The 57,671-nt window shown below is 44.4% G+C and carries 58 protein-coding genes and 2 pseudogenes (1 of these 60 only partly in view); 56 read left to right on the forward strand and 4 right to left on the reverse strand.

Going from position 1 to position 57,671, the window contains the following annotated elements; translation table 11 throughout:
• From H8Z79_RS01255 to ftsZ, 17 genes are all read left to right on the forward strand, one after another.
• A protein-coding gene (locus H8Z79_RS01255; protein WP_118039379.1) for a thiamine diphosphokinase crosses the window boundary here: on the forward strand, positions 1 to 314 show its final stretch. The gene continues 346 nt to the left of window position 1, outside the view; only the last 314 of its 660 coding nucleotides appear in the window; its start codon lies off the left edge, out of view; the stop codon is at positions 312 to 314.
• Positions 315 to 338: 24 nt separating this feature from the next.
• Positions 339 to 872 carry a M48 family metallopeptidase gene (locus H8Z79_RS01260; RefSeq protein WP_207726308.1) on the forward strand — a complete coding sequence of 178 codons (534 nt, stop codon included), beginning with the start codon at positions 339 to 341 and terminating at the stop codon, positions 870 to 872.
• A gap of 23 nt (positions 873 to 895) precedes the next feature.
• Positions 896 to 1,498: a GDSL-type esterase/lipase family protein gene (locus tag H8Z79_RS01265; protein WP_118039380.1), complete on the forward strand. Its 603-nt coding sequence runs from the start codon at positions 896 to 898 to the stop codon at positions 1,496 to 1,498.
• Between the two features lie 28 nt (positions 1,499 to 1,526).
• Entirely contained in the window at positions 1,527 to 2,459 is a 933-nt protein-coding gene (locus H8Z79_RS01270; RefSeq protein WP_118039381.1) for a GTP-binding protein, read from the forward strand.
• Positions 2,456 to 3,274 carry an HAD family hydrolase gene (locus tag H8Z79_RS01275; RefSeq protein WP_118039382.1) on the forward strand — a complete coding sequence of 273 codons (819 nt, stop codon included), beginning with the start codon at positions 2,456 to 2,458 and terminating at the stop codon, positions 3,272 to 3,274. Before H8Z79_RS01270 ends, H8Z79_RS01275 begins: the two co-directional genes overlap by 4 nt.
• A gap of 162 nt (positions 3,275 to 3,436) precedes the next feature.
• The gene (gene ychF, locus H8Z79_RS01280) at positions 3,437 to 4,534 is read left to right on the forward strand and encodes a redox-regulated ATPase YchF (protein ID WP_118039383.1); all 1,098 of its coding nucleotides are present in this window, start codon (positions 3,437 to 3,439) and stop codon (positions 4,532 to 4,534) included.
• A 53-nt stretch (positions 4,535 to 4,587) separates the two neighbouring features.
• Complete coding sequence (gene lgt, locus H8Z79_RS01285) at positions 4,588 to 5,688, forward strand: prolipoprotein diacylglyceryl transferase (protein WP_118039384.1); 1,101 nt, start codon at positions 4,588 to 4,590, stop codon at positions 5,686 to 5,688.
• A gap of 261 nt (positions 5,689 to 5,949) precedes the next feature.
• Complete coding sequence (gene mraZ, locus H8Z79_RS01290) at positions 5,950 to 6,381, forward strand: division/cell wall cluster transcriptional repressor MraZ (protein WP_015541975.1); 432 nt, start codon at positions 5,950 to 5,952, stop codon at positions 6,379 to 6,381.
• A 36-nt stretch (positions 6,382 to 6,417) separates the two neighbouring features.
• On the forward strand, positions 6,418 to 7,362 hold the full coding sequence (gene rsmH, locus H8Z79_RS01295; RefSeq protein ID WP_118039385.1) for a 16S rRNA (cytosine(1402)-N(4))-methyltransferase RsmH: 945 nt from the start codon (positions 6,418 to 6,420) through the stop codon (positions 7,360 to 7,362).
• Between the two features lie 39 nt (positions 7,363 to 7,401).
• The gene (locus H8Z79_RS01300; protein WP_015541977.1) at positions 7,402 to 7,944 is read left to right on the forward strand and encodes a hypothetical protein; all 543 of its coding nucleotides are present in this window, start codon (positions 7,402 to 7,404) and stop codon (positions 7,942 to 7,944) included.
• Positions 7,945 to 8,049: 105 nt separating this feature from the next.
• Positions 8,050 to 10,206, forward strand: a complete 2,157-nt coding sequence (locus H8Z79_RS01305; protein WP_330607516.1) for a penicillin-binding transpeptidase domain-containing protein — start codon at positions 8,050 to 8,052, stop codon at positions 10,204 to 10,206.
• A 146-nt stretch (positions 10,207 to 10,352) separates the two neighbouring features.
• Entirely contained in the window at positions 10,353 to 12,062 is a 1,710-nt protein-coding gene (locus H8Z79_RS01310) for a peptidoglycan D,D-transpeptidase FtsI family protein (protein WP_225876910.1), read from the forward strand.
• 66 nt (positions 12,063 to 12,128) lie between these two features.
• A complete protein-coding gene (mraY, locus tag H8Z79_RS01315) occupies positions 12,129 to 13,085 on the forward strand; it encodes a phospho-N-acetylmuramoyl-pentapeptide-transferase (RefSeq protein WP_015541979.1) in 957 nt (318 codons plus the stop codon).
• Between the two features lie 21 nt (positions 13,086 to 13,106).
• Complete coding sequence (murD, locus tag H8Z79_RS01320) at positions 13,107 to 14,462, forward strand: UDP-N-acetylmuramoyl-L-alanine--D-glutamate ligase (RefSeq protein WP_118039387.1); 1,356 nt, start codon at positions 13,107 to 13,109, stop codon at positions 14,460 to 14,462.
• 172 nt (positions 14,463 to 14,634) lie between these two features.
• A complete protein-coding gene (murA, locus tag H8Z79_RS01325; RefSeq protein ID WP_334298094.1) occupies positions 14,635 to 15,924 on the forward strand; it encodes a UDP-N-acetylglucosamine 1-carboxyvinyltransferase in 1,290 nt (429 codons plus the stop codon).
• Complete coding sequence (locus tag H8Z79_RS01330; RefSeq protein WP_118039389.1) at positions 15,905 to 17,149, forward strand: cell division protein FtsQ/DivIB; 1,245 nt, start codon at positions 15,905 to 15,907, stop codon at positions 17,147 to 17,149. Before murA ends, H8Z79_RS01330 begins: the two co-directional genes overlap by 20 nt.
• Positions 17,150 to 17,295: 146 nt before the next feature.
• Positions 17,296 to 18,447, forward strand: a complete 1,152-nt coding sequence (gene ftsZ / locus H8Z79_RS01335; RefSeq protein WP_015541982.1) for a cell division protein FtsZ — start codon at positions 17,296 to 17,298, stop codon at positions 18,445 to 18,447.
• A gap of 73 nt (positions 18,448 to 18,520) precedes the next feature.
• Here the strand turns inward: ftsZ and H8Z79_RS01340 are convergent, their stop codons facing one another.
• Positions 18,521 to 18,844 carry a DUF1540 domain-containing protein gene (locus H8Z79_RS01340; RefSeq protein ID WP_015541983.1) on the reverse strand — a complete coding sequence of 108 codons (324 nt, stop codon included), beginning with the start codon at positions 18,842 to 18,844 and terminating at the stop codon, positions 18,521 to 18,523.
• 398 nt (positions 18,845 to 19,242) lie between these two features.
• Between H8Z79_RS01340 and infC the strand changes: the two genes are divergently transcribed.
• The 13 genes from infC to H8Z79_RS01405 all read left to right on the forward strand — a co-directional run bounded on the left by infC (position 19,243) and on the right by H8Z79_RS01405 (position 29,130).
• Complete coding sequence (infC, locus tag H8Z79_RS01345) at positions 19,243 to 19,737, forward strand: translation initiation factor IF-3 (protein ID WP_015541984.1); 495 nt, start codon at positions 19,243 to 19,245, stop codon at positions 19,735 to 19,737.
• Between the two features lie 87 nt (positions 19,738 to 19,824).
• Positions 19,825 to 20,022: a 50S ribosomal protein L35 gene (gene rpmI, locus H8Z79_RS01350; protein ID WP_015541985.1), complete on the forward strand. Its 198-nt coding sequence runs from the start codon at positions 19,825 to 19,827 to the stop codon at positions 20,020 to 20,022.
• Positions 20,023 to 20,067: 45 nt separating this feature from the next.
• A complete protein-coding gene (gene rplT / locus H8Z79_RS01355) occupies positions 20,068 to 20,424 on the forward strand; it encodes a 50S ribosomal protein L20 (RefSeq protein ID WP_015541986.1) in 357 nt (118 codons plus the stop codon).
• 228 nt (positions 20,425 to 20,652) lie between these two features.
• Complete coding sequence (locus H8Z79_RS01360) at positions 20,653 to 21,813, forward strand: ABC transporter substrate-binding protein (protein WP_015541987.1); 1,161 nt, start codon at positions 20,653 to 20,655, stop codon at positions 21,811 to 21,813.
• A 104-nt stretch (positions 21,814 to 21,917) separates the two neighbouring features.
• Positions 21,918 to 22,802 carry a branched-chain amino acid ABC transporter permease gene (locus H8Z79_RS01365; RefSeq protein ID WP_015541988.1) on the forward strand — a complete coding sequence of 295 codons (885 nt, stop codon included), beginning with the start codon at positions 21,918 to 21,920 and terminating at the stop codon, positions 22,800 to 22,802.
• A 12-nt stretch (positions 22,803 to 22,814) separates the two neighbouring features.
• The gene (locus tag H8Z79_RS01370; RefSeq protein ID WP_118039390.1) at positions 22,815 to 23,885 is read left to right on the forward strand and encodes a branched-chain amino acid ABC transporter permease; all 1,071 of its coding nucleotides are present in this window, start codon (positions 22,815 to 22,817) and stop codon (positions 23,883 to 23,885) included.
• Between the two features lie 2 nt (positions 23,886 to 23,887).
• The gene (locus H8Z79_RS01375; protein ID WP_118039391.1) at positions 23,888 to 24,646 is read left to right on the forward strand and encodes an ABC transporter ATP-binding protein; all 759 of its coding nucleotides are present in this window, start codon (positions 23,888 to 23,890) and stop codon (positions 24,644 to 24,646) included.
• A gap of 12 nt (positions 24,647 to 24,658) precedes the next feature.
• Positions 24,659 to 25,369 (forward strand): ABC transporter ATP-binding protein, encoded by a 711-nt coding sequence (locus tag H8Z79_RS01380; RefSeq protein WP_015541991.1) that lies wholly within the window; start codon positions 24,659 to 24,661, stop codon positions 25,367 to 25,369.
• A gap of 12 nt (positions 25,370 to 25,381) precedes the next feature.
• Positions 25,382 to 26,008: a cytidylate kinase-like family protein gene (locus H8Z79_RS01385; RefSeq protein ID WP_118039392.1), complete on the forward strand. Its 627-nt coding sequence runs from the start codon at positions 25,382 to 25,384 to the stop codon at positions 26,006 to 26,008.
• Between the two features lie 111 nt (positions 26,009 to 26,119).
• Complete coding sequence (locus tag H8Z79_RS01390; protein ID WP_118039439.1) at positions 26,120 to 26,839, forward strand: polysaccharide deacetylase family protein; 720 nt, start codon at positions 26,120 to 26,122, stop codon at positions 26,837 to 26,839.
• A 125-nt stretch (positions 26,840 to 26,964) separates the two neighbouring features.
• The gene (locus tag H8Z79_RS01395; protein ID WP_118039393.1) at positions 26,965 to 27,630 is read left to right on the forward strand and encodes a YesL family protein; all 666 of its coding nucleotides are present in this window, start codon (positions 26,965 to 26,967) and stop codon (positions 27,628 to 27,630) included.
• Complete coding sequence (locus H8Z79_RS01400; RefSeq protein ID WP_182001857.1) at positions 27,627 to 28,592, forward strand: TIGR01212 family radical SAM protein; 966 nt, start codon at positions 27,627 to 27,629, stop codon at positions 28,590 to 28,592. The genes H8Z79_RS01395 and H8Z79_RS01400 overlap by 4 nt, the downstream gene beginning before the upstream one ends.
• Positions 28,593 to 28,617: 25 nt before the next feature.
• The gene (locus tag H8Z79_RS01405; protein WP_118039394.1) at positions 28,618 to 29,130 is read left to right on the forward strand and encodes a DUF4364 family protein; all 513 of its coding nucleotides are present in this window, start codon (positions 28,618 to 28,620) and stop codon (positions 29,128 to 29,130) included.
• Between the two features lie 50 nt (positions 29,131 to 29,180).
• On the opposite strand, the gene H8Z79_RS01410 is transcribed toward H8Z79_RS01405, so the two are convergent.
• Positions 29,181 to 30,500: a replication-associated recombination protein A gene (locus H8Z79_RS01410; protein WP_118039395.1), complete on the reverse strand. Its 1,320-nt coding sequence runs from the start codon at positions 30,498 to 30,500 to the stop codon at positions 29,181 to 29,183.
• 167 nt (positions 30,501 to 30,667) lie between these two features.
• Between H8Z79_RS01410 and H8Z79_RS01415 the strand changes: the two genes are divergently transcribed.
• Both H8Z79_RS01415 and H8Z79_RS01420 read left to right on the forward strand, forming a co-directional pair.
• Positions 30,668 to 31,390, forward strand: a complete 723-nt coding sequence (locus tag H8Z79_RS01415) for a phosphatase (protein WP_015541996.1) — start codon at positions 30,668 to 30,670, stop codon at positions 31,388 to 31,390.
• A 104-nt stretch (positions 31,391 to 31,494) separates the two neighbouring features.
• Positions 31,495 to 31,809, forward strand: a complete 315-nt coding sequence (locus H8Z79_RS01420; protein ID WP_015541997.1) for a YerC/YecD family TrpR-related protein — start codon at positions 31,495 to 31,497, stop codon at positions 31,807 to 31,809.
• Between the two features lie 114 nt (positions 31,810 to 31,923).
• On the opposite strand, the gene H8Z79_RS01425 is transcribed toward H8Z79_RS01420, so the two are convergent.
• Positions 31,924 to 33,639, reverse strand: a complete 1,716-nt coding sequence (locus H8Z79_RS01425; protein ID WP_187002659.1) for a serine hydrolase — start codon at positions 33,637 to 33,639, stop codon at positions 31,924 to 31,926.
• Positions 33,640 to 33,756: 117 nt separating this feature from the next.
• Between H8Z79_RS01425 and H8Z79_RS01430 the strand changes: the two genes are divergently transcribed.
• The gene (locus tag H8Z79_RS01430; RefSeq protein ID WP_118039397.1) at positions 33,757 to 34,494 is read left to right on the forward strand and encodes an SH3 domain-containing protein; all 738 of its coding nucleotides are present in this window, start codon (positions 33,757 to 33,759) and stop codon (positions 34,492 to 34,494) included.
• Between the two features lie 47 nt (positions 34,495 to 34,541).
• Here H8Z79_RS01430 and H8Z79_RS01435 read toward each other — a convergent pair whose 3' ends face one another.
• Entirely contained in the window at positions 34,542 to 35,165 is a 624-nt protein-coding gene (locus H8Z79_RS01435; RefSeq protein WP_118039398.1) for a DUF1836 domain-containing protein, read from the reverse strand.
• 201 nt (positions 35,166 to 35,366) lie between these two features.
• Between H8Z79_RS01435 and pcrA the strand changes: the two genes are divergently transcribed.
• From pcrA to H8Z79_RS01550, 23 genes and pseudogenes are all read left to right on the forward strand, one after another.
• A complete protein-coding gene (pcrA, locus tag H8Z79_RS01440) occupies positions 35,367 to 37,601 on the forward strand; it encodes a DNA helicase PcrA (RefSeq protein ID WP_015542000.1) in 2,235 nt (744 codons plus the stop codon).
• 97 nt (positions 37,602 to 37,698) lie between these two features.
• The gene (locus H8Z79_RS01445; RefSeq protein WP_118039399.1) at positions 37,699 to 38,391 is read left to right on the forward strand and encodes a phosphatase PAP2 family protein; all 693 of its coding nucleotides are present in this window, start codon (positions 37,699 to 37,701) and stop codon (positions 38,389 to 38,391) included.
• A 7-nt stretch (positions 38,392 to 38,398) separates the two neighbouring features.
• Positions 38,399 to 39,445 carry a lysylphosphatidylglycerol synthase transmembrane domain-containing protein gene (locus tag H8Z79_RS01450; RefSeq protein ID WP_118039400.1) on the forward strand — a complete coding sequence of 349 codons (1,047 nt, stop codon included), beginning with the start codon at positions 38,399 to 38,401 and terminating at the stop codon, positions 39,443 to 39,445.
• A complete protein-coding gene (locus tag H8Z79_RS01455) occupies positions 39,442 to 40,119 on the forward strand; it encodes a CDP-alcohol phosphatidyltransferase family protein (protein ID WP_015542003.1) in 678 nt (225 codons plus the stop codon). The genes H8Z79_RS01450 and H8Z79_RS01455 overlap by 4 nt, the downstream gene beginning before the upstream one ends.
• Positions 40,116 to 41,051, forward strand: coding sequence for a phosphatidylserine decarboxylase (locus H8Z79_RS01460; RefSeq protein WP_243023215.1), 936 nt, complete (start codon positions 40,116 to 40,118; stop codon positions 41,049 to 41,051). Before H8Z79_RS01455 ends, H8Z79_RS01460 begins: the two co-directional genes overlap by 4 nt.
• A gap of 78 nt (positions 41,052 to 41,129) precedes the next feature.
• Positions 41,130 to 41,372 carry a hypothetical protein gene (locus H8Z79_RS01465; protein WP_015542004.1) on the forward strand — a complete coding sequence of 81 codons (243 nt, stop codon included), beginning with the start codon at positions 41,130 to 41,132 and terminating at the stop codon, positions 41,370 to 41,372.
• A 109-nt stretch (positions 41,373 to 41,481) separates the two neighbouring features.
• Complete coding sequence (gene rlmD, locus H8Z79_RS01470; protein ID WP_118039402.1) at positions 41,482 to 42,870, forward strand: 23S rRNA (uracil(1939)-C(5))-methyltransferase RlmD; 1,389 nt, start codon at positions 41,482 to 41,484, stop codon at positions 42,868 to 42,870.
• Positions 42,871 to 43,111: 241 nt separating this feature from the next.
• A complete protein-coding gene (locus tag H8Z79_RS01475) occupies positions 43,112 to 43,330 on the forward strand; it encodes a cation transporter (RefSeq protein ID WP_072521974.1) in 219 nt (72 codons plus the stop codon).
• A 63-nt stretch (positions 43,331 to 43,393) separates the two neighbouring features.
• Entirely contained in the window at positions 43,394 to 45,280 is a 1,887-nt protein-coding gene (locus H8Z79_RS01480) for a heavy metal translocating P-type ATPase (protein WP_118039403.1), read from the forward strand.
• Between the two features lie 41 nt (positions 45,281 to 45,321).
• Positions 45,322 to 45,684 (forward strand): ArsR/SmtB family transcription factor, encoded by a 363-nt coding sequence (locus H8Z79_RS01485; protein WP_072521972.1) that lies wholly within the window; start codon positions 45,322 to 45,324, stop codon positions 45,682 to 45,684.
• A gap of 3 nt (positions 45,685 to 45,687) precedes the next feature.
• Positions 45,688 to 45,963 carry a helix-turn-helix domain-containing protein gene (locus tag H8Z79_RS01490; protein WP_015542009.1) on the forward strand — a complete coding sequence of 92 codons (276 nt, stop codon included), beginning with the start codon at positions 45,688 to 45,690 and terminating at the stop codon, positions 45,961 to 45,963.
• A gap of 154 nt (positions 45,964 to 46,117) precedes the next feature.
• Positions 46,118 to 46,816: an HAD family hydrolase gene (locus tag H8Z79_RS01495; protein ID WP_015542011.1), complete on the forward strand. Its 699-nt coding sequence runs from the start codon at positions 46,118 to 46,120 to the stop codon at positions 46,814 to 46,816.
• A gap of 17 nt (positions 46,817 to 46,833) precedes the next feature.
• Positions 46,834 to 47,067 (forward strand): annotated as a pseudogene (locus H8Z79_RS01500) (aminotransferase class III-fold pyridoxal phosphate-dependent enzyme); the annotation flags it as partial.
• 108 nt (positions 47,068 to 47,175) lie between these two features.
• Positions 47,176 to 47,658, forward strand: a complete 483-nt coding sequence (locus H8Z79_RS01505; protein ID WP_015542012.1) for a cytidylate kinase-like family protein — start codon at positions 47,176 to 47,178, stop codon at positions 47,656 to 47,658.
• Positions 47,659 to 47,716: 58 nt separating this feature from the next.
• Positions 47,717 to 48,112, forward strand: a pseudogene (locus H8Z79_RS01510) (iron-containing alcohol dehydrogenase); the annotation flags it as partial.
• A 243-nt stretch (positions 48,113 to 48,355) separates the two neighbouring features.
• A complete protein-coding gene (locus tag H8Z79_RS01515) occupies positions 48,356 to 49,261 on the forward strand; it encodes an XdhC family protein (protein ID WP_225876896.1) in 906 nt (301 codons plus the stop codon).
• 150 nt (positions 49,262 to 49,411) lie between these two features.
• On the forward strand, positions 49,412 to 51,076 hold the full coding sequence (locus H8Z79_RS01520) for a DUF1002 domain-containing protein (protein WP_225876897.1): 1,665 nt from the start codon (positions 49,412 to 49,414) through the stop codon (positions 51,074 to 51,076).
• 354 nt (positions 51,077 to 51,430) lie between these two features.
• Positions 51,431 to 52,633 carry a class I SAM-dependent rRNA methyltransferase gene (locus tag H8Z79_RS01525; protein WP_118039406.1) on the forward strand — a complete coding sequence of 401 codons (1,203 nt, stop codon included), beginning with the start codon at positions 51,431 to 51,433 and terminating at the stop codon, positions 52,631 to 52,633.
• Between the two features lie 66 nt (positions 52,634 to 52,699).
• Entirely contained in the window at positions 52,700 to 53,110 is a 411-nt protein-coding gene (locus H8Z79_RS01530) for a hypothetical protein (protein ID WP_118039407.1), read from the forward strand.
• A 36-nt stretch (positions 53,111 to 53,146) separates the two neighbouring features.
• Complete coding sequence (locus tag H8Z79_RS01535; RefSeq protein WP_118039408.1) at positions 53,147 to 53,992, forward strand: DUF5685 family protein; 846 nt, start codon at positions 53,147 to 53,149, stop codon at positions 53,990 to 53,992.
• Complete coding sequence (locus H8Z79_RS01540; protein ID WP_015542018.1) at positions 53,985 to 54,623, forward strand: J domain-containing protein; 639 nt, start codon at positions 53,985 to 53,987, stop codon at positions 54,621 to 54,623. Before H8Z79_RS01535 ends, H8Z79_RS01540 begins: the two co-directional genes overlap by 8 nt.
• Positions 54,624 to 54,766: 143 nt before the next feature.
• Positions 54,767 to 55,753 carry a diaminopimelate dehydrogenase gene (locus H8Z79_RS01545; RefSeq protein ID WP_118039409.1) on the forward strand — a complete coding sequence of 329 codons (987 nt, stop codon included), beginning with the start codon at positions 54,767 to 54,769 and terminating at the stop codon, positions 55,751 to 55,753.
• Between the two features lie 218 nt (positions 55,754 to 55,971).
• Complete coding sequence (locus tag H8Z79_RS01550) at positions 55,972 to 57,627, forward strand: N-acetylmuramoyl-L-alanine amidase family protein (protein ID WP_015542020.1); 1,656 nt, start codon at positions 55,972 to 55,974, stop codon at positions 57,625 to 57,627.
• Positions 57,628 to 57,671 lie beyond the last annotated feature (44 nt).

Below are 57,671 nucleotides of genomic sequence, written 5' to 3' on the forward strand. Positions count from 1 at the left end.
CAAATTTCGGACTGTTGGTGCTCGGCAGAGAGCGGGGCACGGATATTACATTGATCGATCAGTGGAATTACATGAAACTGGTTGAGAGCGGTACAGTACTTAAGAAAAAGGAACAGTTTGGCAAATATGTGTCATTCTTTTCTCTTGAGGGTGATATGCCGGGACTGACACTTGTGGGAGTTAAGTATCCGTTAGACCACTATCATCTCAGAGTTTCGGACAGTGGGCTTACTGTCAGCAATGAAATCGAAGCGGAAGAAGCCGTTGTGTCTTTTGACGGGAAATCTCTTCTGATGTTGATGACAAGAGACTGATGACAGAACGGAGTGGAGAAAGATTTGACAGAATACGAGTTGATACGTTCCGGAAGAAAATCACTCACGATTCAGATAAAAACGGATGGCAGCGTGGTAGTTCGCGCACCGCTTCGTCTGGCAAAGTACAGAATCGAAAGATTTGTGACGGAGCATGAAGACTGGATCAGGACACAGCAGAAAAAAGCTGAAAAATACAGGGAACAGGTGCATGTCATTACAGAAGAAGAACGGCGGGATGGTATACTACGGGCAAAGAAAATTTTTCCGGAGCGTACAGCATATTTTGCAAAGCGTATGGGAGTTACGTATAACCGCATTACAATCCGGGAGCAGAAGACCAGGTGGGGAAGCTGCAGTTCGGCCGGAAACCTGAATTTTAACTGGAAACTGCTTCTGATGCCGCCGGAACTTCTGGATTATGTAGTTGTTCATGAACTTGCGCACCGCAAAGAGATGAATCATTCGCCGCATTTCTGGGCAATAGTCGAAAAGGAACTGCCGGATTACCGCAAGCGACGGGAAAAATTAAAAATACTGGGAAGACAGCTGGGATGACCCATTAGGAAAAGAGGGAGAATATGCCGGGAACAATTATCTGTTATGGAGATTCAAATACGTATGGTTATGATCCACATGACCAGATGGAGGGGCGATATCCGAAGGATGTATGCTGGACTGGAATTCTGGATGCAGAAACAGAATGGAAAATTGAGAATCACGGAGTAAACGGAAGAAGTATTCCGCATACGGTCAGTACGGTGAAGTTTGCCTGTGACCAGGTGCGTGACTGGCACCGACGGCCGAATTCGGTATGGCTCTGGGTAATGCTGGGGAGCAATGATCTGCTCGAAAATCCGGATTTTACAGCTGTTGATGTGGCGAAGCGTATGGAACGTTTTCTGAAAAGGCTTATGGAAGAAGCAGGGCTTGCAAGCCGTAAAATGAAACTTCGACTGATCGCACCACCGGCCATGAAAGAAGGAGCGTGGGTGGATCGCCCGGAACTTCTTGTGGAATCCCGTAATCTTGGGAAAGAATATCAGAGAATCGCACGTCGTGTTGGTGTGGCTTTTACAGATGCAAGTGGATGGGATATTCCGACCATTTATGATGGTGTGCATTTCACAGAGGAAGGACATAGGAAGTTTGCCGAAAAAATCCGTGAAGAGATAAAGATATAAACTTAAGAGACTAAGAAAGAGGCGTAATATGGTACAAGTGGATCTGATCACAGGATTTCTCGGATCGGGAAAGACTACATTTATCAAAAAATATGCACGTTACCTGATGGAACAGGGGCAGAATATCGGTATACTGGAAAATGATTTTGGCGCAATCAATGTAGATATGATGCTCCTTCGGGAACTGGAAGGTGAAAACTGCGAGCTGGAAATGGTTGCAGGCGGATGCGATAAAGACTGTTACCGGAGACGTTTTCGCACAAAGCTTATTGCTATGGGAATGTGCGGATATGACCGTGTGCTGATCGAACCGTCCGGAATCTTTGACGTTGATGATTTTTTTGATGCACTGCACGAAGAACCACTGGATAAATGGTATCAGATCGGAAATGTCATTACCGTGGTGGATGCATGTCTGGAAGAAAAACTTTCAGAAGGTGCGGATTATATTCTGGCATCGGAGGCGGCAAATGCAGGCTGTATTTTGTTGAGCCGTACACAGCTGGCATCAGAGGAACAGATAAAGGATACGGTGGCACATATTAACCGTGCCTTAGAGACAATACACTGCAAAAGAGTTTTGAAAGATGAAGTGATTTGTGGTGACTGGGAAGATTTTACCGAAAATGATTACAAAAAAATCTCAGAATCCGGTTATCAGGTAGAAGATTATGAAAAAATGTATGTAGATCAGGACGAGATCTTCCAGTCACTGTTTTTGATGGACGAAGGAATTTCTCCGATAAAAGTCAAAGAAGCAGTAAGGAAAATTTTTGAAGATCCGGAATGCGGACAGGTCTTCCGCATCAAGGGATTTTTGAAAGACGAAGATATATGGCAGGAGTTAAATGCGACTGCCCATGAATTGACGATGCACCCGCTGGAAGCGGGACAGGATGTACTGATCGTCATAGGCGAACAGATGAATGAAGAAAAGATACGAGGATATTTGAAAAAATGAGTATAAGAGTTTTATTTACAGATCTGGATGGAACATTATTAAACGATGCAAAAGAAGTTACCCCGGGAAATCAGTCGGCTATCGATGAGGCCCTCGCAAAAGGACACAAGATCGTGGTCTGCACGGGAAGGCCGCTTGCAAGTGCCCGGGCCTGTGCAGCGAAAGCAGGACTTGTCAAGGAAGGCTGTTATGTGATTTGCTTCAATGGCGGGCAGATATATGATCCATATCATGAAAAAACAGTTTACGGCAAAACATTTCCGAGGGAAATTGCGGTTGATATTATAAACGAAGCATTGAAACGCGACCTGCATATTCAGGGATACAATGATACGGAAATCCTCTGTGTCAGAGAAACGGAAGAATTAAAGCAGTATGCTGCAGTGAACCGGCTTCCGTATAAGATCGTGGCAAGTGCAGAGGAAGTAGTGCCGAAAGATCCCTATAAACTTATTGCACTTACTACCAGCGAAGAAAGAGAGAAAAATCTGAAATTCCAGAAAGAGGTCATTGCACCGCTGGCCGGAAAAGTACAGAGCTTCTTTTCAAATGACCGTTATCAGGAAATCGTACCGGAAGGTATTTCAAAAGGCTTTGCGGTCAGATGGTTCTGTGATTATGTTGGGGTACCGATCGAAAATTCCGTCGCAGCAGGGGATGCGCAGAACGACATTGAAATGCTGAAGGCTGCTCATATTGGTGCAGTTATGTGTAATGCATATCCGGGCATTGCGGAATATGGAAATTATGTTACCGAACATGATAACAATCATGATGGTGTGGCAGAGATCATACGTAAGTTTATTCTGAGTTAATGGATTTTGACCAGATTGCTGTGAACGGAGGGAACAGCAACCTATTCTGAAAGAAGACTGATACCCTGACAGAGGGAGATATGGACTTTTTTTCCGGTGTGTGATAAAATTGTGAAAGTATGAATTTAAAATAATAAAATACGAAATGGAGAAATATAGAAAATGAAACTTGGAATCGTAGGACTGCCAAATGTAGGCAAAAGTACACTGTTTAATTCACTGACAAAAGCAGGAGCAGAATCCGCAAATTATCCGTTCTGTACCATCGACCCAAACGTCGGTGTGGTTACTGTTCCGGACGAAAGACTGAAACTGCTCGGAGATTTTTACCACTCTAAGAAGGTGACACCGGCTGTTATCGAATTTGTTGATATTGCGGGCCTGGTAAAGGGCGCATCCAAGGGTGAGGGCCTCGGTAACCAGTTCCTTGCAAATATCCGTGAAGTGGATGCAATCGTACATGTAGTCCGCTGCTTCGAAGATCCGAATGTCATCCATGTAGACGGAAGCATTGATCCGCTTCGCGACATCGAGACAATCAACCTTGAGCTGATCTTCTCTGATATCGAAATTCTTGAAAGAAGAATTGCAAAAGTAACCAAGACAGCACGTATGGATAAGGAAGCTGCCAAAGAGCTTGATTTCCTTCAGAAAGTTAAGAAACATCTCGAAGACGGTAACATGGCAATCACTATGGAACTTGAGAGTGAGGATGAAGAAGGATGGATGGGAACATACAATCTTCTTACATGGAAACCAGTGATATATGCCGCAAATGTAAGTGAAGATGATCTGGCAGATGACGGTGAATCCAACGCTCATGTACAGGCAGTAAGAAAATATGCAGCAGAGCAGAAGAGCGAAGTGTTCGTAATCTGTGCAGAAATCGAAGAAGAAATTTCTGAGCTGGATGATGACGAAAAGAAAATGTTCCTCGAAGACCTCGGATTGAAAGAATCCGGTCTTGAGAAACTGGTAAAAGCAAGTTACAGCCTTCTAGGACTGATGAGCTTTCTGACATCCGGAGAAGATGAGACACGTGCGTGGACGATCAAAACCGGAACAAAAGCACCTCAGGCAGCAGGTAAGATCCACACAGACTTTGAAAGAGGATTCATTAAGGCAGAAGTTGTCAATTATCAGGATCTTCTTGACTGTGGTTCTTATGCAGGTGCAAGAGAAAAAGGTCTTGTACGTATGGAAGGTAAAGAATACATCGTGCAGGATGGAGATGTGATACTGTTCAGATTCAATGTATAATGGATCACAGATAAAGGATCTTGTTTAAGATCCGGAATAAGGGAAGGTGTTTTATGAATCTTTCAATTCGATTTCCTAATATCAGTGCTTACTTTGAGGGGATGAATAAGTCGTTTACGGTTTTCGGATTTGAGATCACAGTATATGGGATACTGGTTGCGGTTGGAATGCTTCTCGGACTTGCGGTTATCATGCTTCAGGTCAGAAAGCATAAAGAAAACCCGAATCTCTATCTGGGAATGGTACTTGTCTCACTGATCGGCGGGCTGATCGGTGCGAGATTGTATTATCTTGCATTTTCGTGGGAGTCTTTCAGCGGAAAGCCGTGGACAGATCTCATTAATATCCGTGGGGGCGGACTTGCAATATATGGTGGGATCTTCGGTGGTGCACTGGCCGGATTTATTTACTGTAAGATACGTAAAGTTTCTTTTGGGCAAATGGCAGATACTGTCAGTATAGGACTGCTGACAGGGCAGATAATAGGTGTATGGGGAAATGCATTTAACAGAGAGGCCTTTGGCGAGTATACAGACAGTCTTTTTGCAATGCAGATTCCACTGGAATCAGTTCACAGCAGCGCAGTGACCAAACAGATGCGGGACAATCTGGTGATGGTACTTGATGAACCTTTTATACAGGTACACCCGCTGTTTTTCTATGAGAGTATCTGGTGTCTTCTTCTGCTGATCGTTCTTCTGATCCTTGGCAGAAGAAAAAGTTTTCAGGGAGAAATCTTCCTGTGCTATCTTGCCGGATATGGACTGGGCAAATGTGGAATCGAATGGCTCCGTACAGACAGCCTGTATATTCCGGGAACTAAAATATCCGTTTCCCTTCTTGTATCTGCAGTGCTCTTTCTGGTCTGCGGAGTGACGGCTTTGGTACGTCATATCCTCTCCAGAAAGCGTAATGCACTTCGCAGTCGCAGGAGAGAGGAGGCATATGCACCGGACGAAAAGAAGGATGGAAGCAGACTTACGGATGTTCAGAACTTTGAAAGTATTCAGGATGAATTTAAGGAAATCCTGGACAGGCCGGAGGCTCCGGAGCCTTCAGGGAAGACTGAACAGGAAGATCAAAAGCAGGAAGGATCTTCAGAAGCAGCTTCCGCTCAGCCGGAAACTGGACCGGATCATGATCAAACTGAATAAATGAGCAAAAGGTTCTCCATGTTTATGACGTGGGGAGCTTTTTTTTGTAACAGAATCAAAATATAACTTTCAAAGTACTGAATTGTTTGGAAAAAATCTACGATTCCCACTTGTAATTTAGGGGTAAATAGGGTAGAATGGCAATATAAGTGGTAGAAAGTGGTGAATAGTGGTGGCAGATGGAGGGAATGTGGCAGATTCCACCGTTTCCATCCGAGGATACGAAGGGGAGAATCGTATCTGAGAGAGTAGGTGAGTAAAATGTTCATGGGCGAATACAATCATACAATCGACGCGAAGGGGCGTCTGATCATCCCTTCCAAGTTCAGGGAACTCCTGGGAGAAGAGTTCGTACTGACCAAGGGACTTGATGGTTGTCTTTCTATTTATCCGATGGACGAATGGAAAGCCTTTGAAGAAAAACTCAGAGCCTTACCACTTACAAATAAAAACGCCAGAACCTTCACACGTTTCTTTGTAGCAGGTGCGACGAACTGTGAACTGGACAAGCAGGGGAGAATCCTTGTACCACAGACGTTACGGGAATTTGCTGGTCTGGAAAAAGACGTTGTACTTACCGGAAATCTGAACCGCATTGAAGTTTGGAGCAAAGAAAAGTGGAGCGAGAACTGCGATTATGATGATATGGACAGTATCGCAGAGGGAATGCAGGATATGGGTATCATCATCTGAGCATTACGCCGGAAAGAAATCCCACAGGAGACGGATATGGAATTTAAACACAAATCTGTATTACTGGATGAAACCATTGAAGGTCTGAGTATCAGACCGGATGGCATCTACGTGGATGGAACTCTGGGAGGAGCGGGGCACGCAAGTGAAGTGTGTCAGAGACTTTCTGCCAAGGGGAGATTTATTGGCATAGATCAGGACCAAGATGCGATAATTGCTGCGAGTGAAAGACTGGCTGCCTATGAGGACAGGGTGACGATCATTCGCAGCAATTATTGTTACATGGTAAATGAACTTAAGAATCTGGGTATTCAGAAAGTCAACGGAATCGTTCTTGATCTGGGAGTTTCATCTTATCAGCTGGATAACGAAGAACGTGGCTTTACCTACAGGGTAGATGCACCGCTTGACATGAGAATGGATCAGAGACAGAGTCGCACAGCCGCTGACATTGTCAATGGCTACGACGAAAAAGAACTTTACCGGATCATTCGTGATTACGGAGAAGATAAATTTGCAAAAAATATTGCGAAGCATATTGTGGCTGCGAGAGCAAAGGCACCGATTCAGACAACCGGAGAACTGACAGAGATTATCCGTCAGTCCATTCCGATGAAGATTCAGGCGACCGGAGGGCATCCTGCAAAGAGAACTTTCCAGGCAATCCGAATCGAACTGAACCGTGAACTGGATGTCCTTCGAGAATCCCTGGATGGTATGATCAATCTGCTTGATGATGGCGGAAGAATCTGCATCATCACTTTCCATTCCCTGGAGGACAGGATCGTAAAGACGATTTTCCGCAAAAATGAAAATCCGTGTACATGTCCGCCGGATTTCCCGGTATGTGTATGTGGTAAGGAATCCAAAGGAAAAGTCATTACAAGAAAACCAATCCTGCCGAGTGCGGTCGAGATGGAAGAAAATCCGCGATCAAAAAGTGCAAAGCTGAGGATTTTTGAGCGAAGATATAAAAAATAGAAGTAAGAAGTAATTTAGATAGAAAGTTGTGAGTCAGAGATGGAGAGGACAAACAGAGCGGTCACATCCAGAAAAAACAGAACAAACGCAGGAAATGTCCGCGGAATGTACGTGGACGGAAATGCCGCACGGAGACTTCAGGAAGTACCTGCAAGAAAATATCAGACAGCAGGAGTGCAGACAGCCAAACGTGTCCGCGAGGAACGTGCAGCAGAGAAATCCCGTCAGCTCAGTCTGGAGGCACAGAGAAACAGAGAGAAAGCAAAGAGTATGGGACGTGGTTTTGTACTGTTCCTTGCAGTTGTCAGTGTGGCAGTACTTTTTTGCTGTGTGAATTATCTGCAGCTCAAATCAGATCTTACAGGCAAAATGAAGACTGTCGCAGCTCTGGAGACAGAATTATCGCAGGTAAAAGAAGATAATAATGCATACGAAAGTCAGGTGACTTCGGATGTAGACCTGAACACCATCAAAAAACTCGCAATCGGCCGTCTGGGTATGAATTATCCGACAGATGACCAGAAAAAGACATACAGTATGCCGAGTAACAGTTATGTAAGACAGTATCAGGATGTGCATTAAACAAGAGGTGAGAATTTGAGTAATACCAGACAGAGGAATCACAGGAAACCTCAGAAAAAAATTAATCACTTGATGAGAGGAAAGCTAGTAGGACTATTCGCAGTAGTGTTACTAGCTTTAGTTTGTTTGCTGGGGCGGATTACATATATTAATGCCACAAGCGGGCAAAAATACAAGAAACAGGTGCTGACACAGGCACAGCAGAAATACGAGAGCAACGTGCTTCCGGCAAAACGTGGTGACATCTACGATCGGAATGGCAATATTCTCGCAACAAGTCGGAAGGTCTATAATGTGATTCTTGACTGCAAAACTGTCAATTCCGATGAGGATTATGCAGAGCCTACCGTGAGGGCACTGGTGGATGTTCTCGGACTGGATGAAAAAGACATTCGTTCGAAGCTTTCAGCGGAAGATACAAAAAACAGCCAGTACCAGATCATCAAAAAACAGATTTCCATGGATGAAAAGAAAGCGTTTGAAGATTACCAGACACCGGGAGAGGACAGCGAGCTTTCAGATGCACAGAAAGCAGAGCGCAGCAATGTCAAGGGCGTATGGTTTGAAGAAGATTATCTTCGTACGTATCCTTTTAATGATCTTGCATGTGATACAGTCGGATTTACTCTGGCACGTGACATTGCCGATGTAGGTCTGGAAAGCTACTACAACAGTACTCTGATGGGCGCTGACGGCCGCCAGTATGGATATATCAATGACAATTCCGATGTAGAGCAGACGATCATCGATCCAAAAGACGGACAGAGTATCGTGACTTCACTGGATGTCGGTGCACAGCAGATTGTTGAAAAATATGTCAACGGATTTAAAACTGCAATGGGAGCCAAGAACATCGGTGTGATCGCAATGAAGCCTTCGACGGGTGAAATCATTGCCATGGATGGCGGAGACCGCTATGATCTGAATGATCCGCGTGATCTGTCCGGTAAACACAGTGAAGAAGAAATCGCCGCGATGAATGATGAGGAGACGGTAGAAGCACTGAACTCCATGTGGAGCAATTTCTGCATTACCGAGACCTATGAGCCGGGTTCAGTAGTAAAACCGATCGTCATGGCAGGAGCACTTGAAAAGGGTAAGATTTCCGAGTCAGATACATTCAACTGTGACGGTGGACAGACTTTTGGTGCAAATGGTGATACGTACATCAAGTGTGCGGTATGGCCGGATGCACATGGAACAGAAGCTCTCCGAGATGTAATTGCAAACTCCTGTAATGATGCAATGATGCAGATTGCAGCAAAAATGGGAACAGAGCAGTTCCTGAAAGCACAGACGTTATTTAACTTCGGATCCCGTACGGGAATCGATCTTCCGAATGAAGGATCCGGTGTAATTCATACAGAAGAAACAATGGGAGAGACTGAGCTTGCCTGCTCTGCATTCGGACAGGGATTTACCTGTACGATGCTCCAGGAGATCAATGCGATGTGTTCGGTTATCAACGGCGGTTCCTATTATCAGCCGCATCTTGTAACAGAAATTCGTGACAGCAATGGTTCCACGGTCAAAAAGATCGATCCGGTTTTGATGAAACAGACTGTATCTTCTGAGATTTCCGCAGATATCCGTTCTTACATGGAAGCCAGTGTGCAGGAAGGTACCAGCCGGACATCCAAGGTAGAGGGCTACAGCTCCGGTGGTAAGACAGGTACCGCGGAAAAACTTCCGCGAGGAAACGGTAAATATCTGGTTTCTTTTATTACATTTGCACCGGTAGATGATCCGCAGGTACTTCTCTATGTCGTTGTAGATGAACCGAACACAGAAGATCAGGCAGACAGTAAATATCCACAGTATATCGCACAGGGTATTCTTTCAGAACTTCTTTCGTACCTGAATGTCACTCCGGATGAATCCGAAGACGGAAGTGTGCCTGAGACAGAACTCTGGGAAAAATTTAAGGGAAATCTGGTGGATGTATCCGGAAGCAGTGTGGATGAGCAGGGAAATCTGGTAGACGGAAACGGAAACCGCGTGGATCTGGAAGGAAACCGTATCGATGAGAACGGTTATTTGCTGGATGACAACGGAGAGCACAAGCTTGACGACAATGGTCAGTACATTTTATCTACACACATTATCACTTCGACAGGTGATTCATCATCCGGAGACACACTGAAAGAGGCAATCTCTGATACAAATGTACCGGCACCACCTGAAGAGGATGAATCCGAAACAACAGAAAACAACGATATGGAAAGTGAAGGCATCACGAACGAAGAAGCCGGACTTGACTAAATAAAATAACAGAAGTATCCTCCAGGAATGTGTCATATATTATTATGACATTGCCCGGGGGATTTTTTGTGCAAAAAAAGAATGTATTTTATAAAAAAAATTATACTTTTCACAAAAGAAAAGTATGGATCGTTTTTTTGCTCTGCATGGCGATGACAGTGGGACTCATCGGAAGGCTGGTCTATCTGATGGGATTCCGCTCGGATTATTATTACGAAAAAGCGGAGGATCTGCATGAGAGAGAGCGTGATATCAAGGCTGCAAGAGGAAAGATCCTGGATGCGGCCGGAAAAGTACTTGCGGCGAACAAAACGGTATGTACGGTCTCGGTGATACACAGTCAGATAAAAGATCCTGAAAAAATCATCCGCCTGCTTACGAAAAAACTGGGGATATCGGAAGAAACTGTACGCAAAAGGGTGGAAAAAGTTTCTTCCATCGAGCGGATTAAAACAAATGTGGAGAAAGAGACCGGTGACGAGATACGAAATGCCGGACTTGCCGGGATAAAAGTGGATGAAGACTACAAACGTTATTATCCGTTTGGGAGTCTGGCATCAAGGGTGTTGGGATTTACCGGCGGTGATAATCAGGGTATTATCGGTCTGGAAGTGGAGTATGATGAAATCCTGAAAGGAGAAGCAGGCAAGATTCTGACGACAACAGATGCACGTGGGATTGAACTGGACGGAATCGGTGAAAACAGAGAAGAACCACAGCAGGGATACAATCTTCGGATCAGCCTGGATGCATGTATTCAGGAATATACGGAGCAGGCAGCAAAAAAAGTCATGGAAGAAAAGCAGGCAGAACGCGTGTCGATCCTGCTTATGAATCCGCAGAACGGAGAAATTTATGCCTGCGTCAATGTGCCGGAATTTGACCTGAACGAGCCGTTTACACTGAATACAGATGTCAGTACTGATGGAATGAGTGAAAAAGAAAAACAGGATCTGCTCAATCAGATGTGGCGGAATCCCTGTCTGAACGATACATATGAACCGGGTTCCACATTTAAGATCATCACGATGTCCGCAGGGCTTGCGGCAGGTGTTGTTTCTGTCAATGATTCTTTTTACTGTCCGGGCTATAAGCTGGTAGAAGACCGGCGGATCCATTGTGCGAACCGGCGGGGACACGGAGCACAGAATTTTGTGCAGGGAGCGGAAAATTCCTGTAACCCTGTGTTTATTGAGGTGGGACTGCGCCTCGGAGTAGATAAATATTACAGCTATTTCCGACAGTTTGGCCTTTTAAAGAAAACAGGAATTGACCTTCCGGGGGAAGCAGGTACGATCATGCACAGGATGGAAAATATGGGTGAAGTGGAGCTGGCAACTGTTTCTTTCGGGCAGTCATTTCAGATTACGCCGATCCAGCTTGCAACAACTGTAAGTTCCCTGATCAATGGAGGTCGTCGCATCACTCCGCATTTTGGCATGGCGGTTGAGAGTCCGGGAGGAGAAACAGTCAGAGAACTTGAATATCCGGTGGAGACGGGAATTTTGCCGGAGGAAATTTCAGCGACCGTGCGTATGATACTGGAAAAAGTTGTATCCGAAGGTTCAGGCAAAAATGCTGCGATCGAGGGATATCGGATCGGAGGTAAGACTGCAACTTCCCAGACACTTCCACGAAGCGCAAACCGTTATATTTCTTCGTTTCTTGGTTTTGCACCAGCCGATGATCCGAAGATACTGGCACTTTGCATCATCCATGATCCGCAGGGAATCTATTATGGAGGCACGATCGCGGCGCCGGTCGTCAGGAGCATTTTTGAAAATGTACTTCCATATCTTGGAATCGACCGGCAAAAAACAGTGGAAATCACAGACAGTCCGGTACGTGAGGGTTGATAAATCCATGTAAAAGCCTTATAATCAAACGTGATAAAAAACGAAAGAATGATAAGAGGTGTGAGGATGAATATTCAAGTTGTATTCCCGGTACTGATCTCATTTGCGATCAGCGTGATTCTGGGACCGATCGTCATCCCGTTTCTGAGAAGACTCAAGATGGGACAGACGGAGCGTGTAGAAGGTGTACAGTCACATTTGAAGAAGGCAGGTACTCCGACCATGGGAGGTGTGATCTTCCTGATTGCAGCCGTAGTGACGACCCTGTTTTATGCAAAGGATTATCCGAATGTGATTCCGGTACTGTTTCTGACACTGGGATTTGGTATCATCGGTTTTCTGGATGATTATCTCAAGGTGGTCCTGAGACGTTCTGATGGTCTTCTGGCATGGCAGAAATTTGGTCTTCAGGTCGTTGTAACCGGAATCTTTGTATATTATATACTGAACTATACAAATGTGGATCTTGCGATGCGTATCCCGTTCTGGCCGAACCATTATCTTAATCTTGGCTGGCTGGCGATCCCGGTTCTTTTTTTTGCTGTGATAGGCACTGTAAACGGTGTTAACTTTACAGACGGACTTGACGGTCTGGCATCCAGTGTAACGCTGATCGTTGCAGTTTTCTTTACTGTTGTTTCCATCGGTATCGGAAGCGGTATCGAACCGGTAACAGGAGCAGTAGTCGGCGGCCTGATGGGATTTCTTCTGTTTAATGTATATCCGGCAAGAGTTTTCATGGGTGATACAGGATCTCTGGCTCTGGGCGGATTTGTTGCGGGGGCTGCTTACATGATGCAGATGCCGTTGTTTATCCTGCTGATCGGACTGATCTATCTTGTAGAAGTACTGTCCGTTATGATCCAGGTTACGTATTTTAAGGCGACTCACGGAAAACGTATCTTTAAGATGGCGCCGATCCATCATCACTTTGAATTGTGTGGATGGTCAGAGACAAGAATCGTTGCCGTATTTTCTGTGATCACCGCAGTTATGTGTCTGATCGCACTTCTGGCAATGTAAATGTCACAAGGAGGAATTATTATGAATTTGCAGGGAAAAAAGGTGCTTGTATTCGGTTCCGGCAAAAGCGGGATCGGTGCAGCCGAACTTCTCGGACAGGTCGGTGCAGAGCCGGTCATCTATGATGGAAATGCAGACCTCGACAAAGAGGCTGTAGTACATAAAGTAAAACACTGTAAAGATATCAGAGTATATGCGGGAGAGCTTCCGCAAGAAGTAAGAAAAGCACTGGATCTGGTTGTATTAAGTCCCGGTGTACCGACCGATATCCCGATTGTAAAGAGCTTTTATGAGCAGGGGCTTCCGGTCTGGGGAGAAGTCGAGCTTGCTTATCGCACAGGTAAGGGAAGAGTGCTTGCAATTACCGGAACGAACGGTAAGACGACGACAACTGCGCTGCTTGGCAAGATCATGGGTGATGCAGAGGAGTCCGTTTTTGTTGTCGGAAATATCGGAACCCCATATACTTCCAAAGCACTGGAGATGCAGGATAATACTACGACAGTAGCGGAGATCAGCAGTTTTCAGCTTGAGACAATCGAAGAATTTGCACCGAAGGTCAGTGCAATCCTCAATATTACAGAGGACCATCTGAACAGACATCATACGATGGAAGAATACATCCGTGTAAAAGAACTGATCGTTAAGAATCAGACAGCGGACGATTTCTGTATCCTGAACTATGAAGATCAGGTTCTTCGTGAGTTTGGTCGGAATATTACTCCTAAGGTTGTATATTTCTCAAGTGTACGCAGGCTTGAAGAGGGAATTTATCTGGATGGTGATCAGATTATCCTGAAAACTTCCGAAGAAGAGATTCCGCTGGTGCGTACCGGAGAACTCAAACTTCTCGGACAGCATAATTTCGAAAATGTCATGGCTGCATCTGCAATGGCATATTACGCAGGTGTTCCGGTGGAAAGCATCCGTAAGAGCATCTGTGAATTTACTGCAGTGGAGCATCGTATCGAATATGTAACAGAGAAAAATGGCGTTGTATATTATAATGACTCCAAGGGAACCAATCCGGATGCTGCAATCAAAGGCATTCAGGCAATGAACCGCCCGACACTTCTGATCGGCGGCGGTTATGACAAAGGTTCCGGCTATGATGAATGGCTGAATGCGTTCGACGGCAAAGTGCGTTATCTGGTGCTGATCGGCCAGACACGTGACAAGATAAAGGCGGCAGCAGAGCGCCTCAGCGTATGTCCGTGCATCTTATGTGAAAATCTTGAAGAGGCAGTAAAGGTATGTGCAGAAAAGGCAAATCCGGGAGATGCCGTTCTTCTTTCACCGGCATGTGCAAGCTGGGGACAGTTTGACAATTATGAACAGCGTGGAGATATGTTTAAAGAATATGTCAGAAACTTGTGATCGCTGTGACAAGGCAAAATGCTATCACCAAAGGTGATTCGGAATGCATTTTGACTCGTAACTGTAAAGGTACTGAACAGTTGCAATATTGATTTCATAAGACCAGACCCCGCTTGGATATGAACGGGATCTGGTCTTTTTGCATATAATATCAGTAAGAGTCCCTGAGGGAGTGGAATGGTTGGATGAAATTCACGTAATCGGGGGAAAATGTCTTCATGGAAATATAACCGTTCAGGGTTCTAAAAATACGGTGCTGCCGCTGATGTCGGGCGCGCTTCTTTATCGTGGCATCAGTGTACTGAAAGCCTGTCCGCGAATCACGGATGTTTTTTATATGGAAGAAATTCTTCGGGCGCTGGGGGCAGAAACGTGGTGGGAAGATCATGATCTGTATCTGGACTGTACCCATGCGGACGGAAGTCATGTACCGGAAACATACAGCGGCAGGATGCGCAGTTCAATCATTCTTCTGGGGCCGATCCTTGCCAGAAATCAGCGGGCAGAGATCGGCTATCCGGGCGGCTGTGTGATCGGGAAGCGGCCGGTGGATCTTCATCTTTATGTATTAAGGTGTTTTGGGGCGGAAATAAAAGAAGAAGCGAAAAAAATAATGGTATCCTGTAAAAAGCTTTGCGGGACGGAAATTGTTTTTTCAAAGAAGAGCGTCGGAGCAACAGAACAGGCAATTCTGTGTGCGGCGCTTTCAAAAGGCACTACCACTCTTCGAAACTGTGCCAGAGAGCCGGAAATCGTATGGCTCTGCCGTTTCCTGAATGCAATGGGGGCAAAGATTGAAGGAGCAGGAGAGGAGTGTATCTGCATCGAGGGAACAGAAAAACTTTGCGGTACGAAGATGCAGATTCCGGCGGACCGGATCGTGACCGGTACGTATCTCTGTGCAGCCGCCGCTACCAGAGGACGCATCGTGATCGAGAATGCACCGGAGGGGGAACTGGATGCCTTCCTTCAAGTATATAGGAAAATGGGTGGACAATATGAATGGAACAGTGGTAAACTAATAGCGGACGGAAGTCAGGTGCGCTTTTCCCTTCCGTTTCTGGAGACAGAGGTCTATCCGGGATTTCCCACAGATCTGCAGTCACCGCTTCTGGCGGTTCTGGCAACTGTTCCCGGTAAAAGCATAATAAAAGAAAATATATTTGAAAATCGTTTTAAGGTCTGCAATGAACTATGCAAAATGGGCGCAGATATTCGGGTGGACGGAAACACAGCAGTTGTCTGTGGAGGAAGACTGCATGGAAACTGTGTTTATGCAGAGGAACTCAGAGGAGGCGCGGCACTTCTGGTGGCGGCGCTTGCAGCAGAGGGAAGTTCAGTGATACGCGGATGTTCTTTTATCCGGCGCGGATATGAGGACATAGGCGGCGACCTTAAGAAATTAGGCGGTTTGATAACAGAGGATATAGGTACTGTTTTTTATGAGAACATCCAATTATAAAAAAATTAAATTCACAAAAAGTGCAGCGAAAAAGACCGGGCTGGCAGTTGGGGTAATTCTGCTCGCCGGGATTATTTTTTTCTTTTCTTTTTTTCATGTAACGCATGTCGAAGTTATGGAAAATACCCACTACAGTAAGAAAGAGCTGAAAAAAATGATTCTGACAGGGGCTTTTTCCTCGAATTCGATACTGGCACCGATTACATGTTCCAAAGCAAAAGTGGAGAATGTGCCGTATGTGGAATCGTATTCCGTCAGCCGTTCAGGAAGAAATTCCATCGTGATCGGTGTGAAAGAAAAAAATGTGGTCGGCTGTATTCCGTATCTTGACAGTTATATTTATTTTGACCGTAATGGCAAATTTATCGAAAGCAGCAGGACGAGAGATGAAGATGTGCCGTATTTCGAGGGCATTACCGTCAAGAAAACTGTTATGAATGAGAAACTTCCGATCAAGGATGCGGTATTGAATACAGCAGTTGCGTTATCTACGATCTTTGCAAAAAATGATATGATACCGGATTACATTGAGCTGGATGAAGATTACTCGATTAATCTGATATACGGCGACATTACGGTAAAACTGGGAAAGGACCGCTATCTGGAAGATAAGATGAACCGAACGATCGCGATCCTTCCGCAGATCACCGGTGAGAAGGGAATCCTTCATATGGAGAATATCACGGAATCTTCCAAGACCGTTACCTTTGAGAAGGAAGAGGAAGAAGTGACAGCCGAGAACTGGACAGGCGGTTACGACGAGAATGGCGATTATACCGGTGACGGTGAATATGATGAGAATGGCAAATACGTCGGAGCGAAACCGAAGACAGAGCTCGATTATGCAAAAGAAAACTGGATCGGCGGCTATGATGAAGAAGGCGATTATACAGGTTCCGGTGAATATGACGCGGATCTGAACTACGTTGGCGCAGAACCGACACAGGAACTGATCGACAGTTTCGGAGACTGGAAGGGCGGCTACAACGAATCCGGCGGCTTCGACGGTGTCAGCGAGTATGACCGGGACGGCAATTATGTAGGACCGATGCCGGACAATGCGGGAAGCAGCGGTACGGATTCTACAGACAGTTCTGATGAGTCTGAAAGCGATAACTCGGATGAAGACCGGGATTATTCGGAAGATGACAGCTACAGCGATGAGTCTGATGGAGAATATGATGGATGGGATTCCGGATACTCAGATGAAAGTGATTACGAATAGCTATACATGGCGAATAATCGTGAAAAAAGTATAAAAAAACCAAAATAGTGGTTGATTAATTCAAAAAAAAAATATATGATATATCTATATGTAGCCTGATACGCTAATGTCAGGAAAATAAAGGAGGAAGTACATTGTTAGAGATTATGTCGAATGAAGCTGAGTCCTCCGCTAAGATTATTGTAATCGGCGTGGGCGGAGCTGGAAATAATGCAGTAAACAGAATGGTTGAAGAAGCCATCGGAGGAGTTGAATTTGTTGGTGTAAACACTGATAAACAGGCTCTGACACTTTGCAAGGCTCCAACAGTACTTCAGATTGGTGAAAAGATTACAAAGGGTCTCGGCGCAGGCGCACAGCCGGAAGTTGGCCAGAAGGCAGCCGAGGAGAGCATAGAAGAAGTTAAACAGTTGATTGAAGGCGCTGACATGGTATTCGTTACCTGTGGTATGGGAGGTGGTACCGGTACAGGTGCTGCTCCGGTAATCGCAGCAGCAGCCAAAGAAATGGGAATCCTCACCGTAGGTGTTGTTACGAAGCCTTTCCGTTTCGAAGCAAAGACACGTATGAACAATGCTCTTTCCGGAATCGAAAATCTGAAGAAAGCTGTTGATACACTGATCGTCATCCCGAATGACAAATTACTGGAGATTGTAGATCGCCGTACAACGATGCCGGAAGCACTCCGCAAAGCAGACGAAGTTCTGCAGCAGGCAGTTCAGGGCATCACAGACCTGATCAATCTGCCGGCACTGATCAACCTTGACTTTGCCGATGTACAGACAGTTATGACAGATAAAGGTATTGCGCATATCGGTATCGGAGAAGCAAGAGGAGACGACAAAGCCATGGAAGCTGTTCAGCAGGCAGTAGCTTCCCCGCTTCTTGAGACAACCATCAAGGGAGCAACTCATGTTATCATCAATATTTCCGGTGATATTTCTCTTATGGATGCAAACGATGCAGCAAGCTATGTACAGGAACTGACAGGCGAAGATGCAAACATCATCTTTGGTGCCATGTATGATGATTCTGTTGCAGATTATGCAAGAATCACAGTTATTGCTACCGGATTATCCGACACAACAGCAAAGACAACTCCATTTGGAAGCAGAAGTAATACGACACCATTTACCGTACGTAAATCCACAACAGGTTCTGCAGCACCGGCCGGCAATATGACTATGCCAAGCTTCAGCCTTCCGACTATGAACAGTGGTTCTTACACAGGTAAAGTTCCGACCAGCACTGTACAGAAAAAGGACATCCAGATTCCGGATTTCTTAAGAAACAGATAAATCAATTCGACAGACAAAGAGACGCTGTATCAGCAGCGTCTCTTTTTTGGCATTACATCATGGTATTTGATTTTCAGCATTTACAGGCAAAGGTGCTGCATTTTGTTTCGTTACAGCCATCGGTACTGCATCCCGCTACATCAATGGCAGAGGCGGTGCAGTTACATTTGTTGTTGTAGGTGCATTCCTGTGCTTTGCAGTCGATGTTGATCTTTTCGCAGCCGCAGTGTTCGGTACCGCTGTTTTGCATGGCAGCTGTCGTACGGTCGCGGAAGCTTCCGCAGCTTGTTTCATCTGCACGGTGTGCGTTGTCACCGGTAATCTCGATATCACCGCGGGAACAGAGTCTGTTATCGTTGTAAATACATTTTGTTGCAGAACAGTTCAGAATAGTCATGCTTGTAACCTCCTTATTGATCGATAAAATGACATAATCATAAAGATCCATGCAAAGAGTAGTATTTGCAGGTCGAAGAAAAATATACAAAAAATAATACAAAAAATAATATAATAAAAAACTTGACATCATATAAAAGACATGATATCTTATATAAGTACGTGAAGAAAACAAAGCAGAGTTACACTCTCACCTCAGCGCACACATTGATGCGGCTCGGGTTTATATATCGCAGCACAGCAGTGAATGCTGTAGACGTCACATGATTTTTGTGCGTCTGGATATAGTAGAGTGTGGAATCTGTCCATACTCTTTTTTGTTTTCGCAAACGCAGAGGGTGACTTGAGAGTCAGGTTTATCATTTACAGGTATGGAGGTGTACTACAATTAGCAATTTAATGATTAACGAACAGATCAGAGACAAAGAAGTACGTTTGATCGGACCGGACGGAGCACAGCTCGGTATCGTGTCTTCCAGAGAAGCATTTGCAAAGGCACAGGAGGCCGGACTTGATCTTGTAAAGATCGCGCCACAGGCAAAACCACCGGTGTGCAAGATTATCGACTACGGTAAATATCGTTATGAGCTTTCCCGTAAGGAAAAAGAAGCTAAGAAAAAACAGAAAACAATCGACATCAAGGAAGTACGTCTTTCTCCTAACATTGATACCAATGACCTGAAGACAAAAGTCAATGCAGCGAGAAAATTTCTCTCCAAGGGAGACCGCGTAAAAGTTACATTACGTTTCCGCGGAAGAGAGATGGCGCATATGTCAAGCAGCAAACATGTCCTGGATGATTTTGCAGAACTTCTCACAGACATCGCAGTCGTAGAGAAAGCTCCGAAGATCGAGGGAAGAAGCATGACCATGTTCCTCAGTGAAAAGCGTTAAGCAGTTATCAGAGATAACGTGTTTCACACACATATTTATGATAATATAAAATAAAAAACAGAACCACGAATTAAGGAGGATTTTATTATGCCTAAGATTAAAACCTGTAGAGCAGCAGCAAAACGTTTCAAAAAAACCGGAACCGGAAAAATTATGAGAAATAAAGCTTACAAGAGCCATATCTTAACAAAGAAATCTCAGAAGAGAAAGAGAAATCTGAGAAAAGCTACTGTTGTAGATTCTACAAACCTTAAGAACATTAAGAAAGCACTGCCGTATTTATAATAAGCAGCGGACGATATCGGAAGACGAACAGGAGGAAAATAAGAAATGGCAAGAATTAAAGGCGGATTAAACGCAAAGAAAAGACATAACCGTACATTAAAACTGGCAAAGGGTTACAGAGGAGCCCGTTCCAAACAGTATAGAGTAGCAAAACAGTCTGTAATGAGAGCACTTGCAAGCTCCTATGCAGGACGTAAACAGAAAAAACGTCAGTTCAGACAGCTCTGGATCGCTCGTATCAACGCAGCAGCAAGAATGAACGGACTTTCCTACAGCAAGATGATGCACGGACTGAAAGTTGCAAACGTTGACATCAACAGAAAAATGCTTGCAGAACTTGCAGTAAACGATGCAGAAGGATTTGCAGCACTTGCTGAAATCGCTAAAAAAGCAGTTGCATAATAGTTGATTATATGAATAAAAGACCGCAGTTCCATGATCGGGCTGCGGTTTTTTTATAACTAAAAATGTCCGCATAAGAAAGACAGTAGTTTTTGCTGAATAAACAAAATCTAAAGAAATTCTAAAATTTTGCTTGCAATCGTAGATGCTGAATGCTATAATCAACTACATTAAAGCTTTAACAAATGAAAGTAAAGCGAGCTGATTATAGGATAGGAGGATCTTATTATGAAAAATATGAAAAAAGTACTTGCTGTAACAGCGGCAGTAGCCATGACAGCAGCAATGATGCCGACGGCTGTATTTGCGGATGATGCGGAGACATTCAAGATCGGTGTAATCGGACCTATGACAGGTGACAACGCACAGTATGGCCTTGGTGTATACCATGCAGCACAGGTTGCAGCAGAAGAAATCAACGCAAACGGTGGATTCAACGGATACAACGTAGAGATTCTTGACGCAGGTGATGATCAGGCTGACCCGGAGAAGGCAGTAAATGCATACAATGACCTTCTTGACAAAGGAATGCAGATGCTTTGCGGAACTGTAACATCCGGTTCCTGTATTGCAGTCGGAGCAGAAGCAGCAGAAAGCACATTCCTGTTTACACCATCCGCAACAGCAGTAGACAGTATTACAGCAGGAAGCAACGAATTCCGTATGTGCTTCACAGACCCGGCACAGGGAACAAAATCCGCACAGTACATCGGTGAGCATGGTCTTGCTACAAAGGTAGCAGTTCTCTATGATTCATCCGCAGACTACAACTCAGGTATCAACGATGCGTTCGTTGCAGCAGCAGAAGAAAACGGTCTGGAAGTTGTAGCTGATGAAGCATACACAGCAGACAGCAACACAGACTTCTCTGTACAGCTTAAGAAAATCAAAGACAGCGGTGCAGAACTTCTGTTCCTTCCTAACTACTATGCAGACAATGCTCTGATTCTTCAGCAGGCACATGATGCAGGTATGGACGACATTAAGAAATTCGGTGTAGACGGTATGGATGGTATTCTTGGAGTAGAAAACTTCGATACATCTCTTGCAGAAGGCGTTATGCTTCTGACACCATTCTCTACTACATCAGAAGATGAGAAAACTCAGGCATTCGTTAAAGCATACGAAGATGCTAACAAGGATGAGGTTCCGAACCAGTTTGCAGCAGATACATATGATGTACTCTATGCAATGAAAGCAGCAGCAGATGCTGCTGAGATCACACCGGATATGTCCAACGAAGACATCAGCGCAGCTATGTCTGAGGCAATGCTGAGTGTTGAGCTTGATGGTCTTACAGGTAAAGCAAAATGGACAGAAGACGGCGAGTGCGATAAAGAGCCAAAAGCTTTCGAAATCCAGGACGGTGCTTACGTAGAAATGGAATAATCAAATTAAAATAATGTAATCAGAGGACGGGGGACGGTTGCCTGTTATCACAGGACTGTCCCCCTTTCTTGCGCTAATATGACAACTATTTAAAGAGGTGCATTATGAGTTTTTTATCCTATTTAAAAGATGGAATCAGCCTGGGCAGTATCTATGCGATTATTGCCCTGGGGTATACAATGGTATACGGTATCGCTAAAATGCTGAACTTCGCTCATGGTGATGTCATCATGGTCGGTGCATATGTGATCCTTACCGCTGTTACCAGAGGAGGCATGTCTCCGGTGCTGGCCGTTGCACTTTCTGTAATCTTCTGTACCGTTCTTGGTATGGTGATCGAGAAAGTAGCGTACAGTCCGCTTCGTAAGGCGTCATCCAACCTGGCTGTACTGATCACAGCGATTGGTGTCAGCTATTTGCTTCAGAATCTGGCACTTTTGATCTTCGGTGCAGATGCCAAGAGTTTTGTAACTGTTATTGACGTACCATCTGTGTCTTTATTTGACGGACAGCTTGTTATTAAGGGAATTACGATCGTAACAATCCTGAGTTGTATTGTGATTATGGCTGGTCTGATGCTTTTTGTACAGAAGACAAAACCGGGACGTGCCATGCAGGCCGTTTCTGAAGACCGTGATGCAGCACAGCTTATGGGTGTCAATGTCAATGCGACAATTTCGATGACATTTGCAATCGGTTCCGGACTTGCAGCAATTGCCGGACTTCTTCTCTGTCAGACCTATCCGACACTGACTCCATATACAGGCGCCATGCCTGGTATTAAGGCATTCGTAGCAGCTGTATTTGGTGGCATCGGATCTATCCCGGGAGCTATGGTCGGCGGTATTCTTCTCGGTGTGATCGAGATTTTCGGTAAAGCCTATATTTCTTCTCAGGTTGCGGATGCGATCTGTTTTGCGGTTCTGATCGTGGTACTTCTTGTAAAGCCTACCGGACTGTTCGGAAAGAACATCCAGGAGAAAGTATAAGAGGTGGTCAGAATGAAAAAAACAATGAACAAAACAACAAAAAACAATTTTATCAACTATGGAATTGTAATCGCAATTTTTGTGATCGTAGAGATTCTTTCCGGAACAGGAAACCTCTCAAGACTTCTTACCGGTCTGCTGGTTCCGCTTTGTGTTTATACGATTGCGGCAATCTCTCTGAATCTGGTTGTAGGTTTTTCCGGTGAGCTGAGCCTTGGTCATGCAGGATTCATGTGTGTTGGTGCATATTCCAGTGCATTATTTTCTCACATTGCAAGTGATATCCCGCAGGTGCCGAGATTTATTCTGGCAATTCTGATCGGTGCAGCAGTAGCAGCGGTGTTTGGTGTGATCATCGGTATCCCGGTACTTCGCCTTCGTGGTGACTACCTCGCAATCGTAACGCTGGCATTCGGCGAAATTATCAAAAACCTGATCAATATCCTGTATGTCGGTTTTGATGAAAACGGACTTCATGTTGCAACAAGTTCTGCAAATCTCAAGCTTGTAGCAGGCGGCAAACAGATTCTCAAAGGTGCACTTGGTATTTCAGGAACAGGTGCTCTTTATAAAGACGTAAAGCATTATTTCTTTCCGATCGGAATCATTCTGGTATTGCTTACTCTGTTCATCGTGCAGAACCTTGTAAACTCCAGAAGCGGACGTGCGATCATGGCGACCAGAGATAACCGTATTGCGGCAGAATCTGTAGGTATTGATGTGACGAAGTTCAAACTTCTTGCATTTACAATTTCAGCAGCTCTTGCAGGTGTTGCAGGTGTACTTTATGCACATAACCTTTCTATGTTAAAGGTATCCGGATTTGACTACAATATGTCTATCCTGATTCTGGTATATGTCGTGCTTGGCGGAATCGGAAACTTAAGAGGTTCTATGATCGCAGCGATCATCCTCTATGCACTTCCGGAACTTCTCCGTGGATTTGCAAACTACCGTATGCTGATCTATGCGATCGTCTTGATCGTTATGATGCTCTTTAACTGGGCACCGGCAGCAAGAAACTGGAGAGCTCGTGTCATGGAAAAAATCAGAGGCACTAAGAACAAAAAGGAGGCAGCTTAACTATGGCAATGTTAGAGGTAAATCATCTGGCTATCCAGTTCGGCGGTCTTCGTGCGGTTGACGGATTTAACGTATCCATCGAAAAAGGTCAACTGTATGGTCTGATCGGACCGAACGGTGCCGGTAAAACAACAATTTTCAACCTTCTTACAGGTGTGTACAAACCGACAGAAGGTATCATCAAGCTTGATGGACAGGATATCACAGGAAAGAGTACGATCGAGATCAATAAAGCCGGTATCGCACGTACTTTCCAGAACATCCGTCTGTTTAAGGATATGCCGGTTCTTGACAATGTTAAGGTCGGACTTCACAACCATCATTCTTATTCTACACTGACCGGAATCTTAAGACTTCCGAAATATTACAAAGTAGAAAAAGAAATGAACGAAAAAGCAATGGAGATCCTTAAGGTATTTGACCTCGACAAAGAAGCCGATACACTTGCAGGAAATCTTCCATATGGTAAGCAGCGTAAGCTCGAGATCGCCAGAGCACTGGCTACCAATCCGAAACTTCTTCTTCTGGATGAGCCGGCAGCAGGTATGAACCCGAATGAAACACAGGAACTGATGGATACTATCCGTTTTGTACAGAAACATTTTGGTATGACCATTCTTCTGATCGAGCATGATATGAAACTGGTTGGAGGTATCTGTGAAGAAGTAACCGTACTGAACTTCGGACAGGTGCTTGCACAGGGCGAAACACTGAAGGTTCTGAAAGATCCGGCAGTTGTTACTGCATATCTGGGAGAATAGGAGGAAGATCAAATGTCAATGTTGGAAGTAAAAGATCTCCAGGTTTATTATGGTGTCATCCAGGCATTGAAGGGGATTTCCTTTCATGTAGAACAGGGAGAAGTTATCGCACTGATCGGTGCAAACGGAGCAGGTAAAACAACGACACTGCAGACACTGACCGGAATCATTCCGGCAAAAGCAGGAAGCATCAGCTTTGGAGGCAAAGAACTTACAAAGACACCTGCACATAAGATTGTTGAGATGGGGATGGCGCACGTACCGGAAGGAAGACGTGTCTTTGCAGATATGTCTGTATATGAAAACCTTCTGATGGGAGCCTACACAAGAAAAGATAGAAATGAGATCGCACAGAGTCTTGAAATGGTATATAAGAGATTTCCACGTCTGAAAGAACGTACAGGACAGCGTGCCGGTACACTTTCCGGTGGTGAACAGCAGATGCTTGCAATGGGACGTGCGCTGATGAGCAAACCAAAGATCATTCTGATGGATGAGCCGTCCATGGGTCTGTCTCCGATCTTTGTAAATGAGATTTTTGACATTATCAAAGAAGTAAGTGAAAGTGGCACAACCGTTCTTCTGGTTGAGCAGAACGCAAAAAAAGCCCTTTCCATTGCTGACAGAGCATATGTTCTTGAGACAGGAAGTATCACTCTGGAAGGAAAAGCAGATGATCTGCTTCATGATGAATCTGTCCAGAAAGCATATCTGGGAGAATAAGGAGGAATGGATATGGATCAGGTTGTAATCACAATCGCAAGACAGTATGGAAGCGGTGGACGTACCGTTGGTAAAATGCTGGCAGAACGTCTGGGAATCTCTTTTTATGACAAACAGATCATTCAGATGGCATCTGATGAGAGCGGAATAGACGTGAAGCTTTTTGGTAAAGTTGAAGCGGGAGACAAAGTCAGAGGCTCTCTCTTCGGAGGCAAAGACAGCATTTACAAAGGTGGTCTGCATCAGCCGGGCAGCAAGGACTTCATCTCTGATGAAAACCTGTTTAATTATCAGGCTAAGGTAGTGAATGATCTCGCGGAAAAAGAATCCTGCGTTATCGTAGGACGCTGCGTAAACTATGTATTTAAAGATCGTCCGAATACCTTGCGCGTATTCATCCATGCGCCTTGGGGATTTCGTGTGGAGAAGGCTTCTGAGAAGATTTCCGGCTCAAGAGAAGATGTCGAGAAATTTCTTCTCAAAGATGATAAGCGCAAACAGGAGTATTATCGTAAATTTGCCGGTGGACTCTGGAACGATGCGACAAACTACGATCTCTGCCTGAACAGCGGAAAGCTTGGGTTTGAGAAATGTGTGGATGCGATCGAGGCACAGCTTAAGATTATGTTGAATAAATAAAGAAAATGGCACTGGGGGCTTTTGAAAGAGCTTTCAGTGCTTTTTTTGCGCATTCTTTCATATACTGAACAGAGCCTGAATCTGAAAATCGAAGAAAGCCCGGGAACCTTAATGAAAAAAAGAAAAGTATGTGTTTTACTGATTTTGATTGTGGCAGTTGTGCTGGCTGTCGGCTGGATGCGTACAGATCCGGAAGTTCGGTGTACTTCCGCAAGAGCGATCGCAGAAAATATAGCAGGGCAGGGGATGATCTGTCTGGTAGAACAGTCTATGGAACATCCGAAAGCCGCGCTGACCTTTGACGACGGACCAGATGCGCGGTATACCAGCGTACTGCTTGACGGACTGCGCGCAAGAAATATCAAAGCCTCGTTTTTTCTTCTGGGTGAAAAGATAGAGCAGAATCCGGATCTGGTGAGACGTATGCAGGAGGAAGGGCATCTGGTCGGGAATCATACGTATCATCATGTGCAGCTTGATAAACTGAGTGATGCAAAAGCGAGAGAAGAAATCTTAAAAACGAACAACCTGATCTATGAAACAACAGGAATATATCCGCAGTATATGCGGCCTCCGTTCGGGGCGTGGAAAAAGAATCTGGAACTGCGTGTGGAGATGATGCCGGTATTCTGGACGATTGACACGCTGGACTGGAAGGTACAGAATACGGAACAGATCATAAAGACCGTAGAGGAAACGGTGAAAGATGGAGCTATCATTCTGATGCATGATGAATATAAGACGACAGTAGAAGCAGCACTCAAAGTTGCGGACAGTCTGAAAGAAAAAGGGTATGAGCTTGTCACGGTAGATGAACTGATCATGCCGTAGCTTTCTGAGAGTATTACAGACAGAAAACAACTGTTTGGGTTTTGATTGCTTTTTGGGGAGATTTTCGTTATACTGTTTATCAGAGACCGGTGTTATCCGGGGAAAAAACTAAAGGAGTGATACACATGGGACGTATTTTTGATATGAACAATACATTTTTCAGGTTTATGAGTAAGGTGGCGGATCTGTGTATTCTGAATATTATCTGTGTGATCTGTTGTATTCCGGTCATTACCGCAGGTGCATCGATCACGGCCATGTACTATGTGACACTGAAAATGGTACGTAACGAAGACGCTTACATTGTAAGAAGCTTTTTTAAATCTTTTAAGCAGAATTTCAAACAGGCAACGATCATTAATCTGATCATGCTGCTGATCGGTGTGGTCCTTTATATAGACCTGAATGTGTCAAAAGCAATGCAGGGAGGAGCCGGACAGATCTTTCAGGTTATCTTTATGGCATTTGTGCTGATTTATTTTATCTTATTTTTGTATGTATATCCGGTGCTTGCCAGATTTTATAACACAATCAAAAATACGATCAAAAATGCTTTGTTTATGGCAGTCCGTCATCTTCCGTATACGGTTGTCATGGTGCTTATTGCTGCATGCCCGCTGTTGCTTCTGCTTGTGAAAAGTTATCAGATACAGTCGACACTGTTTGTACTGTTTCTGCTTATGGGATTTGCACTGATCGCATATTGTAATTCCTTTTTCCTTGTGAAGATTTTTGACAACTATATGCCAAAAGAAGAAGACGAGCAGGAAAGTGCAGGCGAGTCTGTATGAGTGAAACAACGGCTGCAGGGCAGAGTATAAGAAACTGGAATGGCAAGCCGTATCATTCTCTGGACTATATGCTTAAGCAGATGTTTGGTGAAAAAGTCTACAAAGTAACTCTGAATGGCGGCATGTCCTGTCCGAACCGGGACGGTAAGCTGGGAAGCCGGGGATGTATTTTCTGCAGTGCCGGAGGAAGCGGTGATTTTGCAGCAGATGCGGCACTTTCCATAACCGATCAGATTGACAGTCAGATCGAGATGCTTCGTGCGAAGCGTCCGATCCACAAATATATTGCTTATTTTCAGGCATATACGAATACGTATGCACCGGTCGAATACCTTCGAAAGATTTTTACGGAGGCGATCCGTCATCCTTCCGTAGTAGCATTGTCCATTGGGACAAGACCGGACTGTATCGGGGATGAGGTGCTTGTCCTTCTGGATGAGCTTAATCAGATCAAGCCGGTGTGGATCGAACTGGGACTCCAGACGATACATGAGCGGACTGCTGCTTATATCCGAAGAGGATACCCGCTTTCCTGTTTTGAGGAGACAGTACATCGGCTCAGATCACATGGAATACAGGTTATCGTTCATACGATACTGGGACTTCCGGGAGAATCTGATGCGGATATCCTTAAGACGATGGACTATCTGAATGGAAGGGATATACAGGGGATCAAACTGCAGCTGCTGCATGTACTTCGCGGGACGGATCTGGCGGATGATTATCTGGCCGGGAAGTTTCATGTTTACGAAAGAGAAGAATATCTGAATCTGCTGATTGAATGTCTGGAACATCTGGATCCTTCGATCGTGATCCACAGGATAACGGGAGACGGACCGGCGGATCTTCTGATCGCGCCTCTGTGGGCAAGCCGTAAGAGAGAAGTTTTGAATCTTCTGCATCATGAGATGAAGATACGGGGAAGCTGGCAGGGCAGACAGTTCAGACATCAGACAGTATGAGAAGTATGAGAAAGAGGTGACAGAAATGGCAGAACCATTTACAACGTACAAGCTGATCGTCTTATATATGGCGAAACATGCAAAGGAAACACTGACAAATTCTCAGATTTCAGAATTTATACTTGACCGTGAATACACGGATTATTTTCAACTGCAAAAGGTACTTTCGGAGCTGACCGAAACAGAATTACTCCGGAAACGTACGATCTCCAACAGTTCCTATTACGAACTGACGGAAGAAGGAGCGAAGACGCTTTCTTATTTTGAGAAGGAGCTGTCCGGAGAAATCAAAAATGAAATAAAAGAATATCTGCAAAGTCATGGCGGACAGAGACAGGAACGCATCCTGACACCGGCAGATTATTATACGACACCACAGGGCGCACATGCAGTGCGCTGTCAGATCATTGAGAAAGAATCGACGGTTCTGGATCTGACACTGGTAGCTCCGGGAAAAGAAGCGGCACAGGCTATCTGCCGTAACTGGCCGAAAAAGAGCCAGGAGATTTATGAGAACCTGATGGGCGAACTGATCTGAGTCTCTCAGGTAATGAGAAGGGTAAGTAATGATAAGCAAAAGGCGGGGAATCATTCCCTGCCTTTAATTTTGTGCATATAAGCTCTGATTTCTTTCTCATAGCCGAGGTTTCCCGGTTCATAGAAACGCTCTCCCTGGATTTCGTCCGGGAGATACTGCTGGTCGACATAGTGATTCGGATAGCTGTGGGCATATTTATAACCGATACCTTTGCCGAGCTTTTCGTGACCGCCGTAATGTGCATCCTGTAAGTGAACCGGTACGGTCGTGCGTGTACGCTTTACGGAATCCATTGCGGCAAAAATCGCATTGACTGCGGAATTACTCTTCGGGGCGCATGCCATATAGGTGACTGCCTGAGAGAGAATGATCTGTGCTTCCGGCATGCCGACACGTTCGACCGCCTGTGCTGCGGCAACTGCGACAGAAAGCGCCTGCGGGTCTGCGTTTCCGATATCTTCGGAGGCAAGGATCATGATACGCCGTGCAACAAACTTGATATCTTCGCCGGCGTAGAGCATTTTGGCAAGATAGTAAACTGCAGCATCCGGATCGGAACCACGCATACTCTTGATAAAGGCGGAAATGATGTCATAGTGGTTATCACCTTTTTTGTCATACTGGACAACGCGCTTTTGGATACATTCCGAAGCAACTTCCAGTGTCAGGTGGATATGTCCGTCAGTACTCTTTGGGGTGGTGAGGATGCCAAGCTCAACAGCATTTAATGCGCTTCTTGCATCACCGCCTGCCATATCGGCGAGGAAATCAAGGGCATCATTGTCGATCACGGCACCGTAATTGCCCATGCCCCTGTCGCAGTCGTTGACAGCACGGAGAAGCAGAGTACGGATATTTTCGGTACTTAATGCTTTTAGTTCAAAGATGATGGAACGGGAAAGAAGAGCCCCGTTGACCTCGAAGTATGGATTTTCGGTCGTGGCACCGATGAGAATGATCGTTCCGTCCTCTACAAAAGGAAGAAGATAATCCTGCTGTCCTTTATTGAAGCGGTGGATCTCATCGATAAAAAGGATGGTCTTGCGTCCGTACATCCCGAGATTATTCTGCGCTTCCTGTACGACCTGCTCCATGTCTTTCTTGCCGGCAACGGTGGCATTGATCTGGGTAAAATTGGCGCTGGTCGTATGGGCGATGACTTTGGCGAGGGTTGTCTTGCCTGTGCCGGGCGGGCCGTAAAAGATGACAGAAGTCAGCTTATCGGCCTTGATAGCACGGTATAATAATTTGTCTTTGCCGACGATATGCTCCTGACCGACCACTTCCTCCAGCGTCGTCGGACGAAGACGGGAAGCCAGAGGTGATTCACGGTCAAGAGTTTTTGATTTGGCATATTCAAACAGATCCATAAAAGATCCTCCATTCTATTACATAAATACGTACATCTGTTCTTATTATACTTGAGACGGATAAAAAATTCAACAGAGTATCTACAAAATGAAAAAAAGGTAGTATACTGTCAGATATGCGCAATAATGAAAAAGGATATCATATAAGAAAGACGAGGACAGATGAAATGAGATACGAAACCGTGATGGATCTGCATACACATACAATTGCAAGCGGCCACGCATACAATACGCTGCGCGAAATGGCAAAAGCAGCAGCGGACAGGGGACTTGAGATTCTGGGAATTACAGAACATGCACCGATGATGCCGGGAACCTGCCATAATTATTACTTTCATAATCTGAAAACTGTTCCGAGAGAACTTTACGGTATTCGGCTGTTTCTGGGAGCAGAACTGAATATCCTGAATCCGCAGGGGGAAGTCGATCTGAATGAGGCGGAACTTCGGGGAATGGATATCGGAATTGCCAGCCTTCATTTGCCGTGCATGAAGCCGGGAACACGTGAGGAAAATACAAGTGCATATCTGAATGCGATGAAGAATCCATATGTCAATATTATCGGACATCCGGATGACGGACGTTATGAGGTAGATTATGAAGCTCTCGTACAGGGGGCAAAGGAATATGGTAAGATTCTGGAAGTAAACAATCATTCAATTGTACCGAATTCATTTCGGCAGAATGCAAGGGAAAATGACGTAAAGATGCTTAAATTCTGTATGAAATATCAGGTCCCGGTAGTGATGGACAGTGATGCACATTTTGATACACACATTGCGGAATTTGATGCGGCAAGAGGACTTCTGGAAGAACTGAATTTTCCGGAGGAGCTGGTTGTGAATCATTCTGTGAATGCGTTGAGGGGGTATATTAACGCATTAAAATAGTTCTTGCTTTTCACATGTTAAAGTGTTAAAATACGATGTATACGGAATAAGACACAGATCAGTAAATAAGACTAAAACAAAATGGAACCAAAGGAGAAGGGATCATGGGTAAAAAAATCAGAACAGAAGAGGTTGACCATTTATTTGAAGCAATCCTTTGTCTGAAGAATAAAGAAGAGTGTTATACATTTTTTGAGGATGTATGTACGATTAACGAGCTTCTTTCTCTGTCACAGCGTTTTGAAGTTGCAAAGATGCTGACAGACAAGCGCACATATCTGGATATTTCTGAAAAGACCGGTGCATCTACCGCGACGATCAGCCGTGTAAACCGTTCTTTGAATTACGGAAACGACGGTTATGAGATGGTATTTGCCAGAATGAAAGAAAAAGAAGCAGAAGGCAAGACAGAAGAATAAACGACATAATCAAAGAAAGATCACATAAGAAAAAGAGGAACAGATTATGGAGCAATGTAAACTCCGATAACCTGTTCCTTTTCTATTGTCTGTCTGAATTATTCAGAAGTTGTTTTATTTCCGGGAGGTCATATACTGATAGACATCCGCGGAAATTTTTTTGATGGTTTCCTGTGCGCTTGAATTGTTCTGGATGTTGTTTGAGAGCACACAGAGAACATACGGATGCTCCTTATCAAAAACAATCGCGATGTCGTTTTCGACTGCGCCGAGACCGTCACCTGCAGAAAGTTCGCCGGTTTTGTTGGCGGTATCCACACCGGACGGAATGCCGGATGGGATTTTGCCGGTACGTGTCTGAGCCTTCAGAAGTGCCAGCATGTCGGCGGAAGCATCTGCGTTTACCATGGTTCCGCTGTAAATGTCAGACAGGAGACGGCAGCAGTCGGATGCACTTGTATAATTATCATCGGTCGGGTTGGAAGCGAGAAATTCCCGCCCGAGATGTGTCGATGTATAGCCGTGTTCCTGACAGAATTCATTTAAGACGGATGCGCCGTTCTGAAAATCCCCGCCGCCAAGTCTGCGTGCAAGCTTGTTTGCAGCATCGTTGTCACTCACTGTGATCATCTGGGGCAGGAGAGACTTCAGACTGCTTTCATAATCAGAAGAAGGTTCCGTCGCTCCATCGGCGTAAACAAGTTTATCGAAGACAGCAGCCATGATGAAAGCTTTGATCACGCTGGCAGACTGCATGGATACTTCTGCATTTACAGTACTGTAAGCATGGTCGCTCAGATCCATGGCAGCAATTGCCCAGGTTTCATTAGCTGCTTCAAGTGGATCGACATAAGTCTTTTCCAGTGTATCAGTCAGATCGGAAAGATGTTCTCCTGATCCGGTGAGATCAGATGCAACGATGTTGAAGTACTCATCAATTCCATCGGCAATTCCTTTAGCCATTGTTTCGTGGTGGGAAGTATCGGTGATATACATGTCATCACTTTCATTACTCATAAATCCCATTTCCAGGATCGCAACAGGTACAGTGCTCCAGTTGGTACCGGTCATGTTGTCAGCAGAGATCACACCTTTGTTGGCAAGTCCGGTGGCAGAACAGTAGCTGTTTATGATACATTCGGCCAGAGTATTACTTTTTTCGATAAGGTCTGTATCAAGATACTGGTTGGCGCTGGTCGGTGCCATAGTAAGTGCTCCGGCAGCGGATGCGCTGTTGTCGCTGTTTGCATGAATGCGGACGGTGATATCTGCATCCTCAGAGGTGGCAAATTCCGCACGTTCTTTGTTGCTGATCGCTTTATCGTTGTCTTCGCGTGTCATGACGACTTTATATCCGCGGGAAGTCAGTTCCTTTTCAAGAACGAGAGATACCTGCAGATTTACTTCGTATTCCGGAACTTTGGAATAGTTGCCGGTGGTGCCGGTCGTTGCCTTGTTTTTGGTCTGAGAAGAGCCGGGAGCCATCGGTTCCTGGGCACTCATATCAACCCAGCTGCCCTGATGTCCCGGATCGATGCATACGGTAAATCCGGAGTTATCGGAAGAAGCACGGGAGGCAGTGTTGGCTGCAGACCAGTCAATTCCGGAAGAAGCGGTATCTCCGGTGTTTTTTGAATTATCAGAATCAGAACTGTCAGAATCAGCGGTTGAATCAGTGGAATCTCCGCTGCCAAATACAGATGAAGACGGAGCCTTGATCATGGCCTGTCCCTGCTCGCTTTCATAAGTGGTTTCTTCAGAAGCCCAGGTTGTGGACGGAAGTAAAAGAAGCAGGCATCCGGCGAGAAAAATGGCTGAAAATTTTCGCATTTTTTGTATCCTCCTGATGAATTTATTTTACAGAAATAACTTCATATATGATATACTATAATAAAAAATTTGACAAGGACGGTTCAGAGTCCTTCGAAAGAAAAAGGGGGCTACACTATGAAAAAGAATCACACATGGATCAGGCAGATCACGAGAGTTTTGCTGACACTGATGCTTACGCTTGTGGTTTCTGTACCGGTTATGGCAGAGCCGAAGGCAGTTGATGTCGGTACACAACTGTCGAATATGTACACTGTGACCGTTGCGAGCGGATATCTGGCACTTCGTACAGAGAAAGCATACCGGGATGCGAATGAGATCGGTCAGCTTTACACCGGCGAGAGCGTGGAACTGGAAGATGCGAGTGACAGTACTTACTGGTATGTATATTCATCGAAGTATGATAAGTACGGATATGTGAACCGCAAGTATCTGGCAAACTCTTCATATGAATGTACAGTCAGTGTGCAGAGTGGATACCTGGCACTTCGTAATGCAAAAGCTTTTAAATCATCTAATGAGATTGCGAAACTGTATTCCGGAGATATTGTCCAGATCGCAGATACCAGCGATGATACTTACTGGCTGGTATATGCACCGGACTTTGACAAAGGCGGATATGTCAATAAGGATTATCTTGTAGACCGTAATCCGGTGATCCGCAAGACAGTCAAGGTAACAAGCGGATATCTTGCTCTTCGAAGCGAGATGGCATATGATGATGCGAATGAGATCGGCAGACTGAATACCGGAGATATCGTACAGATCGCAGATTCCAGTGACAGTACCTATTGGAAAGTATACTCTGAACGACTTGGAAAATACGGATATGTAAATAAAAATTACCTGCAGTGATGCAGGTAATTTTTATTGCGGAAAGTATGAAAGATAAATTCTGCATATTATTTTTTTGATTTGTGTTTCGGATCATAATCGGTCGTGGCGCGAAGATCATCGATCATCTGCTCAATCAGCATTTTTTTGACATAAACGTCAAAGCTTAAGAGACAGATAAAGGAAAATAATTTGAGAAAATCCCGATCTTCTTCCGGTGCATCCTTAAAAGTACCCTGAGCGATCTCGTAACGTTCCAGAAGCTCTTTCTGGAGTGCCTCAATCTGGCCCTTTTCCATGCTGAACACTTCTGTATAGATAGAAGTGAGATCTAGATTTTCATCTGATTTAAAATATTTGTCGGTCAGCGGTCCGAGCAGTGTCTGGATGTCGTTGATCGACAGAATGTTTTTAAAGTAGTAGATAAAGATCAGAACCAGCAGATGCTCTTTGGAATAGCGCTTCTTCTCGGGGGAAGGAAGCAGATTATTTTTTGCGTAGTTGTTGATCATGGTCTTGGTGAGGATCTTATCATCTTTGTAACGCTTTGAATGTGCAAGCTGTGCTTCCATAAAGGTGGTTACCTGATCCATATAAAGATCTATATTCGGAATATCCTCTGGCTTCACATAGCCGATTCCGGAGACGCGTTCCAGAATATTGTGGATGATAGATTCTGTATTTACTGACATATATTCATCTCCTTTGCCTGTTCAGACAGGCAGAATGGTGATTTGACACCTATATGCTTTATTATATAGTTTCAAATACTACTTGTAAATGGTTTTTTTAAAATTCCTTTACCCCGTACAGGCTTTCATGTATAATAACAGAAGACATGAAAACATCAGTTCGACATACAGAACTGACTAATGAGAGACAGGAGAAATCTGATGAGCATATACGATACATTAAATGACCGCCAGAAGGAGGCGGTTTTCTATACAGAAGGACCGCTTCTGATCCTTGCAGGAGCAGGGTCAGGAAAGACCAGAGTACTGACACACAGGATCGCATATCTGATTGCGGAGAAGGGAATCAATCCGTGGAATATCCTTGCGATCACATTTACAAATAAGGCTGCACACGAAATGCGAGAGCGTGTCGACCGGATCGCAGGCAATGTCGGCGGAGGCAGTGTGTGGGTATCCACTTTCCATTCTACATGTGTGCGCATTCTGAGACGTCACATCGACCGCCTTGGCTATGATAATAATTTTACGATCTATGATGCAGATGACCAGAAAACCCTGATGAAAGAAATCTGCCGCAAGATGAACATCGATACAAAGAAAGTTAAGGAACGCGCACTTCTGGCGCAGATTTCCCATGCGAAGGATGAGCTTCTGAATCCGGATGAGATGGAGATGAATGCCGGAGCAGATTTCAATCAGAAAAGAGCAGCTCAGGTTTATCGTGAATATCAGGCAGCACTTCGAAGAAATAATGCGCTCGATTTTGATGATCTGATCGTAAAAACTGTTGAGCTGTTTCAGAACTGCGATGATGTACTGCAGACTTATCAGGAGCGGTTCCGATATATCATGGTTGATGAGTATCAGGACACGAATACTGCCCAGTTTAAGTTTGTAAGCCTTCTTGCATCCAGATATGAAAATCTTTGCGTAGTAGGTGATGATGACCAGTCTATTTACAAGTTCCGCGGAGCCAATATCGGCAACATTCTGGGATTCGAGAGAGTATTTCCGAATGCAAAAGTCATCCGTCTTGAGCAGAATTACCGTTCTACGCAGAATATCCTTGATGCAGCGAACGGTGTGATAGCCAACAACACTGAGCGTAAAGAAAAGACTCTCTGGACGGAGAACCCGGAAGGGGAGAAGATACATTTCCGTCAGTTTATGAACGGCTATGAAGAAGCAGAATATGTTGTGGGTGATATTGCGAAGCGCCACCGTGAAGGTGCGGCAGATTATCATGACTGCGCGGTGCTTTACCGTACAAATGCCCAGTCACGCCTTTTTGAAGAAAAATGTCTGCTTGCGAATATCCCGTACAAGATCGTCGGTGGTGTAAACTTCTATGCACGAAAAGAGATCAAAGATCTTCTGTGTTATTTAAAGACTGTAGACAATGCAGCAGATGATCTTGCCGTACGACGTATCTTAAATGTACCGAAGCGTGGAATCGGTGCAACGACTGTCGGCAGGGTGCAGGATTATGCGGATATGATGAATATCAGTTTTTATGATGCCCTTCGTGTGGCGGAGGAGGTTCCGTCAATCGGAAGAAGCCTGTCAAAGATCGAGGGCTTTGTAACTTTTATCCAGTCATTAAAGAGCAAAGCACAGGCATATTCTGTGTCAGAACTTCTTGAAGAGATCATTGACCTGACCGGGTATGTGGATGAACTCAAAGCCGAGGATACTGATGAGGCAAGAGCAAGAATCGAAAATATTGATGAACTGATTTCGAAGACAGTTTCTTATGAAGAAGCTATGAAGGATGAAGAACGTGAAGCGACTCTGTCCGGCTTTCTTGAGGAAATCGCTCTGATCGCGGATATTGATTCAGTTGATGAAAATCAGGATTATGTGATTCTGATGACGCTTCACAGTGCAAAGGGACTGGAGTTTCCGTATGTTTATCTTGCCGGTATGGAAGACGGGATGTTTCCGGGCAGCATGAGTATCTTTTCAGGAGATCCTTCCGACATGGAAGAAGAGCGTCGCCTGTGTTATGTAGGCATTACCCGTGCCATGAAGGAGCTGACCCTGACCAGTGCACAGCAGCGTATGGTACGTGGGGAGACGCAGTATAACCGTGTATCCAGGTTTGTGCGGGAGATTCCGCGTGAACTGGTAGAACTCGGACATACTGTGCAGGAACACAAGCCGAAGATGCCGGAGACGAAATCTTCACTGAACAGTTATCTTCAGATGAAGAAGAATTTCCATACGAAGGCATTTCAGCCACAGAACTTCAAAGTGACCAAAGCGGATTCGCTTGATTACGGAGTCGGTGATACCGTGCGTCATGTCAAATTCGGTGTCGGCATTGTTAAAGATATCGTAGAAGGCGGCAGAGATTATGAGGTTACCGTAGATTTTGACCGCTTTGGTACGAAAAAAATGTTTGCAGCATTTGCAAAGCTGAAAAAAATCTAACTTTTTTCTTAAGAATTCTTAATGTTTTCGTACTTTAGTTGCTTCATCCGTCAGGGAATGCTATACTGTTTTATATGAAAAACGAAGGGAGTACATCATGAAAAATCTTTTAAAAGGTCTCACGAGAATACTCCCTGCTTATGGAGTTTTTCCGGTTATATTTTCTTTTGTATTTAATTGTCTTGTCTATTCCGGCTCAAGAATGATAGCAGGCGGATGGTATCACCACAATATCGAGACAGATGTGGATAGAAGCATCCCTTTTGTCCCGGAGTTTCTGGTGATCTATTTTGGATGCTATGTTTTCTGGGCCGTCAATTACATTCTTATTGCAAGGCAGGATCGGCGCAGCGTCTATCAGTTTTTTACAGGAGATTTTATATCAAGATGTGTCTGCCTTGTGTTTTTTCTTGCATTTCCAACGACAAATACAAGACCGTTGATCACAGGGAGCGGTTTGTGGAATCAGGCAGCTCTGTGGCTGTATTCAATTGACGCGGCGGACAATCTGTTTCCGTCCATCCACTGTCTGGTAAGCTGGTTCTGTTATCTGGGAATCCGTGGCAGGAAAGAAATTCCGCGCTGGTATCAGAGGATGTCCATGGTAATTGCAGTTCTGGTGTTTGCATCCACACTCCTTACGAAGCAGCATGTGATCGTAGACGTGGCAGGCGGAATCCTTCTTGCTGAATTTTGCTTCTTCATCGGAAGGAAGACAGATCTCTACAGGATATACGAAAGATTTGGCAGCAGGATCGAACAAAAAATTCGCAGGCTGACAGAAGGGTGAGCTGCTTATGAAAAAAAATAAAAAAGTGATCTTCAACGGAGTCTTTCTGGTGGTTGTATTTGCACTTACAATCTACGGAGTGTTTCATGGAGAAGATCTTGAATCTATGATGGATGCCATACGCAGTGCAGATAAGCGCTGGCTTGCACCCGGGCTTGCGCTGGTCGCATTTTTTATCTGGGGTGAATCGATCATTATCTGGTATATGATGCGTTCGTATGGAATCAAACTGAAAAAAAGAACCTGTTTTCTTTTTTCATCGGTAGGTTTTTTCTTCAGCTGTATTACACCGTCTGCAAGTGGCGGACAGCCGATGCAGGCATACTACATGAAAAAGAAAAATATACCCATACCGGTATCCGCCGTGATTCTTATGATCATTACGATTACATACAAACTGGTGCTTGTTGTGATCGGAATCGGTGTGGCGGTATTTGGAAGAGGATTTCTTCATCAGTATCTTGAGGGGATACTTCCGGTATTTTATCTTGGACTTGCACTGAATATTTTCTGTGTGACTTTTATGACAATACTGGTATTTCATCCGCTCCTTGCAAGAACCTTTATGGTATGGGGACTTAAGATACTGGAAAAGCTTCACATTCTCCGCAGGAAAGACGGAAGACTTAAGAAGCTGGAAGACTCTATGGATGCATACAGAGATACGGCGGCGTATCTCAAAACTCATTCAAAAGTGATCGCAAACGTAATTGGGATTACCTTTGTACAGAGAATGGCAATGTTTGCGGTGACCTGGTTTGTATACAGATCTTTTTCACTGTCAGGCACGGGATTCTGGACGGTGTTGTTTCTGCAGGCGGTGATTTCTGTTTCTGTTGATATGCTTCCCCTTCCGGGAGGTATGGGAATCAGTGAAACACTGTTTCTGACGATTTTTGCACCGGTTTTTGGAACACTGCTTTTGCCGGGAATGGTTCTCTGCAGAGGACTTGGTTATTATGGGGAGCTTTTGATCAGTGCTCTTTTTACCATCGTGGCACAGCTTACGATCGGGCAGGAGCATGACAGCAAAGAGAGGGAGAGTTACGAATGATAGGATTTTATGATTATACGGTAGTTGTTACATATATCAGTCTTGTTTCTTCAATAGTGGGTATGTTCTGCGCAATTGACGGGAAACTTACGATAGCAGTTTTCTGTCTGGCATTCTCCGGACTGTGTGATATGTTTGACGGAAAAATAGCGAGAACAAAGAAAGACAGGACAGACGACGAGAAATCCTTCGGCATTCAGATAGATTCTCTCTGTGATATTGTCTGTTTCGGAATTTTTCCGATCATTCTTGGATACAAGCTGGGCATGTGCAAGTTCTACAGCGTTATCATACTTGCGTTCTATGGTCTGGCTGGTGTGATCCGTCTGGCATATTTTAATGTAATGGAAGCAAAGAGACAGAGTGAGACAAGCGAAAACCGTAAATACTATCAGGGACTTCCGATCACATCAATGGCTGTGATCATGCCGTTTCTGTTTGTGGCATCTATGTTTTTTCCGGGTTTCCGTTATTTTGTAGGGCTGCTTCATGCGGCAATGCTGATCGTTGGATTTTTGTTTATTTTTAATTTCCGTTTCCGCAAACCGACAAATAAAGAACTGGTTGTTCTGGTTTCGGTTGTGGCAGTAGCAGTCTTCTTTATTCTTTTCTATAAGGAAGCATGGTGGGCTCGTCATGGTGTTGTGACAAAACTGAAAGGAGTGGCTCCGTGAGCAGCTATACAGCAGACAGACAGGGAAATATTTACAAAAACGATTCCGGGCAGGACTGTTTTCTTGAGAAGATGTACGGCTGTGCATTTGGCAGGGCATTGCTGAAGCCACTGGTAAATCCGGTTTTATCTGAGCTTGGCGGCAGGATTCTTGATTCCCGCCTTTCAGCTCTGGCAGTACCGGCATTTATCCGTCATGCCGGAATCGACATGCGGGATTATGAGAAGAGAAAATTCTGGTCGTACAATGACTTTTTTACAAGAAGGATCCGTGAAGGCGCGCGACCGGTCAGTATGGTTCCGGAACATTTTGTAAGTCCATGCGACAGCCGTGTGAGTGTATATCCGATCGATGAGAATTGCAGGGTAAAAATCAAACATACTCCGTATACGGTTGTGGAGCTTCTGAAGAATCCGGTACTTGCGAAGCGTTACGAAGGCGGATGCCTCTGGGTATTCCGGCTCTGCGTAGATGATTATCACCGATACATCTATATTGATGATGGTTTTGAATCAAGGAGAGTACACATTGATGGTGCGCTGCACACCGTCAATCCGGTGGCAAACGATGTTTATCCGATCTATAAAGAAAATACAAGAGAATATGCGCTGCTTAAAACTGTCAATTTCGGCACGGTCCTTATGATGGAAGTCGGTGCTCTGATGGTTGGCAGAATCGAGAATGTTCCGCTTCGGGGCAGAGTAAAGCGAGGCAAAGAAAAAGGCAATTTTGCTTTCGGTGGCTCGACGATTGTACTGATGACTCAGAAAGACCGTGTATTACCGGATCCGGACATCCTCCTTAATTCCGAAAAGGGAATCGAGACGAGAGTACATCTGGGAGAAAAAATCGGTGTATCAGAAGTAAAGAATGATGATGGGTCACTGTTTACAGGTAACGATGATAGTGAGAGCATCAGCGAAAATTTATGAGAAGATATGGTAAAATGAAGCAATTAGTGGTATACTATAATTTATAAAATGAGTTTGAGCGAGAGGAAGGTGCCCATCATGAGTCTGAATAATTTATTACAGAACGAAAAAATTGAAGATTTACTTGCTGCCTTAAAGAAAAAAGAGGACGAAAAAGAAAAAAATACAGTCCTTTGGGTACTGGCGATCATCGGTGCTGTTGCAGCAGTAGCAGGTATTGCGTTTGCAGTATATCGTTTCTTTGCTCCGGATTATCTGGAGGATTTCGAAGAAGATTTCGATGATGACTTTGATGATTATTTCGAGGACGAAGAAGAGTAAGAGTAGCATGAATCAGCAGCTCCGGCAGATAACCGGGGCTGTTTTACTGCTCAGTCTCTGGCAGGGCAGTACGCTTCGCACGTAAAGATATAGATAAGGAATAAATATAATGAAAAAAGGTGAAATTTACGAGGGTATAATAGAAAAGGTAGACTTTCCGAACAAGGGGTATGTCTGTATTGACGATCAGAAAGTGCTGATCAAGAATGGAATCCCGGGACAGAAGGTACGCTTCATGATCCAGAAAAAACGTTCCGGCAGAGCGCAGGGACGAATCCTTGAAGTTCTGGAAAAATCTCCTCTTGAGACAAGAGATGCGGTGTGCAGCAATTTTCCGGCATGTGGCGGCTGCATGTATCAGACGATGTCTTATGAGAATCAGCTGGCAATGAAAGAAACACAGATTCGAGAACTTCTGGAGGATGCACTGGTACAGGGCGGTCAGGTAGATGAGAACGGTCTGGCGGATTTCGAATGGGAAGGCATCCATGGAAGTCCGATTGAGTTTGGTTACCGTAATAAGATGGAATTTTCCTTTGGAGATGAGTACAAAGACGGACCGCTTTCTCTGGGACTGCACAAGAAAGGCAGTACGTATGATATTCTGAATACAGATGACTGTAAGCTGGTGCATAAGGATATGACCGACATTCTGATCTGCGTACGTGAGTTCTTCAGAGAAAAAGGAGCTTCTTATTACAGGAAACTGCAGCATACAGGCTATCTCCGTCATCTGATGCTGCGCCGTGGTGTGACTTCCGGAGAGATTCTTGTACATCTTGTCACGACCACACAGGAGGAATATGATCTGGAACCTCTGAAGGAGCAGCTTCTTGCACTTCCGCTGGAAGGAAAAATTGTCGGTATCATGCACATTCTCAACGATTCTCTTTCAGATGTCGTACAGAGTGATGAGACAAAGATCCTTTATGGGCAGGATTATTTTTATGAGACGCTGCTCGGACTGAAATTCCGAATCAGTACCTTTTCTTTCTTCCAGCCGAATTCCCTGGCGGCGGAAGTACTTTATAATATTGTAAGAGAATACATTCAGAACACCAGCGGTATGGAGGTATTTGACCTTTACAGCGGAACCGGTACGATCGCGCAGCTTCTTGCACCGGTGGCAAAAGAAGTGATTGGTGTCGAGATCGTAGAGGATGCTGTAAAAGCAGCAAGAGAGAATGCGAAGCTGAACGGACTGGATAATTGCCGTTTCATTGCAGGCGATGTTCTGAAAGTTCTGGATGACCTGACGGAAAAGCCGGATGTGATCGTGCTGGATCCGCCGCGTGATGGTATTCATCCGAAAGCACTGCCGAAGATTCTTTCCTACGGTGTGAACCGTATCGTATATGTTTCCTGTAAGGCGACCAGTCTTGCACGTGACCTGGAGGCATTTCTTGCAGCGGGCTATCGTCTGGAAAAGGCATGCTGCGTAGATCAGTTCTGTGAAACAGTATGGACGGAAGCAGTGGCCCTGCTTGTAAAAGAATAAAAAATTCCCGGAGTATCTGGCTGATATTCCGGGAATTTTTACGTTATAGAAAATTACTGCGAAATGTTTCAATAACGTAAAAACGCTCCGCATAACCAAATATCTGATAATATTCTTGAAAATTTATCGGAAATATATTGACATATGTGACCGGCATGTTATAATACAATCAAACATATGAATGATTGTTCATATGAGAGAACGAAAGAAAAGAATAAGCATATAAAAGGAGAAGCCTACTATGAAAAAATCTTACAAAATCGAAGTTGACTGCGCAAACTGTGCAAACAAAATGGAAGAAGCAGCAAAGAACACTGCAGGTGTTAAGGATGCAGCCGTAAACTTTATGATGCTGAAAATGAACGTAGAATTCGAAGAAGGACAGGATCCGAAGAGTGTTATGAAAGAAGTTCTCAAGAACTGCAAGAAGGTTGAAGACGACTGCGAAATTTATTTATAAGAATGAATCTGGTTGCTCTGCTGCGGCTGCAGCAGGGCGATTTTCGAAAAGGAGAGAAAAGAGATGAATAAAAAGCAGAAAAAAATGCTGACACGTATTATCATAGCAGCGGTACTACTGGTCGTTCTGCATTTCATTCCGATTACAGGAATTCCGAGATTCATCTGTTATCTGGCGATTTATCTGGAAATCGGATATGATATTTTGAAAAAAGCTTTCAAAGGAATCAAAAACGGTCAGGTGTTTGACGAAAACTTCCTGATGGCGCTTGCCACAGTCGGCGCTTTCGGACTGGCAGTTTATGAGAAGAGTGGAGATTATAATGAGGCAATCGCCGTTATGCTCTTTTACCAGATAGGTGAACTTTTCCAGAGCTATGCAGTAGGCAAAAGCCGTCGCAACATCAGTGAACTGATGGATATCCGTCCGGATTATGCAAATATCGAAAAAGACGGCAAACTGGAACAGGTTGATCCGGATGAAGTAGAAATCGGTTCCGTGATTGTAGTACAGCCGGGTGAAAAAGTGCCGATCGACGGTGTGATCATTGAAGGAAGTACAACTCTGAATACAAGTGCCCTGACCGGTGAGAGTCTTCCGAGAAATGCAAAACCGGGAGATGAGATCATCAGCGGATGTATCAATATGACAGGTGTGCTGAGAATCCGTACTACAAAAGAGTTTGGTGAATCTACTGTATCCAGGATTCTGGAACTTGTCGAGAATTCCAGTTCCCGTAAATCCAGATCCGAAAACTTTATTTCAAAATTTGCACGATATTATACGCCGGCAGTCTGCTATGGTGCGCTTGCCCTTGCATTACTGCCGCCGATTGTAAATCTTCTTTTCTTCCACAATCCTGCGCAGTGGGGACAGTGGGTCTACCGTGCGTTGACCTTCCTGGTAATCAGCTGCCCGTGTGCACTTGTTATCAGTATTCCGCTCAGTTTCTTTGCGGGAATCGGTGGTGCAAGCAATGCCGGTGTCCTGGTCAAAGGATCAAACTATCTGGAAACACTGGCACAGACAAAATATGTTGTATTTGACAAGACAGGTACTCTGACAAAAGGTGTGTTTGAAGTTGCCGGTGTGCATCATAATACTATGGAAGAAGCAAAAATTCTTGAATATGCCGCACTTGCAGAAAGCTTTTCCACACATCCGATCAGCCGCAGCCTGAAAACTGCTTATGGCAAAGAAATTGATCAGAATCGTGTAACAGATGTAGAAGAAATCAGTGGAAATGGTGTTACCGCAAAAGTAGACGGAGTTTCTGTGGCAGTCGGCAATGCAAAACTGATGAAACGTATCGGAGTAGAGGCAGTCGAATGTCATCAGGTAGGAACGGTCATTCATGTGGCAATCAATGGTGCTTATGCAGGACATATCCTGATCGCTGATGTGCCGAAACCGACATCAAAAGAGGCAATCGCAAATCTTAAGAAACACGGCATCAAAGAGACAGTCATGCTGACCGGAGATATCGATAAAGTTGCACAGCAGGTAGCCGGTGAACTGGGTGTGGACCGTGTATACAGTGAACTTCTTCCGGCTGATAAAGTAACAAAGGTAGAAGAACTCCTTGCAAAAAAGACAGCGAAAGAAAAACTTGCCTTTGTTGGTGACGGTATCAACGATGCACCGGTACTTTCCAGAGCCGATATCGGTATTGCGATGGGAGCGCTTGGCTCAGATGCTGCGATCGAAGCCGCGGATGTCGTCCTGATGGATGATGATCCGCAAAAAATCGTCAAAGCAATCCGCATTGCGAAGAAATGCATGCGTATTGTTTATGAAAATATTTATTTTGCAATCGGTATCAAGGTTATCTGCCTGATTCTCGGCGCAGTTGGTATTGCCAACATGTGGGTTGCAATCTTTGCTGATGTCGGAGTTATGGTAATTGCTGTCCTGAACGCGATAAGAACCCTTTTTGTAAAGAAATTGTAACTACAGGTTACAAAGATGGGTTGAAAGAAAGAGAGATATATATGACAGAAGAAAGAGAAGAATTAAGCTGTGAATGTCAGGAAATCCATGAAGACCTTCTGAAGATCGTAAATGAGACCATGCCGGACGAGGAAGAATTGTATGATCTGGCAGATCTGTTCAAGGTATTTGCAGACTCTACCCGTATCCGTATTTTGTTTGTATTATTTGAATCAGAAGTGTGTGTCTGCGATCTTGCGAAAGTACTGAATATGACACAATCCGCAGTTTCTCACCAGCTTCGTATTCTGAAACAGAATAAACTGGTGAAAAACCGCAGAGAAGGAAAATCTATTTTTTATTCTCTTGCAGATGATCATGTACGGACGATCATCTCAATGGGAAGAGAACATATTCTGGAGTAAAGTATGGATTATCTGTCAAAGAATGTAGTGGCAAATTTAAAAAGAATAAGAAAGTCAAAATGCATGAGTCTGGATCAGGTTGCAGAACAGACCGGAGTCAGCAAAAGCATGCTTGCGCAGATTGAGAGAGGGACGGCCAATCCCTCTCTTGGCGTACTTGGTAAGATTACAAGTGGCCTCAGAATTGAATTTCAGGAGCTGATCCAGCCGCCCAGAGAAGACTGCCGCCTTGTAATGCCACGGACAGAGTTATTGCATTCAGAAAGAACAGATATTTAAATTTGAGACTGATCAGGACCATGTATATAAAAATACCGGCAGTGAGAAAGCCTGTTGCACTTGCTTTTTCCTTGATTATCATGGAAAATAGAAGACGGCATCGGAAGGTGATTTATGTCTGAAAGAAACATCGGAACAGAAAAGGGGAAAGCATATGATAAAAGCAGTTATTTTTGATCTGGATAATACATTATACAGCTATGATGCGAATCACGCTTACGGCATGGAAGCACTGGAAGGCTACTGCAGGGAAACATTCGGCATAACAGAAGAAGAGACACAGGAGTATTACAGAAAAGCAGGATATATTATGGCGAACAGGATCGGTACAGATACCGCTGCGCTCCACAGCCGTATGCTGCGTCTGCAATGTATGATGGAACTGTTGAAAAAACCGCTTTTTCCGCATGTGCAGAAGATGTACCATATTTACTGGGATGCATTTCTTCAGCATATAGAACCAAATCCGGGGGTTCTGGATTTCCTTATGGAACTCAGAAAAAGAAAGATACGCATCGGAATCGGTACAGATATGACGGCCTATATCCAGTACAAAAAACTCGAAGCGATCGGTGCGGAGGTCTATATTGATTTTATGGTTACCAGTGAAGAAGCCGGCGTGGAGAAACCACATTACCATTTATTTGAACTCTGTGTAGAAAAAGCAGGCGTCCGGGTGGAAGAATGCGCATTCATCGGAGATAATGTAAAGAAAGATATAGAAGGTGCATGGGAAAGCGGACTCAGAGGTATCTGGTATACGCAGGAAAAGGAACCAACGGAACGCAGATATTTCCCGATACTGCGCTCATTTACAGGAATCAATGTGGATGATTTCCTCGCGCAGCAATAAGAGTGCAGAATGATCGGGAAAAACTTCCACATGTAAAAGAGGTAAGACATCAGGGACTTCTGGTTGGTGTGGAATTTGATGATACGATCGGTGGTGTAGATGTAAAACACGGCTGCCTGGACCGCAAACTTCTGATCACAGCGATCGGAGCGCATATCATCCGTATGATTCCGCCGCTTATCGTGACAGAAGAAGACTGCGACAAAGCGGTTGCGATCATTGAAGATACGATCAAATCCCTGGAAAAATAAATAAGAAAGAAAAAGTGACAAGGGCGTCGCGGATCATCAATGAGTGGTTCGCGCGCTTTTTCTGTTAAGAGGAAATGAATAACAAAATTCGTGTGAGAGGAAATCGATATGAGACATCTGGTAATAACAATTGGCTGTGAATACGGAGCCAAAGGTAATGCCATAGGCAGAAAAATAGCAGAAGACCTCAATATCAAATTTTATAATCGTGAACTCGTGGACGAGATCATCGAAGAGGTCGGAATACCAAAAGAAATCATGGAAAACTGTGTGATCATCGGACGTTCAGCGGATTATATTCTCAAAGATTCCGATAAGATCAATCTTCTGAGGGCATTTATCTACGCTCCGGATGACGTAAGAATCCACAACATTATGGAGAGCCATAATCTTACAGAGAAGGATGCCGGAATTCTGCTTCTGGAAAAAGATAAACGATATCACAAACGTCATCTGGCACTGACAGGAAGCAACCGTGGTGACCGTCACAATAGAAATATCCTGATAGACAGCTCTTATCTTGGAACAGAGGGAACAGCAGATTACATCGAGGAACTTGTCAGAAGAAAATTCGGAAGCGGGGAGGAATGAGTCTATGGGACAGAAAAAATCAGAATTTGATAAAGTATTCAGTGCATGGGATATTCTTGTGATCGCTTTCGGCGCTATGATCGGCGGTTCTCCGATGGATGTTGCCAAGGCAGTCGGTGTAACTGCAAAATACGGTGGCAGTATTACAGAATATGAAGGGGCACATAAAGTACCCGGAAAAATCATCCCGCTTATTGCAATCCCGACGACAGCAGGCACCGATTCGGAGGTCACGGCGTTTTCGGTTATCACAGATCACAGCAGAGATTATAAACTGACAGTATTCAGTTATGAACTTTTTCCTTCTTATGCGATACTGGATCCGGAACTTCTGACATCTGCGCCGGCATCTGTGGCGGAAGCATGTGGAATTGACGCATTTATTCATGCAGAAGAGGCATATGTTTCTACAGCGGCCTCGCCGTTTTCGGATGCCATGGCAGATGATGCGATGAAGAGCGGAAATATTGCAGTCAATCCGAGATCTTCTCATAAGCGTGATATTGCAGAACTTTATCACAAAGCAATATAATAAGGAAGAATTTTTTTATGACATGCAGGTATATTTCATGTGAGATGTATCTGCATGTTTTGTTGTAAAAAAGCAGATCTCCGGTTTTGTCCTTGCAGGAAAGACATGGGAAGTGTTATACTTTTGTGGATAAAAGAAACAGAAAAAAGTTCACGGGGGGAAAACATGGAGCTTTTTGAATTTTATAAAAAAATAGAAGAATATCAGAATCAGAAAAACAATATTCTGGCTACGGTGCTTGAAGGGGAAAACAGTGGCAGCCGATATTTCCTTTCGGAGGGAGAACTCATCGCAGCGTACGGTGACGGTGCGATCCCGGATGAACAATTAAAAGAAATTGCCAAGGCAGAACAGAGCCGGATCACAGAGTCCGATGGCCGGAAAGTATTTGGGGAAGCACTGAAACAGCAGGCACATCTGGTGATCTGTGACAGTTTTGAGCATGGACTTGCTCAGATCCCGGACAGAGAAGATACGTATTTTCTGGTCGTGACCAGGGGACATCGGTATGATAAGGAATGTCTGGATATTATACTGAAAAAACCACATTGTTATGTCGGTATGATGGCAAGCCGTGGACGTGCGGCACTTCTTAAGAAACAGATGGAAGAAGAAGGAACCGACTGGAAACTGCTGGATAAGATCCATACGCCGGTAGGTATGCCGATCAATGCAGAGACACCTGAAGAAATTGCGATATCTATTGTATCCGAACTCATTCATGAAAAGAACAGTCTGCGCAAAACAAGCGGCTACAAAAAGGAACTGATGGAATACCTGACCGGAAGAAAGAAGGCAGAAAATGGAATGGCACTTGCAACGATCATTGAAAGACAGGGATCGGCGCCGAGAGAGATCGGGACAAAAATGCTGGTCCTTGCCGACGGCACATTAGTTGGGACGATCGGCGGCGGCTGCATGGAAAGTGAAGTGCAGCATCAGTGTCTGCGTATGATTCACGACGGGGACCGGACCGGAAAGATTTTTAAGGTAGATATGACCGTTTCCGAGGCAGAGGAAGAAGGACTTGTCTGCGGCGGTACCATGCAGGTGTTTCTGGAAGTTCTGTAGAGTTTTAATAAAACATTTGTTCGAAAAAAATAAAATTTAAAATACAACTATGTGTAGAACTGTGTTATAATACATGTACTCGATAAAAAGATATGTAATCGCAGGAAGCAGAGGGTATTTTCCTGTGAAGAGAATATGGAGGATGAAGATATGAAGAAAAGAAACATAATGGTTGCGTTACTTTGCAGCATGTGCCTGGCAGTCAGCTCTCCGATCCCGGCGATGGCTGACGGCACAAAGGTCGTAACACTCGGTGCAGACCTTACTCAGGATCAGAAGAATACAATGATGAACTATTTTAAGGCAGATTCCAGCCAGGTACAGGTCATCACTGTTACGAATCAGGATGAGCGTAATCTTCTCGGTAATTATGTTCCGAGTGAGCAGATCGGAACAAGAACTTTAAGCTGTGCTTACGTAAAGCCTACCCAGTCAGGCGGTATTAAAGTACGTACTGCAAACCTCAATTACGTGACCTGCAATATGATCGCGACAGCACTTTCCACAGCAGGTGTTACCAACTGCGAAGTTGTTGCAGCATGCCCGTATGAAGTATCCGGTACAGGTGCGCTTACCGGTGTCATGAAAGCATACGAATCCGCAAGCGGACAGGAACTTGATTCTACAAAGAAAGACCTGGCAGCGAAAGAAGTCGTTGTTACAGGTGATGTTGCACAGCAGGTTGGACAGGACAATGCAACGAATATCATCAATCAGGCGAAATTGCAGATTATTGGTGACAATATCCAGAATGCTGATGAAATCTACAATATCGTAAATAACATCGCTGTTCAGAATGGTGTTACTTTAACGCAGGATGAACTTGATACGATCGTTTCCCTTCTGCAGCAGATCGCACAGCAGAACTATGACATTCAGGAAATGAAGAAAACTCTGGAAGATATCCAGCAGAATCTCGAAGACAGCAAGAACGGAACTTCTTCTGATGACAGTTCTGATGACGATGCAGTGGATGAAGGAGAGGACATTACACAGAACGTTGACAGCGGAGCACTTGGTGATGATGTAAAACAGACTTCCACAGAAGATGCAAACCTTGCGAAGGACACCGGTGCAGATACCAACCAGACCGAAAATACAGATTCTTATGACAACAGCGGAACCGACAATATTCCGGATGCCAGCGGAGACGGCACCACTGAGAACGGAACTACAGAAGAGACACCGAATGAAAGCGAAGACGGAACAACAGACGGTTCCACAGAAGAAATCCCACCGGCCACAGGTGACGGAACAGATGAATCCACAGATAATACGAAGGATGCTTTAAACACAGATGATCTTTCAGAAGAGGCCAAAATCAAATTTGATCAGGCAAAACAGTTCTGTAAGGGAGAGTATGAAGGTGATCTTGGGGCACTTCAGTCCGTAGTAGAAGGCGTGACAGAGCCACCGGTAACACTGGATCAGGATGTTGCACAGAAACTCAGCCGGAAAGTACTTGAGACATATCTGAAAGTTCTGAAAGACGGCGGCACTTCTTATGTACCGGACGGAACAGAAGTTTACCTGTCTCAGGAGCTGAACATGCTTAATAAAGAATTAAAGACTATCTTCAGCACAGAAACAGATCCGGCAGAAGATGATATCCTCTACAGTACAGACAAAGAAGTTCGTCAGAAAATGTATGATGATACTTTGAGCTTCTTCGTGAAACTTTACGGTGAAGATACACAGGAGACACAGCCGGCAGAGGCTGCAGAAGATACTGCAGAAGCACAGGCTGCTTCCGAGGATACTTCTTATGATGCAACTGCAGAAGATGGTTCCTACACAGAGGAATATGCAGAATAAAATATCAGCTTTACAGGTCAGATTTCTAAGGGATGCTTCGGCATCCCTTTTTGCTTTATAGGAAATTACTCAGTAATTTTCCAATAAAGCAAAAACGCTCCGCGAGGATGTGACCAGATGCAAGAGGAATATGTCTGCTAAAGCAGACTGCATCTGGCACGCAAAGCGTAACAAGTCCATCAAAGATTGAGGGATGCAGGGAGTTTGAAGGGGACTTGTCCGCTTTGTTCTCTTCTATGAACAGACTGTGAAAAAGTGGAAATTCCCGGATGACTGTGATAAAATAAAAGAAGTTTTTAGCGAAAAAAAGTATAAATGGGTGAAAAAGAAAAAAGTTCCGAAAGGAGATAAGATATGGGTCTGGCAGTGGTTACACTGAAAAAAGGAGAGGGACGATTTTTGAAGTCTGGTGGAATGTGGGTCTTTGACAATGAGATCGCATCAGTCATGGGAAGTTTTGTAAATGGAGATATTGTACTTGTACATGATTTTGACGGATATCCGCTCGGCAGAGGTTTTATCAACAGAAATTCCAAAATTACCGTTCGTCTTCTGACAAGAAATGAAAATCAGAAGGTTGATGAAGATTTTTTTGAGAAGCGCGTGAGGAATGCATGGGAATACCGCAAAAAGGTTACGGATACTTCGAGCTGCCGCGTGATCTTTGGCGAGGCGGATTTTTTTCCGGGACTTGTGGTTGACAAGTTTGAGGATGTTCTGGTCGTACAGTCTCTGGCGCTCGGAATCGATCGCTGGAAAGAGCTGATTCTGGATCTTATTAAGAAAGTTATCGCGGAAGACGGTATTACGATCCGCGGTGTTTATGAGAGAAGTGATGCAAAAGTCCGTAAGCAGGAAGGTATGGAACTGTACAAAGGATTTATCGGGAAAGAATTTCCGACACTTGTCGAAATTCAGGAAAATGGTGTCAGATATCAGGTCGATATCAAAGACGGACAGAAGACAGGATTTTTCCTTGACCAGAAATATAATCGTCTTGCGATTCAGAAGCTTTGTAAAGATGCGAGGGTACTGGACTGCTTTACACATACCGGTTCTTTTGCACTGAATGCAGGAATCGCCGGAGCGAAAGAAGTAACAGGAGTAGATGCATCTGAGCTTGCTGTTCATCAGGCACAGGAAAATGCGAAACTGAACGGTCTGGATAAAACCGTAAAATTTATATGCGAAGATGTTTTTGAACTGCTTCCGAAGCTCGAAGAAGAGGGAGAAAAGTACGATGTGGTCATTCTGGACCCACCTGCATTTACAAAATCCCGCAGCTCTGTCAAAAATGCAGTCAAAGGCTACCGTGAGATCAATCTTCGTGGAATGAAACTGGTAAAAGACGGCGGATTTCTGGCAACCTGTTCCTGTTCCCATTTTATGGAATATGAACTGTTTACAAAAACAATCGGTCAGGCCGCAAGAAGTGCACATAAGAGACTCCGTCAGGTAGAATACCGCACACAGGCACCGGATCACCCGATCCTGTGGTCTTCCGACGAATCCTATTACCTGAAATTCTACATCTTCCAGGTATGTGATGATAAATAATCAGAGAAAATATAAAGCAGAAACAGATCACATAAAGGCAAAAGGTCATAAGAAAGAAGGACTTAGATGAGAGACAAGTTTAACAAATTTATGCAGGGACGCTATGGAGTAGATGCATTTGCGCGTTTTACGATGGGGGTGGCACTTGTTGCGATCATCCTTTCGATTTTTTTCCGCAGCGGAAGCAGAATAGGCGCACTTCTTGATACAGTTGGGCTTCTGGTGCTGCTGTATACATATTACCGCATGCTTTCCAGAGATATCCAGAAGAGATACCAGGAAAATGAAAAATATCTTGCTGCGACTGCAAAGCTCAGACAGCGTTTCAACAGAGAAAAGAGTATGATGAATCAGAGAAAGACACATCATATTTATTCCTGCCCAGGATGCGGTCAGAAGATCCGTATTCCGAGAGGAAAGGGCAAGATTGAGATTGAATGCCCGAAATGCCATACGAAATTTATTAAAAGAAGCTGATAAAACAGGTCAGCGTGACAGGGAGGAGGCGACACAGTGTTTGGATATGTGGTAATGAATAAACCGGAGATCAAATTCAAAGATTTCGATATGTACCGTTCTTTTTACTGCGGACTGTGCAGGGAGCTGAAAGAGCGCTACGGACTCAGCGGACAGATTACGTTAACTTATGATATGACCTTTGTGATCCTTCTGCTCAGCGGACTTTATGAGCCGCCAACAAAGAAAGGAACGACGCGCTGTATCGTACATCCGGTGCGCAGACAGCCGGTCAGAAAAAATGCAATTACTGAATATGCTGCGGATATGAATATTTTTCTGACTTATTACAAATGCAAAGATGACTGGAATGATGAGAGAAGTATTCCGGGACTTGTTTTTGGCAAATTGCTGGAAAATAAAGAAAAGAAGAGCGAAAAACTCTGGAGCAAAAAGGTGCAGACGATTGTATCCTGTCTGGATGAACTGTCCGAACTTGAAAAAGAAAATGCGACAGACATCGATCGCGTATCCGGCTGCTTTGGCAGAATCATGGCAGAAATCTTTGCATACAGAGAAGATGTATGGGAACCGACTCTTCGGCGTATGGGATTTTATTTCGGCAAGTTTATTTATCTGCTGGATGCCTATGATGATGTGGAAGAGGATGTCAAAAAAGGAAATTACAATCCATTTTCAAAAGATTATATAATAAAAGGGTTTGATGACCGGGTAAAGAGTATGCTTATGATGATGATGGCAGAAACCTGCCGGGAATTCGAGAAACTTCCTATTATAAAATATACCGATATTCTTCGGAATATCCTGTATTCCGGAGTATGGTGCAGATTTGAGACAGTTTCCGGGAAACGGAAGAAAGAACAGGAGAAAGAACATGTTTGATCCATATAGTGTGCTGGGTGTTTCCAGAGATGCATCAGATGAGGAAATTAAAAAAGCGTATCGTAAGCTCAGCCGCAAATACCATCCGGATGCGAATATCAACAACCCGAATAAAGCGCAGGCGGAAGAGAAATTTAAAGAAGTACAGCAGGCTTACGAGCAGATCATGAAAGAAAAAGAGTACGGAACTTCCGGAAATTACAATTCCTATGATGGATTTGGAGGATTTGGCGGTCAGAGCCGGAGGACGTATCAGGATGAGGAGGCCATCCGCAGACAGGCAGCGGCAAACTACATCCAGAGCCGACATTTTCAGGAGGCGATGAACGTGCTTTCCTCCTTAAGTCAGCGAAACGGGCAGTGGTATTATCTGTCGGCGATGGCGAATATGGGACTTGGAAATAATGTGAACGCAATGAACGATGCACGTACAGCAGTCAATATGGAGCCGGATAATATGCAGTACCGGATGCTCCTTCAGAGACTGGAAGGCGGAGGAAGCTGGTATCAGGAACAGCAGAATCCATTCGGCGGCATGCCATCGGATGGCAGTGATTACTGTATGAAGCTGTGTCTGGCGAACATGGTCTGTAATCTGTGTTGCCCGGGAGGCGGCATGTTCTGCTGTTAGTCAGAGTGAAAAAATCGAAATCCTGTCATAAAAGAAATTGACATTTTATAAGAGTGATATTATTATAATGGATGTATTGCTGTGCTAAAGTGTTATTGCATCAAAGAACAGCAAAAGGAAGAGTATTACAGGAGGAAATCATAATGAGTATTCGTATTGGTATTTTAGGTTATGGCAATCTTGGCAGAGGAGTAGAATGTGCAGTCAAACACAATCCGGATCTGGAGCTTGTTGCCGTATTCACACGTCGTGATCCTGCATCCGTAAAAATTCTTACAGATACAGCAAAAGTATATCATGTAGATGAAGCAGAAAAAATGAAAGATAAAATTGACGTTCTGATTCTCTGCGGAGGAAGTGCTACAGATCTTCCGGTTCAGACCCCGAAATATGCACAGTGGTTCAACGTTGTTGACAGCTTTGATACCCACGCAAGAATCCCGGAGCATTTTGCAAATGTAGATAAAGCAGCTTCCGAGAGTAATCATGTCGGAATCATTTCCGTAGGCTGGGATCCGGGAATGTTCTCCCTCAACAGAATGTATGCAAATGCAATCCTGACCAATGGTAAAGATTATACATTCTGGGGCAAAGGCGTAAGTCAGGGACACTCCGATGCAATTCGTCGCATCGATGGTGTCAAAGACGGCAAACAGTACACGATCCCGGTTGAGGCTGCGCTTGAAGCGGTAAGAAGCGGACAGAATCCGGAACTCACTACCAGACAGAAACACATAAGAGAGTGCTTCGTAGTGGCAGAGGAAGGTGCTGATCTTGCACGTATCGAGCAAGAGATCAAGACTATGCCGAACTATTTTGATGAATATGACACAACCGTACATTTCATTTCCGAAGAAGAACTGAAACGTGATCACAGCGGTATTCCACACGGTGGATTTGTAATCCGTACCGGAAAGACCGGCTGGAACGATGAAAACAGCCATGTGATCGAGTACAGCCTGAAACTTGATTCCAACCCGGAATTTACTTCATCCGTTATCGCTGCCTATGCAAGAGCGGCATACCGCATGAATCAGGAAGGTCAGAAGGGATGCAAGACTGTATTTGATGTTGCACCGGCATACTTAAGTGCACTGGACGGCGCAGAATTAAGAAAACATCTTCTTTAATTCTGATCAGAAAGATACTTATGCAGAAAAAAGTGAAATATTACAAAAGGGTGAAGCCATTGGCTTTGCCCTTTTTTTTGTGCATAAAACGTTACTGTTTACAGTGTTTTATATTTTTTGTTGACGGAAAGATAAACATGAGATATAATACCTACATAATATTGTAACAAGATTGTAAAAAATACAAACATATTTGTTTACAGAAAGAGGTTATGGGTATGGGAAAGGTATGCAAAAAGTCATGGATCGCGGGCATATTTTTAGGAGTAATGCTTTTTGCAGCAGGCTTTGCATTTCAGGCAACGACCGTAGATGCACAGGCTGCATCGACCGGATTTCGAACGGTGGGTGGTCAGACATTTTACTATAAAAATGGAAAGAAAGCAAAAGGCTGGGTCACAGTAAAAGGAAAGAAATATTTCCTGAACAGAAAGACCGGCGCACTTTACAAAGGCTGGATGACCTCGTCGAAAGGCAGAAGACGCTATTTTGACCAGAAAACCGGTGTGATGTATACCGGATTTAATAAAATTGCCGGCAAATATTATTACTTCAATAAGAAGACCGGCTTTACAGTGAGTGGTTTCGTAAAATTCGGAACGAATTTTTACAGATATTTTGATACCAGGAAGTATACAATGGCAACCGGCTGGATGACGAATTCCAAAAACCAGAAGTGGTATTTTGGCAGTGATGGCAAAATGTACCGCGGACTTAAGAAAATCGGTAGCTACAAGTATTATTTCGATGGTAAGACTGGAGCTGCAAAATCCGGATTTATTACATCTTCAAAGGGATACACCAGATATTTCCGTAAGAAATATTATCGTATGGCAACCGGCTGGATGACCTCATCGAAAGGAAAGAAACGCTATTTTGCCAAGAATGGCGTCATGGCAACAGGTAAGAAAACCATCAGCGGAAGCACTTACTATTTTAACACCAGTACAGGTATTGCAACAGGTGGTTGGGTAACGATTGACGGAAGCAAATATTATTTTGATACAAAGACATTTAAGATGGTTACCGGATCAAAGAAGATCGATGGTATCAGTTACAAGTTTAGTTCAACCGGTGTGCTGATATATGACGGCAGTAGCGAAGCAGACAATGCTGCGGTAGATACTTCATATTTTAAGAATGATCCGAAGCCGGTGGCACAGACCGGAACAAAGACCATTAAGAATTATCTGGCAGGTGCATTGCGGCCGGTTGGACAGGCACTTTATATCTGGGGCGGTGGCTGGTATGATTCCACGCTGAAGGGTGTGAAATCAAACTGGCAGAAGTTTTACCTCGGTCAGAGCAGCAGTTACAATTATAACAACTACCGTGATCTGAGCGAGACTAACAGAGCAAAGGGCCTCGACTGTTCCGGATTTGTAGGCTGGGCAGCATATCAGGTCATGCAGACAAGAAGTAATGTCGGATATGGATATACAGTTGTTTCGGGAGAGATCGGTTCCTACTATAAGAATACTTTGAAATGGGGCACATACGTAAATCAGAATTATCTCTCAAAGAAAAACTGGAAGCTTTATCCCGGAGATATCGGATACGATGACGGACATACATGGATTGTTCTCGGACAGTGTTCCGATAAGAGCGCAGTGATCGTACACTCCACACCAAACGCAGGTGTGCAGATTGCGGGGACCAGTACTCCGGAAGGTAAATCTGACAGCCAGGCGGTGACACTGGCACGAAAATATATGACCAGATATGCCGGTTACAAAAAATTCGAATATCGCCCGGCATGTGGAAACTTTGTTCGTCGTGGTAACTACATGAGATGGAACAGTACACTTTCTGATCCGGATGGATTCAAAAGCAAGACAGCCGATCAGATTCTTAAAATCCTTTTTGGATTCTAATTAAATAAGAAAGAAATGTTACAGAGGAGTTTCCGGAATATGGA

This window comes from Blautia intestinalis (genome assembly GCF_014297355.1).
Taxonomy (GTDB): domain Bacteria; phylum Bacillota; class Clostridia; order Lachnospirales; family Lachnospiraceae; genus Blautia_A; species Blautia_A intestinalis.

Bases quoted from the DNA above. Each gene is read 5' to 3' on its own strand.
- ftsZ (WP_015541982.1), top strand. From the start codon at position 17,296: ATGTCGAATGAAGCTGAGTCCTCCGCTAAGATTATTGTAATCGGCGTG.
- H8Z79_RS01495 (WP_015542011.1), top strand. From the start codon at position 46,118: ATGATAAAAGCAGTTATTTTTGATCTGGATAATACATTATACAGCTAT.
- murD (WP_118039387.1), top strand. From the start codon at position 13,107: ATGAATTTGCAGGGAAAAAAGGTGCTTGTATTCGGTTCCGGCAAAAGC.
- H8Z79_RS01390 (WP_118039439.1), top strand. From the start codon at position 26,120: ATGAAAAAAAGAAAAGTATGTGTTTTACTGATTTTGATTGTGGCAGTT.
- H8Z79_RS01370 (WP_118039390.1), top strand. From the start codon at position 22,815: ATGAAAAAAACAATGAACAAAACAACAAAAAACAATTTTATCAACTAT.
- H8Z79_RS01340 (WP_015541983.1), bottom strand. From the start codon at position 18,844: ATGACTATTCTGAACTGTTCTGCAACAAAATGTATTTACAACGATAAC.
- H8Z79_RS01385 (WP_118039392.1), top strand. From the start codon at position 25,382: ATGGATCAGGTTGTAATCACAATCGCAAGACAGTATGGAAGCGGTGGA.
- rplT (WP_015541986.1), top strand. From the start codon at position 20,068: ATGGCAAGAATTAAAGGCGGATTAAACGCAAAGAAAAGACATAACCGT.
- H8Z79_RS01400 (WP_182001857.1), top strand. From the start codon at position 27,627: ATGAGTGAAACAACGGCTGCAGGGCAGAGTATAAGAAACTGGAATGGC.
- infC (WP_015541984.1), top strand. From the start codon at position 19,243: ATGATTAACGAACAGATCAGAGACAAAGAAGTACGTTTGATCGGACCG.
- H8Z79_RS01405 (WP_118039394.1), top strand. From the start codon at position 28,618: ATGGCAGAACCATTTACAACGTACAAGCTGATCGTCTTATATATGGCG.
- H8Z79_RS01425 (WP_187002659.1), bottom strand. From the start codon at position 33,639: ATGCGAAAATTTTCAGCCATTTTTCTCGCCGGATGCCTGCTTCTTTTA.
- H8Z79_RS01490 (WP_015542009.1), top strand. From the start codon at position 45,688: ATGGATTATCTGTCAAAGAATGTAGTGGCAAATTTAAAAAGAATAAGA.
- H8Z79_RS01485 (WP_072521972.1), top strand. From the start codon at position 45,322: ATGACAGAAGAAAGAGAAGAATTAAGCTGTGAATGTCAGGAAATCCAT.
- H8Z79_RS01380 (WP_015541991.1), top strand. From the start codon at position 24,659: ATGTCAATGTTGGAAGTAAAAGATCTCCAGGTTTATTATGGTGTCATC.
- H8Z79_RS01450 (WP_118039400.1), top strand. From the start codon at position 38,399: ATGAAAAAAAATAAAAAAGTGATCTTCAACGGAGTCTTTCTGGTGGTT.
- pcrA (WP_015542000.1), top strand. From the start codon at position 35,367: ATGAGCATATACGATACATTAAATGACCGCCAGAAGGAGGCGGTTTTC.
- rlmD (WP_118039402.1), top strand. From the start codon at position 41,482: ATGAAAAAAGGTGAAATTTACGAGGGTATAATAGAAAAGGTAGACTTT.
- H8Z79_RS01420 (WP_015541997.1), top strand. From the start codon at position 31,495: ATGGGTAAAAAAATCAGAACAGAAGAGGTTGACCATTTATTTGAAGCA.
- mraY (WP_015541979.1), top strand. From the start codon at position 12,129: ATGAATATTCAAGTTGTATTCCCGGTACTGATCTCATTTGCGATCAGC.
- H8Z79_RS01415 (WP_015541996.1), top strand. From the start codon at position 30,668: ATGAGATACGAAACCGTGATGGATCTGCATACACATACAATTGCAAGC.
- H8Z79_RS01465 (WP_015542004.1), top strand. From the start codon at position 41,130: ATGAGTCTGAATAATTTATTACAGAACGAAAAAATTGAAGATTTACTT.
- H8Z79_RS01540 (WP_015542018.1), top strand. From the start codon at position 53,985: ATGTTTGATCCATATAGTGTGCTGGGTGTTTCCAGAGATGCATCAGAT.
- H8Z79_RS01430 (WP_118039397.1), top strand. From the start codon at position 33,757: ATGAAAAAGAATCACACATGGATCAGGCAGATCACGAGAGTTTTGCTG.
- H8Z79_RS01310 (WP_225876910.1), top strand. From the start codon at position 10,353: ATGGCGATGACAGTGGGACTCATCGGAAGGCTGGTCTATCTGATGGGA.
- rpmI (WP_015541985.1), top strand. From the start codon at position 19,825: ATGCCTAAGATTAAAACCTGTAGAGCAGCAGCAAAACGTTTCAAAAAA.
- H8Z79_RS01365 (WP_015541988.1), top strand. From the start codon at position 21,918: ATGAGTTTTTTATCCTATTTAAAAGATGGAATCAGCCTGGGCAGTATC.
- H8Z79_RS01330 (WP_118039389.1), top strand. From the start codon at position 15,905: ATGAGAACATCCAATTATAAAAAAATTAAATTCACAAAAAGTGCAGCG.
- H8Z79_RS01530 (WP_118039407.1), top strand. From the start codon at position 52,700: ATGAGAGACAAGTTTAACAAATTTATGCAGGGACGCTATGGAGTAGAT.
- rsmH (WP_118039385.1), top strand. From the start codon at position 6,418: ATGGAATTTAAACACAAATCTGTATTACTGGATGAAACCATTGAAGGT.
- H8Z79_RS01410 (WP_118039395.1), bottom strand. From the start codon at position 30,500: ATGGATCTGTTTGAATATGCCAAATCAAAAACTCTTGACCGTGAATCA.
- lgt (WP_118039384.1), top strand. From the start codon at position 4,588: ATGAATCTTTCAATTCGATTTCCTAATATCAGTGCTTACTTTGAGGGG.
- H8Z79_RS01275 (WP_118039382.1), top strand. From the start codon at position 2,456: ATGAGTATAAGAGTTTTATTTACAGATCTGGATGGAACATTATTAAAC.
- H8Z79_RS01480 (WP_118039403.1), top strand. From the start codon at position 43,394: ATGAATAAAAAGCAGAAAAAAATGCTGACACGTATTATCATAGCAGCG.
- H8Z79_RS01395 (WP_118039393.1), top strand. From the start codon at position 26,965: ATGGGACGTATTTTTGATATGAACAATACATTTTTCAGGTTTATGAGT.
- mraZ (WP_015541975.1), top strand. From the start codon at position 5,950: ATGTTCATGGGCGAATACAATCATACAATCGACGCGAAGGGGCGTCTG.
- H8Z79_RS01515 (WP_225876896.1), top strand. From the start codon at position 48,356: ATGGAGCTTTTTGAATTTTATAAAAAAATAGAAGAATATCAGAATCAG.
- H8Z79_RS01525 (WP_118039406.1), top strand. From the start codon at position 51,431: ATGGGTCTGGCAGTGGTTACACTGAAAAAAGGAGAGGGACGATTTTTG.
- H8Z79_RS01300 (WP_015541977.1), top strand. From the start codon at position 7,402: ATGGAGAGGACAAACAGAGCGGTCACATCCAGAAAAAACAGAACAAAC.
- ychF (WP_118039383.1), top strand. From the start codon at position 3,437: ATGAAACTTGGAATCGTAGGACTGCCAAATGTAGGCAAAAGTACACTG.
- H8Z79_RS01445 (WP_118039399.1), top strand. From the start codon at position 37,699: ATGAAAAATCTTTTAAAAGGTCTCACGAGAATACTCCCTGCTTATGGA.
- H8Z79_RS01475 (WP_072521974.1), top strand. From the start codon at position 43,112: ATGAAAAAATCTTACAAAATCGAAGTTGACTGCGCAAACTGTGCAAAC.
- H8Z79_RS01505 (WP_015542012.1), top strand. From the start codon at position 47,176: ATGAGACATCTGGTAATAACAATTGGCTGTGAATACGGAGCCAAAGGT.
- H8Z79_RS01545 (WP_118039409.1), top strand. From the start codon at position 54,767: ATGAGTATTCGTATTGGTATTTTAGGTTATGGCAATCTTGGCAGAGGA.
- H8Z79_RS01550 (WP_015542020.1), top strand. From the start codon at position 55,972: ATGGGAAAGGTATGCAAAAAGTCATGGATCGCGGGCATATTTTTAGGA.
- H8Z79_RS01455 (WP_015542003.1), top strand. From the start codon at position 39,442: ATGATAGGATTTTATGATTATACGGTAGTTGTTACATATATCAGTCTT.
- H8Z79_RS01270 (WP_118039381.1), top strand. From the start codon at position 1,527: ATGGTACAAGTGGATCTGATCACAGGATTTCTCGGATCGGGAAAGACT.
- H8Z79_RS01360 (WP_015541987.1), top strand. From the start codon at position 20,653: ATGAAAAATATGAAAAAAGTACTTGCTGTAACAGCGGCAGTAGCCATG.
- H8Z79_RS01375 (WP_118039391.1), top strand. From the start codon at position 23,888: ATGGCAATGTTAGAGGTAAATCATCTGGCTATCCAGTTCGGCGGTCTT.
- H8Z79_RS01265 (WP_118039380.1), top strand. From the start codon at position 896: ATGCCGGGAACAATTATCTGTTATGGAGATTCAAATACGTATGGTTAT.
- H8Z79_RS01520 (WP_225876897.1), top strand. From the start codon at position 49,412: ATGAAGAAAAGAAACATAATGGTTGCGTTACTTTGCAGCATGTGCCTG.
- H8Z79_RS01435 (WP_118039398.1), bottom strand. From the start codon at position 35,165: ATGTCAGTAAATACAGAATCTATCATCCACAATATTCTGGAACGCGTC.